This is a genomic window from Agrobacterium sp. 16-2014-1-2a, assembly GCF_053522705.1.
The window spans coordinates 173,015-230,459 of the sequence record NZ_JBNWBX010000008.1 but is presented as its reverse complement, the minus strand read 5'-3'; the positions used below and the strand labels follow the sequence as shown (position 1 = coordinate 230,459).

Genomic DNA, 57,445 nt, shown 5'->3' with positions numbered 1-57,445 from the left:
GCCGAATAGCTGCGTTCTTAAAAAGACTGCTTGTTCTTAAAAGGACTGCTTGTGGAGGGTGAGGTCGCGCAATCCCGCAGGATCAAAGCCCGGGTTCAGACGCGCGACAGCAGTCTAGGTCCCGGGCTAGTATCCTTCGACGGGATACTCTCGGCAGAGGCGAAATCTATGGAAATTGCCAATTTTCAACATGGTGCTCTAATCATGGCATGCCTGAGGGGGAAGTCAAGAAGCGCCGTGAGACGCTGCCCGGCGCTTTTGATCTCGGCAAGTGCCCTTGACTTCATGGCACCTTCCATAAATGCTAGGTTGATGTTGAACGAGAGCAAAAGACGCGCAGTGAGCGCTTTCAGGGTCTGCCCCATCGCAGGATCGTAACCGGGTCCGGCCACTGTCGCCTGCCGGATCCAGAATGGCTACGTCAACACGTTCGCCCTACCATCTGCGGCAAGTCTCTCTTCAAACAAGTCAACGCCCTTCCTCTAGCGACAGGGTTGTTGCGCAGGTCACAATAAACATGTCTTCACTCAGCCAAACCATGCCCATAATCGGGGCAACAGACTTTCACACACTTAGCCGCCTGACGCTCGTGGCCTTGACCAATGATTTCGACGTCGGCCCCGACTTGAGTGAGAAGCTGGAAAACTCCTGGGTCTTGGCAGACGAACAGGTCTCGCTCGACACGGTCTGCCTAGGATCAACTGTCTCGTATGATGTAGAGGGGCAGCAACGCCAGGTTACCCTTGTTCTCCCGAATGAAGTGCTGGCAGACGCGGGCCGCTTGTCTGTATTGACGCCTGTTGGCGTGGCGCTCTTGGGCCTTAAGCCCGGGCAGCGCGGGGAATGGAATTCTCGCGATGGACACAGACATCAATTGACTGTCGTCCGGGTCGGCCGTGCCGGTGAAAGACGAGCAGCCGCGGAAGCCTTCAGCCACCTCTGAACGCGATGATATCGACGCAAGAAAGGTCTGCAGGACCGGATGTCTGCGCTTGCTTGCGCACGTTCCTCCGCCCTTTGAACGCACCAACAACATCTGTTTCGTATGGTGCTTCAGATGTTTGGCCAACAAAAGTGGACCAAGGCTTCCCTTATCGCGGCAGCACAAGCTTTCCGGAGCAATCATGGAAAAAGACACACATTTTACTGGAATGCGGCGGCGGGCAGGTTTGGCGCAGGGACTTGGCTGGATGGCGCTGAGCATGGCGTCCTTCATAAGCATGGCTGTCGGCTCTCGCGAGCTTGCATCGACCTTGTCGATCAGACAGGTGCTGTTTTTCCGGGCTCTCGTCGGTCTTGGCGTAATTTTGCTGGTGGGACGGTCACTCCTGCCGCAGATCCGTCAGAAGAAACTGTTTCCAAGGCATCTCGCCCGAAACGTCGTTCACTTCACCGCCCAGTATTTCTGGACCATTGGCGTGGTCGCTCTCCCACTGGCCTCGGTCTTTGCACTCGAATTTACGATGCCGATCTGGGTCGCATTTTTCGCCTGGCTTTTTCTCAAGGAGCAGCTAACCGGGCCGCGGCTTCTCGCAACCCTTGGCGGTTTCATCGGTGTTCTGGTGATAGTGCGTCCAGGATTCGGCGTCATTGATCCGGCTGCTGGTTTAGTGCTGCTGGCGGCCGCCGGCTATGGGCTTTCCTTAATTCTCGTCAAGCAGCTCACGAAAGAATGCTCACCAGCAATCATCGTGGTCTGGATGATCCTCATTCAACTGCCGCTGGGACTGCTGGCCGCGTTGACGGACTGGAGGGACGTCAGCCTGTCCGATATTCCGTGGATGATGGTTGCCGGCGTTGGTGCCTTGAGTGCGCATTACTGCCAGGCACAGGCGCTTAAGCGCCTCGATGCATCTGTCATCATGCCCATCGACTTTTTGCGTGTACCCATGGCTGCGGTCGTCGGGTTCTACGCTTACGGAGAAGGCGTGGACGCCTGGGTCGTCATCGGCGGATGCATAATCCTGCTGTCGAACTTCCAGGCGATGATGTCCGAGCGAGTGAGGTCAAAGAACCCCGATGTCTGACGAGTCAAGGCAGTCACCCTCGCCGGCAGTGATCAGGCTGCTTTGCCCATGCCGATCTTCCTTAAGATATTAAAAAAACGGAGTATTTGATGGTTCACGTCGACGAAAAACTCGAACCCATTCTCAACGAAGTCTTGCGCCGAAACGCAGGAGAGTTCGAGTTCCACCAGGCCGTGCGCGAAGTCCTGGAGAGCCTTGGAAGAGTCGTTGCTAAACATCCGCGTTATGCGGAAAACGCCCTCATCGAGCGGATTTGTGAACCGGAGAGGCAGATCATCTTTCGTGTACCTTGGGTGGATGACAACGGTCAGGTCCAAATCAATCGCGGATTCCGCGTGCAGTTCAATTCTGCTTTGGGTCCCTATAAGGGCGGCATTCGGTTTCATCCCTCGGTCAACGTCGGTATCATCAAGTTCCTCGGATTCGAACAGACGTTCAAGAACGCCTTGACCGGTATGCCCATCGGGGGAGGGAAGGGCGGATCCGACTTCAATCCGCGCGGACGATCTGATGGCGAAATTATGCGCTTTTGTCAGTCGTTCATGACTGAGCTTCATAGACATATTGGCGAATACACCGATGTTCCCGCTGGCGACATCGGTGTCGGCGGTCGTGAGATTGGCTATATGTTTGGCCAGTACAAGAGGCTGACCAATCGATTTGAGGCGGGTGTCCTGACCGGGAAAGCCCTGTTCTATGGCGGTTCGCGCGCTCGCAAAGAAGCGACAGGTTATGGGGCGAGCTACTTTGTGCGCAGGATGCTGGCCTCCAAAGGAATGGACTTCTCAGAAAGGCGTGTGTCGGTTTCTGGTTCGGGCAACGTTGCAATCTATACAATGGAAAAAGTAAGCGAGTTCGGCGGGAAGATTGTCGCTTGCTCCGATTCAAACGGTTATGTCGTTGATGAAAACGGGATTGATTTCGCCCTGGTCAAGGAGATCAAGGAGGTCCGCCGAGGACGCATCTCGGAATACGTGAAGCTCAAGGGGTCGGACGCTTGCTTTGTAGAGGGAGGATCAATCTGGGATGTCCCCTGTGACGTGGCTATGCCCTGTGCAACGCAGAACGAACTGACTGGTAAAGACGCAAAGACGCTCGTCAGAAACAACGTCATCGCGGTGGGAGAAGGCGCGAATATGCCGTCGACTCCCGAGGCTGTAAGGTTGTTTCAGGCGGCAGGCGTCATGTTCGCGCCTGGCAAGGCCGCTAATGCAGGAGGGGTCGCCACGTCTGCTTTGGAAATGCAACAGAACGCTTCCCGTGACAGCTGGACGTTTGAGCAAACGGAGGCGCGCCTCGCAGACATCATGAGTGCGATCCATGATGTCTGCGCGGAAACAGCCGAGGAATATGGCGCGCCGGGCGATTACGTCCTTGGTGCAAACATCGCCGGATTTGTTCGGGTCGCGGAAGCTATGGACGCGTTAGGGGTCATCTAGGCGATCACGAGCGGCGGCCCAGCTCGACTCATGCTGTCCGGGAGGAACGCATCGGTGATGATTATTGGACCTCAAGCCAGACCGGAGCCGCTGCGCCTCAAAGCAGGAGCGTCACCCGATCGCACGCGTGCGATCGGGTCGTTCGCCAATTCAGTCGCTCCACTGGTCTTTGTTCTCTTTGTTGAGAGCAAGGCGTTTTTCAGAGGTTACCACCTTGTTTCCTGCCCTGCTTGCCAAGCCCAATTTTGGACTTGATCATGCTACTCTGGCTGATGTCGCCGCTATCCTATGTGAGGACGAGGCCTGCCTTGCACCGATTGCTAACGCGGCTAACGAGACGACAGGCGAGCCACGGTGGATTGCTCTGGCTTTAATACATGCACTCTGGCGGAAGGCTGGAGTCGACCCTCAGGTGATGTCCTCCGTCCTTAAAGCCTGGCCGGAGATAGTGGCATCGCTCGAAGCGGTTATGTGTTTCCGGGCGAATGCGGCCGCCGAAGAGAGCGATCCATTCATGTTCTATCAACCTGTCGCCGCCCACTCGATCCCCGTTGCTGGTCTCGATGAGTACATTGATCTGGTTGAGAACCGCTTCATTATTTGGAGGCGTCCCAGCATCGATCGGAAATCTCTGGGAAAAGCATTGATCGCTGGACGCAGGTCGGACAATGATGCCGCTTATCTTGCCGCCTTAAGATCGCTACAAGCTCGACCGACATACCAGAGCACCGGGCTTGGCTTTACCGATGGAAGCACGTTCTTCCACAACGAGTGGGGGCGCAACCTAGCTGAGCAGGCGCTCGAATCGTCAGTGCGGTGCAATGACCGGTCAGGTCTGTTGTTCGAGAACAGCTACGTCTGCAAAACCTCCATCAATGTCTCGATCGTCGTCCGCGCGTTCAAGCGAAAAGCTCTGGGTCTGACAGTGAGGCTATAAAGTGACGCAGAGCTTGTTGCCGCTGAGTGGATGTCACGAGGTTCGCTCACGTACGATTTGGCGCTAATGGTCCGGCATCATTCCTATCGTGCGGCAAAAGGTCACCTTGCAGGCAACGCGATCCTTGCCCAGATAAGCATCATGAAAACGACCATGAAATCCCTATTTTTCAGGCTTATTGATCAGGCACGTTCCCTAACCCGGAGCTGGCAGCACTGAACCTTTAACGCCGCCATAGACCCAGCCGCTCCGGGAACCACGCAATTGAAAGTGCGGTTCGTATGCGTCGCTCGCGCGACGTAGCCATGGAGCGTTTTAATGTCCCACCCTCGCCCCCTTCCAGTCTGCCCTGCCTGCAACCGTCAACTGCCGGGTGCCGCGGCCCGGTGCCCTTGGTGTGAAACCTCCGTTCCACTGAGAGCCGCACGCAAGCCTCATAGTTGCAAGCGCAACGAGTTCCGGCTGCCCTTTCGCTGGCTTGCGGAGACCGCAGGACAATGACACGCGCTACGACAGCAAGCCCGATCGTCTCGTCACCTGATGACAGAGGTCAGTTGCAGCAGGTCGGAGTACTTCCCTGGCGGATCGGGCGCGACGGCGAGCGCAAGGTGCTGCTTGTCACGGACCATGAGCGCGAGCGCTGGATCGTGCCCACTGGCCCGCTCGTGAAAGCATGTCCGCCCCTCGTCATGGCCTCGCGACATGCGTTTAAGGTGGCAGGAATTATTGGCGACATGTCCCCGGCTCCGGTAATGACGCACAGATATATCGAGACCCTCAACGATGGGCCTCAGCTTGTCTGCTGTGTCACGATATTCGGTATGAACGTGCGTGGCACTTTGACCCACTGGCGCGAAAAAGCGCACCGAAAAAGACGATGGTTTTCTCCACAAGCGGCGGCGGACAGGCTGGGTGATATCGCGCTTGCCGATTTTGTACGGAAGCTCCATGCAGAGCTGGGGTGTCGGCATGCCCGCCGTCACTCTGGCCGCCTGATCCTGGGGTTGAGCGAGCGGCAAGGTTCTGGTGTCTGACATGCCGACGATGGAGCTAACGGGTTTCGCGCTCACCATGCGTTACGTCTTTCCTATCCGAAGGGTTAGTGCCGGACGCTGATTGCCTGGCGCCAATAGTTGCGACCGCGACATTGGCGTCAGGTCTCTCGCAACCCGACACGAAAACTGCGGAGCAAATCTGGCCGCCTGTGCCATGGCATTGCCCGCATTCGGAAAGAAGCAGTCATGACTTTCAGATATATTCACACCCTTCCTATCAGCGGCCCCAACAAGTTGCCTCGTTTCAGGCGGTGGGCTGCCGAAAATATTCCCGGCATTGCCGTCTCTCTGCCGCCCCAGGTGCCGGTTAAGAGCGAAGCTCTAACGGTGCGATTGAAATCGGTTGAGGATCGCAACACGCTGATCGCGAAACTGGAGGGCGTCAGCCTCTAGTGATCTCGTGCCCCGCGGCGTACGGCTGATCCGGATCGACCTGGTGGTGTTCTATGCCGCGCGGTTCTTGTCGGTCGAGCTATGCCTTACGCCGCGGGGGCGTCGACTTCGGATAAAAACGAACGGCCCATTAACCGGCGAAGGGTGCCGTGGCCTCGCTTGCCCAGGGGGCATCAAGGTATCTCCACAGATCCAGTCCCACAATCGTGATGACCCGCCGGTCAATAGCGCAGGTGGGACTGGATACTCAACCTTGCGCAAGTGGCCGGCTGCCATCGCCAAACAGCGCGATGGCAAACGTGGTTATACCCGTGCGCGAGCCATGCCAGCCAAATTGCGGTCACAAGGTCCGATCGGCCTTACCCAACACCTGTCGCAGCCCATCGATACTGAAAGGCTTGGATAATTGCTGCGCATCGGAAATGCCCGAGGCTGTCTTGGCGTTGTCGTCACCGCTTGCGAAAACGATCCGCACGTTTGGCCAGCGTTCCCTTACATGTCTTGCAAGTTCGATCCCGGACATGCCGGGCAGACCGACATCTGTCAGCAACATGTCGATCCTGTTGGTCTCAAGGACGCTGAGCGCATCCTCCGCTGAGTTGGCCTCATGCACCATGTGACCTAGCTCTTCTACCATGTCGACCGTCGACATCAGGATAAGCGGCTCATCCTCAACGATAAGGACATGCGGTTTTGCGGACACCGTTGGGCGGCTATCACGCGGCTCCTGCTCGGGTGCAGGCGCGGGCTCCTGGCGCTCCATCCGTTGCAAGGCAATCCTGTGTTGCTGCGCGTTGTTCAGGACGTGGCGGACTTTGCGGGCCAGTGCCTCGCGCGTGTAGGGTTTGGATAGCAACTCGACACCAGCGTCCAACCGGCCGCCGTGGACGATCGAATTTTCGGTGTAGCCTGAGGTAAATAACACGGCCATGCCAGGGAACTGAGCCTTGGCCTTCCTCGCAAGATCTGTGCTGCGCATCGGGCCCGGCATCACGACGTCCGTGAACAGCAGGTCGATCTGAACGCCACTGCTGACGACGGCGAATGCGGACTGTGCGTCTCTCGCTTGGAGGACGCGGTAACCAAGGTCCGTCAGCAGCGCCACCGATGTTTCTCTAACGCCGTCATCGTCTTCCACCACGAGAACAGTTTCCGTGCCACCCGTCACCGCAATGGCCTCTGGATCACTCAGGCTGTCTTCGACCTGCACCGTGCGCGGCATATAGAGTTTCATGGTCGTCCCATGCCCGACCTCGCTGTAGATTTTGAGGTGGCCGCCGGACTGCTTAAGAAAGCCGTAAACCATCGACAAACCGAGGCCGCTTCCCTTCCCGTCCGTTTTCGTGCTGAAGAACGGTTCCAGGACATGCTCGATGATATCCGGCGATATTCCTGACCCCGTATCAGTCACTGCAACGAGTACATATTGTCCGGGACGGACATCGTCGTGCGAACGGGCGTAATTGTCGTCGAGAACCGCATTTCCGGTCTCGATTGTCAATCGTCCGCGGCCTTCCATCGCGTCCCTCGAATTGATTGCCAGGTTAAGGATGGCGTTCTCCAGCTGACTCGGATCGATCAGCGTATTCCATAACCCGCCGGAGACAACGGTTTCGAGTTCTATCTCTTCGCCCAGTGCCCGGCGCAGCATATCGTCCATATTCTGGATGAGTTTTCGAACATTGACGACTTTGGGCTCGAGCGGCTGACGGCGGCCGAAGGCCAAAAGCTGCGATGCCAGCTTTGCGCCGCGGGCAACGCCGGCCAAGGCATTATGCAGGCGTTGTTCTGCCCGCCTGTTGCCGTCGATATCTTTGGAGAGAAGCTGCAGGTTGCCGCTCACGACCTGGAGAAGATTGTTGAAGTCGTGCGCCACGCCACCTGTGAGGTTACCCAGCGCTTCCATCTTTTGCGCCTGCCTCAACGCGATCTGCGCGGTTTCGCGCTCGACAGTTTCTTTCTCTAGCTTCAGAAGCGCAGTTCTCAGTTCAATAGTGCGCTGCTCGACTTTTTCCTCAAGGGTGTGGTTAAGGCTCTGAAGCTGATCCTCAGCACGCTTTTGGTCCGTGACATCGAAGCCATCAACGAAAATCCCGGTCACTGATCCGTTAAGATCAAAAATTGGCTGGTAGATCAAATGTACGAAGCGCTGATCCGGCTGCTCCTTGCCATCCCGTTCCAGGAAAACAGGCACATAACGACCTATATACGGCGTGCCCGATCGAAAAACACCGTCGAGCAATTCGAAGAAACCTTGCCCGGCAATCTCGGGCAGCGCCTCTCTGACACTGAGGCCAAGGAGCTCGCGATGCCCGACAAGTTGATTATAGGCATCGTTGACCAGCTCGAACGTGTGTTCAGGCCCGCTGAGGATGCACATGAAACTTGGGGCTTGCTGGAACAGGGCGCGCATCCGATCTCGCTCCGCGGTCCGAAGTTCCACTTCTGAGGAGAGTTGACGATTGAGCTGCTCGAGTGCCAACGCTGCTTTTTCCCGGATCTCAGCAGCCTCCGCAAGCGCCGCTGCCCGTCGACGTTCTGTTTCGAACGCTTCGGCGCTCGCCAAGCGCGAGGTGATCTGGCCGGCAATCAATTTAAGGAAATCCAGATAATCGTCGCTGACCGCCCGATGCGGATTGAGCCCGGTGATCATTACCCCCTTGGGTTGGTCGCTGGCTTGTCCGACCAAAGGAATGACCGCAGCCTGAGATGGCGCTCTTTGCCAGGGCCCCGACGGGATGACGTCTGTGGCCGACAACTTTATCAGATCCATGGCCTGTTCTTGCCAGGCGCGTTCAAGGTTCCAGATGCCCACACCACGGTTTATTGTTACCGGCAATAAAGTGTCGTCTTCAGCCGTGCCGCAAACCCACCGGCGCATCGCATTGCCGTTCTCGTCAAAAACGTAAAGTGCGCAGAAGGGAAGATCCTGAGGGTTGTCGTTAAGCGCTTTGCGTGAAGCGTTGAAGACTTCGACCTCGGTGTCAGCCACGGCAAGGCCAGACGCCAGGGTGCGCATGGTTGCCAGGCGGCGTTCACTGATGACCCGCTCGGTTTCTTCCGTGACCGCGCAGAAGACGCCCTCGACCTTGCCACTGTCTCCGATCAGCGGACTGTAAGAGAAGGTATGGTACGTTTCTTCCGGATACCCGTCGCGTTCGAGAAGCAAGAGCAACGCGCGGTCCCAGGTTGCCTCTCCGCTTGAATAAACGGTTTCCAAGCGCCCTTTGATATCATTCCAGATTTCAGACCATAATATCTTTGTCGGCACAGCAAGCGCGTTGGGGTGCTTATTTCCCAAGGTCGGCCTATAGGCGTCGTTATAGAAAAAGGCGATGTCTGGACCCCAGCCAAGCCACATTTCAAATTTTGAGGTGAGCAACAGCCGAATTGCGACCTTCAGCGCTTCGGGCCACTCGTCCGGACAACCAAGTGTACTATCCGCCCAATCATGGCGCCGCATCATTTGCGCCATCTCTCCATCGCCAACAAATATGTCCCGATACCGGTCCGAAATTAATGCCATTCCACTTCCATCCCAATAAAGCACATCCTACGTAGAACATTGATAACGCTTCGCTGGCCAGCTAGTTCTAGATCGATACCAGCTTTTGTATGGGGTGGGAGAAATTTGAAATTGAGCAAAGGCACATCACAACCTGAATGGAGTACAGCCGAGCTCAGGCGTGCTATCCAGTCGGCCGGGGTCGCGCTCTGGGCCTGGATCGTTGATGACGACACGTTTGTGATGGATGCCAAGGCTTACGAACTCTGGGACATTTGCGGCGAGGTAGACCTCACTTTCGAGCATCTTTCCGCCAAGGTGCATCCCGCTGACCGAGACCGCGTCAGGGCGGCGTTCGTCGCAACCCGCGCCATCGACGGCCCGTTTGAAATTGATTTCCGCATTCTCACGAACGCCTCCGACGTTCGTTGGATTTCCGCTCGGGGCCAGGGCAACGAGGGAGACGCTGCAACCGAAAAAATGACAGGCATCTTTCTTGACGTCACGGGCCGCAAGCAGGCGGAGGAAGGGCATGAACTCCTCGCCGGCGAGATGAGCCATCGCGTCAAGAATATTCTGGCCCTGGCCTCTGGATTAACAAATATCACCTCGCGGACGACCGAGACAAAAGAGGAAATGGCAAAGCAGTTGACTGAGCGATTGACGGCCCTTGGCAGGGCCCACGAACTGGTGCGCCCGCTCCCCGATGGCCAGGGGAGATCGGCATTGCTCGGTGACCTCTTTGCTGTGCTGCTTGCCCCTTACGACGACGTCGGAGCTTTTGCAGGTCGCATTCGCGTTGCTGTGCCGCGGATGGGATTAGGAGAGAAGGCCGCAACCAGCCTGGCACTCGTGATACACGAGTTGGCAACGAATTCGCTCAAATATGGTGCCTTGTCGAATAATGCGGGATTGCTCGACATATCCGGTTCTGTAATCGAAGACGAGGTCGAGATCGTCTGGAGCGAACACGGAGGCGACCCTGCCCAGTCGCCCAGATCGTCAGACGGTTACGGCAGTAAGATGTTGCACAGGACAGTCTCTGGACAACTGGGTGGATCAATCGACTATAACTGGGTAGAGGGCGGCGTCGTTGTAACGCTAAGGATGAAAGAAAGCCATCTTTCTGGATAAATGATCGGGGACCGAGAGTTGGCCCTCAAGCACCCGGCGTGCCGAGACAAAAGCCGAAGTCCCAACCACCGACAGGCTCGGTGGCCTTGCGGGGAAGCATCGACGCGCGCTCCACCAAAACTGATGGAGCCTCACCGTTCTGAGGGACTGAATATTGGTAATCAAAGTGTCGCACGGTTGCGTGGTGACAACATGGACATCGGTATCCCCGTGTCTTTCGGCCGTCTAAGTGGCGATGACGGCGATTCTCCTCAAGGCAGAGTTTGTCCAATAGGCCATCCGGTGTCTTCGCTTTTGCGGTCGAATAGCGAAAAATACAAATCACGCCGAGGGCCCATTGCTCAGCGCAACCTCGCGCAAAGGAGCACGTGTCTGCGCGTAGCTGCTGGGCGAATGACGAAGATGCTCCTTGAATGTATTTGAGAAATTTTGGCTTGGATTGAGGTCCGAGTGATCATCTCATCTATGCGTTGGAACGGGTCAGTGGTTCTGATCCCTTCAAGGCAGGGATCGTAACCCCTTTTAAACAGGCTTTAGCAAAAACCGTTCAATTTAAGGATTCGATACGCTTCGATCGAGCTTCGAAGTGCATCCTCAGAGTTGCGGTCTCCGTCATTGGCGTCGGGATGGTGCATTTTGAGCCTCTCCTTATAGCGGCTCTTGATTTCTTGGGATGTCGCCTGGGAAGAAAGGCCGAGTGTTTCGAAAGCTTTGGCTTCCAGTACCTTGAGCTTTCTCTGTTGGGCGCCGATCCACGTTTGCCCTTGCCGATCGGCTTTGCGAGCATTCAGCGTTTTTGCCGAGCCTGAACGAACTGAAGACGGTAACGGAGTTTCAGTCGCCGCGCTCACCCTCTTTCCCCAGGTCGGGCGCGCACCCGTCGTCGCTTCTTTCTGGTAACGGGCGACGTCGGCATTGGAGGGTGGCGTCGTAAAACTATAACCCTTGTTGTAGTCAGTCACATGCTCAAGGCAGAATAAGAGGTAAAGACCTTCTGCACCCGATCCCACCGGCGCGCGGTGAGTACCGCTCTTTTCACACCCGTCCCATTGGCATTTTGGGCCTGTGGCTTGGCTGGCCGATGGCGAGCGTTTGCGAGCGGATCGAAGACCTACGAATATTTTCGAATCATGCGTCATTAGAACTATATGGACGCGGAAGACCCCTAGGGCAACATCAGACACGTCCAATCTCGATCACACGGACAGCATGCGCGATAGCCAGCCTCACCGGGGGAAGCACTGTTTTCTTGGAAATTGGCCATTTGGAAATGGCCAGTATGGAAAATTTCGGGTCATGCTCATGTCTCGCTGAAAACCCCGCCCGCTCGACAATCATTCTCGCGAGGTGTGCATAGATCTTCCCGATAAGACGATAGCTCGTGGTTGCGGTATCCTCGACGGATTTTCGGCCGCGAAATGAAAAAACGGGTCAAATCCTGCTGAAACTCAACACTCTTGAATTTTAGCATCATTCTTGGTACTTTGATATCAAAGAGATCATTTTTTTAAGGATGATATCAATGCCGGCAGTCACCATTCGTAACCTTTCTGAAGAAACACATCGCGCTCTGAGGGTGCGAGCGGCTCATCATGGCCGGAGCACGGAGGCCGAGATTCGTGCCATTATTGAAGCGGCTGTTCGTCCTCCGGAACGTATTCAGCTCGGTTCCTTGCTCGCGGCCATTGGTCGCGACGCCGAGCTTTCCAACAGCGACGTTGAAGCTCTTCAGAAAAGTCGCGACAAGACACCTGCTAAGCCGATGACCTTCGAATGATCTTGCTTGACACCAACGTCATATCTGAACCTTGGAAACCGGTTCCGGACGAGGCGGTGATTGCCTGGTTGGACGCCCAAGCTGTCGAAACGCTGTTCATCTCCGCAATAACGATTGCGGAACTGCGCTTCGGAATTGCTGTTATGCCTTCAGGCAGACGGCAAACTATCCTCCGCGACCGTCTCGAGGGCGAGGTGCTGCCACACTTTTCCGGCCGCATCCTGTCCTTCGATCTGACTACTTCCCAGTTCTACTCTGAACTGATGGCACGCGCTCGAGCGTCTGGGAAAGCGATCGGCACGGCCGATGGCTACATTGCAGCCACAGCGGCTGCAAATGGCCTCACGATCTCAACTCGCGATACAAGCCCTTTCGAGGCTGCCGGGGTGAAAGTGATCAACCCCTGGTCCAGATAACCACAATGGTCATCTGGGCGTGAGGCATTGTTTGTTCATCGAAACCGAGCCGGTTAGGCGCATAATTCCGCAGATGGGTTGGGTGCCATCATCGGCATCGTAGTGTGTCTCCACAGTCGGGAATGAGGCTTCTGTCATTGCCAGCTGGCAAGCAGACCTTCAAGTGTTGCACGATCCTCGTCGTCCAGACGGGCGAGTCCTGGTGCTCGAACTGGTCCAACCGCAAGGCCCTGTATCTGCATCGCTTCCTTTACCACAGTCACATTGGCGCCGTTCCGGTATCGTGTCCGAAGCCGTTCGAACAACTCGATCTTTTCAACGATCTTACGTGCGGTCGAGAAATCGCCGGCCGTCAGTGCATCATGAACTTGCAGGGAAAATTGCGGTGCGACATTGACGAGACCGGATGTGAAACCGCGGGCTCCGACGGCGCAGAAGGCGGGAGCCCAGCTTTCTGCCAGTCCACACACGTAAAGTGAGCCTTCAGGATCGGAAGCGGCGATCGCACGCGACAGAAGCATAATATCCGTCGTCGCGAACTTTATGCCTGCGACATTCGGATGGCTCGATAGTCTGACCATGTCATTGACCGAGAACCCGTCGGCGCGGACATAGGCTACGAGAGGCAATTCGCTGCCTTCAGCCAGGCCGATAAAATAGTCGATCTGTGATTGCGGCGCTGCGAACGGGTCAACCGGCTGGTGGGACATGACCGCAGACGCGCCCATCTCCCTGGCCCGACGCGCCATGGACAGGGCCTCCCGCTGTGAGCGTCCAATCGCTGCAGTAACCGGGGCTTGCCCGTTCACCCCTTCAATCGCAGCTTCGTAGACCTTGAAAATTTCAGCGGGCGTCAACGCGTAAAACTCGCCGGTATTGCCCGCAGCAACGATATTGTGGATGCCCGCCTTTGCTACACGGGCATAGGCTTCGATGGTGACAGCTATATCGACTTCCCCGTCTGTCTCGTAAGCCGTTACGGGGACGCCGGAAATACCGTGCAGAGCCTGGCGGAAATCGAATGTCGTCATCAACTGGTTTCCTTAAAAATCAAAGGGCATCTTCAGATAGAAAATTTGTGAACGACTACGCCCGCGACAGGCACATCAAACGCAACAAGCGTACCTGGGGTGGTTGTTCCGTTCGTCTCGGTCACAAGACTCGTCAGATAGATCGTTTTGAGGTCCGGGCCGCCGAAACATGGCATGGTCGGCCCTTTGAACGGCAACCTGTATATCTCAAACAGTTCGCCCTCCGGCGAAAAGCGGTTGAGACGCCCGGCCTGAACGCCGGCGCTCCAGTAACAGCCTTCGCAATCGGTCGCCGCGCCATCAGGCCTGCCTTCGTCGGGTGCGAAATCGTGCAGGCGCTCGGCTGGACCGAGCCTGCCCGTCGCGACATCGAAATCGAACGCCTGATACATCAGACCGCTGCTATCGGAATGATACATGCGCGTTCCGTCCAGACTCCAGGCAAGCCCGTTCGATGTGAACATATCGCCATTGATGACAAGCTCGACGCCGCCATCCGGCGCGATACGATAGAGGCGGGCATTTCCTGTCGGCACGGCAGCCTCGTCGCGGGTTCCCACCCAGAAATGGCCATCGGGGCCGACCTTGCCGTCGTTGAGACGGCTGTCTGCTCGTCCTTCGTCCGGATCGCACAGCAGTTCGAGCGCGCCGTTTGCGGGGTCTAGAAGGTGCACACCCGTCTTGAGGCCCGCCACAACAAGGCCATTGTCGCAAAGACCGAGGCATCCCACCTGGGCGGGCATTTCGTATCTTTCGAGTTTGCCGCCCGGATGCAGGCAGAAAATGGCGGGGGCGAGAATGTCGACGAACCACAGATTCCCTGTACGCTCATCCCATGCCGGTGATTCGCCGACCTTCAACGGCGTGTCGATGAGAGAGCGGAGTTTCGGCTCTATGATGCGTGGCTGGATCACTGATTATTTTCCCTTGTCCTGTATGGCTCGCCTTTTGAAATGTTGAAAAAACGGTTCTAGCTGCCGACGCCCTGAAACATGCGGGCACGGGCCTTCAGGATGTGATCTTTCATTGCGTCATGCGCGGCCTGTTCCTGGCGCGCAAAAATCGCTTCCACGATTGCCGTATGTTCGTTCTGTACCTCGCGCACATGTTGCGGCGTACGCTTGAGGCTGAGGCTGCGTGTCACCGACTGGCCGATCGCGAAATGCGGCTTGAACCATATCCGCACGGTGATGTGGAACTGGTTATGGCTCGCTTTAGCAATGGCTTCGTGCAGGGCAAAGTCCTCCTCCGCGCCAAGATCGTTGCGCGCAAGACACTGTTCCAGCGCGGTAATGGCCTGTTCGATGCGGGCTTTGTCGGCAGCCTGCCAACTGCGTGCTGCAAGTTCGGCGGCTGCAGACTCAAGGCCGGACCGGAACTCGAAGAAACGCTGCACATCGGCAAGCGAGCCGACAGGAACCTGCTGCAACACGGATGAATCCGGCTGCTGGCGCACATAGGAGCCGGAACCTTTCTGCGAAACGATAAGCCCGTCGTTGCGCAGCCGCTCCAGCGCTTCGCGCACCACAGGCCGGGAAGCCCCGAACAGGGAAGCCAGATTTTGCTCCGACGGCAACCGCTCGTTCACGGGAAACCGCCCATCAGAAATCATTCCGATGATCTTTTCGTAGATGATGTCGCTCAAGCGAGTCTCGCCTCGAGCGGCGGCGGATGCGGTTTGATTGTCCATCAGCAGCCCTTCCGTTGCAAATCGCTGAAGTTAATGGGTTTCCTGCATTTCAATCGCAACAGAAATACCGGGGTTTTCGTGAACGTGGTTACTGTCGTGCCGGTTCTTTCCTCAAACCTGATCCTGAAGACAGGTCTACGAATAAAAAATATGTAAAAATCTGTCAATACTTGTAATCATCTGAAAACGCCCATATGGTCTGCCCTGCCGGTGGAGGATCGGTGTGCTGGCTGGCCGGGAGGCTGTTGCGGTTCGGTGAAAGCTGTCTCGCTGCCGGTGATTTTTTGGGAGGATAGTCGATGCGCGATGGCGATAAATTTTCACTGGGCGTGACGCGCCGAACCTTTATGGCTGGGCTTGGCGGCGTCGCCGCCGTGTCCGTCATCGGGAGCTCGGCCCTGGCTGCTGCCGGCAAGGAAGCGCCGGAACTGGCAGCCCTGGTAAAAGACGGCAAACTGCCGCCGTTGGCGGAACGTCTACCAAAAAATCCGATGGTGGTAACGCCGCATGAAAAGATCGGCACCTATGGCGGCACATTGCGCCGCGGCCTGCGCGGTTCGTCGGACCATAACGGCATCCTGCGCATGGTCGGCAACCAGGGGCTGGTGCGCTGGAACATGGACTTCACCGAAGTTCTGCCCAACCTTGCCGAGAAATGGGAGGTCAATGACGACGCCTCGCAGTTCACCTTCCACCTGTTGCAGGGCGCGAAATGGTCTGATGGACATCCCTTTACCGCAGATGACGTGGTGTTCGCCATCGAGGACTGCATCAAGAACAAGGAGCTTTACAGCGCTACCCCGGCGCAGCTCTCCGTCGCCGGTAAGGCGGTCGATGTCGAGAAAGTTGATGATTTCACGGTCAGGTTCAAATTCGCAGCGCCAAACGCGCTCTATCTGGAAAACCTCGCCACGCCGCTCGGCCAGCATCCGACGCTGTTTGCCAAGCATTATTGCAGCAAGTTCCTGCCGAAATACAACACGGCGCTCGATGCCGACGTCAAGGCGGCTGGCGTGTCCAGCTGGACGGAACTGTTCCGCGCCAAGTGTGGCGACATCGAAATTCCGTCGCGCTGGTCGAATGTCGACAAGCCGACGCTCGACCCGTGGGTGGTCAAGGAACCCTATTCCGGCGGCGCGACCCGTGTGGTCATGACACGCAATCCTTACTTCTGGCAGGTCGATACGGAAGGCAACCAGCTTCCCTATATCAACGAAGTCAATTTCGGCATTTCGCAGGATGTCGAATCGTTGATGCTGAACGTCATCTCCGGCAAGATCGACATTCAGGAACGCCATATCAGCGTTCTCGCCAACAAGCCGACGCTGTCGCAGAACATGAAAAAGGGCGATTACCGTCTGTTGACGCTGGTGCCATCGGCTGCGCAGCAGTGCCAGATCTACCTCAACATCACCCACAAAGACCCTGAGATGCGCAAGATGTTCGGCGACAAGTCGTTCCGTCAGGCGCTGTCCATCGCGCTCAACCGCCAGGAAATCATCGACATCGTCTATTTCGGCCAGAGCGAGGGCTATCAGGCCGGGCCGCGCCCGACACATCCCTGGTATCACGAAAAGCTGGCGCGTCAGAACACCGAATACGATGTCGCCAAGGCGAACGATCTTCTCGACAAGGCCGGCTACGACAAGAAGAACGGCAACGGCATGCGGCTCCGGCCCGACGGCCAGCCGATTTTCTTCTCGATCGATGTGATCCCGACACTCTATCCCGATCTGGTCGATGCGCTGGAACTCGTGAAGGCGCAGTGGGCGCAAATCGGCGTCGATATCAAGGTCAACACCATCGAACGCGCGCTGTACTACACACGCGGCGATGATAACGCCCATGATGCGGCGGTCTGGCCGGGTCCGGGCGGTCTCGATCCGATGCTCGACCCGCGTGACTTCTTCGCGTTCCACCCGCAGGGGTCGCGCTACGCCATTCCGTGGGCGCTTTGGTACACATCCAACGGGCAGAAGGGGGAAGAGCCGCCGGAAAGCCAGAAGAAGCGCTTCAAACTGTTCGATGAAGCGCGTTCGACGGCCGACCTTGTCAAGCGAGGCGAGAAGATGAAGGAAATCTTCGATATCGCGGCCGACGAGTTCGAGACGATCGGTCTTTGCCTTGCCGTTGGTGGTTTCGGTATCATCCGCAACAACCTTCGCAACGTGCCGGAGAAAGAACCCGACAGCTGGTCATGGCCCAACCCCGGCCCGGCGTTGCCGCAACAGTTCACCTTCACAAGCTGACACCGCCACATGGGCGCCGCTTCATCAATGCGGCGGCGCCTCTCAGGTTGCTTCGACCACCCGCAAGCCGTCTCGTAGTGGATGGCGGCGCGTGTGGTAAAACGTGATTGCGAGAACGTCATGCTGCTATTTATCGTAAAACGCCTGCTGTGGATGATACCGTCCCTGTTCGCCGTCAGTTTTCTTGCCTTTGTACTGATCCAGCTACCACCCGGTGACTACGTGACGACTTACATCGCCACGCTTGCTGCGTCCAACGAAGTCATAGACCACAGTACGGCGGCGCAACTGCGAGAGCGCTTCGGCCTCGATGACCCGATGATCGTGCAATATCTCAAATGGATATGGGGCATCATCAGTCGCGGCGATTTTGGCATCTCGTTCGAATGGCAGCAGCCCGTTTCCGGCCTCATCTGGGAGCGCATGGCGCTGACGCTGGTTCTGGCCATAGCAAGCCTTCTCGCAACCTGGGCCATCGCACTTCCGATCGGCGTCTTCTCCGCCGTGCGCAAATATTCGATCGGCGATTATCTTTTTACCGCCTTCTCCTTTTTCGGCCTTTCCATACCGTCATTCCTTCTGGCGCTGGTGCTGATGTATGTCGCGGCGGTGGAATTTGGGGCCGATGTCGGAGGGCTGTTTTCGGCGGAGTACGAGACTGCCTCGTGGAGCATCGCCAAGATGATGGATCTGATGGCCCACATCTGGCTACCAGTTGCGATCCTCGCGGTGTCCTCCACGGCAAGCCTCATCCGCGTCATGCGCGCAAACATGCTGGACGAATTACCCAAACCCTACGTGACCACCGCGCGCGCAAAGGGATTGTCCGAGTTTCGGCTGCTGACGAAATATCCTTTGAGAATTGCGCTCAACCCATTCATTTCCACGATTGCATGGCTGTTGCCCAATCTCATTTCAGGCTCGGTTGTGGTTGCTATCGTGCTCAATCTGCCGACGGCCGCGCCGCTGCTTTTGCAGTCGCTGATGGCGCAGGACATGTATCTCGCCGGCGCTTTTGTGCTTTTGATCTGCGGATTGACGTTGATCGGATCACTCATCAGCGACATCCTTCTTGCGCTGGTCGATCCGCGCATCCGTCTCGAATAGGAGGGCGCCATGAGCGATATCGCCATCACCACCAATACTCGGCCGGACCGCGCTGCCGTCGCCTCGCAATGGCAACTGATCTGGTGGGCGTTCAAGCGCCACAGGCTGGCCATGGCCGCCCTGTTCGTCACCATCGCAATGTATATCGTCGCGCTTTTGCCAGGTTTCTTCGCCATCAACGATCCGGTTCTGCAGAATGCGCGCGCCACCTTCCATCCGCCGCAACGTGTGCATTTCATCGATACGACGGACGGCCTCTCTCTTGGTCTGCACTATTATCCGCTGAAGCTGACGCGCGATCCTGAAACGCTGGCGGCGGTGTTCGTCGAAGATACGGCCAAGAAAATCCCGATCCAGCTATTCGGTCGCGGCTACGAATATTCGGTGCTTGGCCTGTTCACCACGGATATCCATCTGCTGGCCTCGACCGACAAGACCCGACCGCTCTTCCTTTTCGGCGCGGATCGCCTTGGCCGTGATGTTTTCAGCCGGGTAATACAGGGCTCGCAAATTTCGCTGTCCATCGGTCTCGTCGGCGTGTTTTTCTCGCTGCTTCTCGGTGTCGTTCTGGGCGGTATCTCCGGTTATTACGGAGGCCGCATCGATTTTGTCATGCAGCGCGTCATCGACTTCGTTTTGTCGCTGCCGACCATTCCCATCTGGCTGGCGCTTGCCGCTGCCCTGCCGCAGGGTTGGCCGGCAACGCTGCAATATATGATGATCACCATCATCCTGTCCTTGACCGGCTGGGCGCAGCTTGCCCGCGTCGTGCGCGGCAGGTTCCTTTCACTGAGGACGGAAGAGTTCGTGGCGGCAGCCCGGCTGGATGGCGTGCCGGAAGGGCGCATCATTTTCCGCCATATGCTGCCGAGTTTTTCGAGCCACATCATCGCCTCGGTCACGCTTGCGGTTCCGGCGATGATCCTTGCGGAAACCTCGCTGTCCTTCCTCGGTCTTGGCCTCCAGCCGCCGACCATTTCCTGGGGCGTTCTGCTTCGCGAGGCGCAGAATATTCGCTCGATCGCAACCGCGCCGTGGCTGTTCCTGCCCGGCGTGGCTGTTGTCGTTGCCGTCATGGCGCTCAATCTGCTCGGTGACGGTCTGCGTGACGCAGCCGACCCCTATAACAAGTGAGGCCCCGGATGAGCGATATTCTCTCCATGAAGCCAGACCGACCGCTGCTTGACGTCCGCAATCTGGTCACCGAATTTCCCGTGCGAAACGGCATTTTCCGCGCGGTAAACGATCTGTCTTTTTCCATCGATCCCGGCAAGACGCTCTGCGTTGTGGGCGAAAGCGGTTCCGGCAAATCCGTCACCGCCCGCTCGATCCTGCAGATCATCGACAGCCCCGGTTACATCGCTTCCGGGTCGATCATCCTCAACCGTGCCGACGGCACGTCGCTGGATCTCGCAAAGCTCGATCCGCGCAGCCGGGCCATCCGCTCGGTGCGCGGCGCAGACATCGCAATGATTTTTCAAGAGCCGATGTCGTCGCTGTCGCCGGTGCATACCGTCGGTGATCAGATCACCGAAGTTCTGCGGCTGCACTTGAAGATGAGCAAGGCGCAGGCACGGGCGGAAGCCATCGAGCTGCTGCGACAGGTGGAAATTCCTAACCCCGAAAAGGCGCTGGATCGTTATGCCTTCCAATATTCCGGCGGCATGCGCCAGCGCGCCATGATCGCCATGGCGCTGGCCTGCAAACCGCAACTGTTGATCGCCGACGAACCGACAACCGCGCTGGACGTCACGACGCAGGCCGAAATCCTCGACCTGATATCGCGGCTGCAAAAGGCGCATGGCATGGCGGTGCTGTTTATCACCCACGACATGGGCGTGGTGGCGCAGATTGCCGATGACGTGCTGGTCATGCATCACGGCGTCGCCAAGGAATATGGCACAGTCGATGAAATATTCCACAATCCGCAAGACCCCTATACGCGTATGCTGATCGGCTCGGTTCTGAAGCTGGAGCAGAAGGCGGAAATCCGGCTTGCCCGCCCGCCGCTCGATCTTGCCGCGGCGCCTATCCTGGAAGTGAACGACCTCTCGATGCACTTCGGTGAGATGAAGGCGCTGGATGGCGTGTCGATCAAGCTGCTTCCGGGCGAAACGCTCGGCATCGTCGGCGAAAGCGGCTCCGGCAAGACCACCATGGGCCGCTCGATCATGCGCCTCTACGATCCGACCGGGGGCGAGATGCGCTATCGCCGGGCGGATGGCACGGTGGTCGATCTCGCCAAAATCGAAGGTGCGGAGCTGAAAGCGGCGCGGCGTGAGTTGCGCATGGTTTTTCAGGATCCGTTCGGTTCGCTCAATCCGCGCATGACGGTGGCACAGGTCATCGGCGAGCCGCTGCTGGTCAACGGCATTGCGAAAGGCAAGGAACTGGATGAGCGCGTCTGCGCCCTGATGGAGCAGGTGGGTCTGGACCCGGCCGGACGTGAGCGTTACCCACACGCCTTTTCCGGCGGCCAGCGCCAGCGCATCGGTATCGCCCGCGCCATCACGCTCCGGCCGCGCATCATCGTTGCGGATGAGGCGACATCGGCGCTCGATGTTTCGGTGCGTTTCCAGGTGCTGGACCTGCTCATGCGGCTGCAGGACGAACTTGGCCTGGCTTACATCTTCATCAGCCATGACATCGGCGTCATCAGATACATGTGCGACCGCGTCGGAGTGATGTATCGCGGCAAGCTTGTTGAGGTGGGAGACGCCGAAAAAGTCTGCAACGCGCCGGATCACCCTTATACGCAGGCACTTCTGTCGGCCATTCCGCGCCCGGATCCGCGCGACCGCGACCGCACGAGAAGGTTCCGCTACGTCGAGCCGCCCGAGATCAAGAACGGAGCTGCTGCCAGATAACAGCGCGGCTGTTGCTTCTCGCAATTCAAGAGGAAGACCAAAGCATGAAAATCGATCGCATGCGGGTATTCGTTACCCGCGACAAGGACCGCCCCCGCGTTATCGTCGCTCTCGATACCGATGACGGTTTGACCGGCTGGGGCGAATGCTACAATCACGGCCCCGATCTCGCATTGCCCCCGGTTCTGGATTACCTCTACGGCTTCCTTGCGGGGCAGGATCCGACTCGGGTCGAGTATCTCTACAATCTCCTCCTCCAACAAAACCGCTTTCCGCCCGGAGCACTTGGTCTTTCGGCAATCTCAGCGCTTGACCATTGCCTCTGGGACCTTGCCGCCAAGGCGGCAGGCGTGCCTGTCTACAAGCTTTTGGGCGGCGAAGTGCGTGACCGTATCAAGGTTTACGCCGGCGTCTACACGGCACCGGATGCACCGGCGGCAAGGGAGGAATTCGATCGTCTCAACGAAGATTGGGGGTTCACAGCCTTCAAGCTAAGCCCATGGCGCGTCGATATTCACGCCCATCGCTGGGGTGAGGTGGTGCGCAGTTCGGCCGAATATTTCCGCTCGCTTCGCGAAACCGTGCGGCCCGACTACGATATTGCCTTCGACGCGCATGCCAAGATTTTCGAGCCTGCTGCCGCTCGTCAACTGGGTAATGCGCTTGCCCCTTACGATCCGCTATTTTTCGAAGAGCCGTTGCGTCCGGAAAATATCGAGATGTGGGGAGACCTGAAGCAGGGGCTGAACTGCACGCTGGCAACGGGTGAAAGTCTTTACAACCGCAATGACTTCCTGCGTCTTCTGCAAGTCCGGGGCGCCGATATCATTCAACCCGACATCTGCGTTGTCGGTGGTATTTCAGAAATGCGCCGCATCGCCACGCTGGCAGAGGCGCATTTCGTCAGCATCGCACCGCACAACCCGATGGGACCGCTCGCCACCGCCGTCAACGTGCATTTCTCCGCCGCCCAGCAGAATTTCCGTATTCTTGAATACAGGCTGCCGAAAGGGCAATGCTATGTTTATGGCGGCACCGACCTCGAAAAACGCGAGGATGAAACGCGCTATGTTGTCGACCCTTATCTGCCAAAGGATGGCTACCTGGAACTGAGGCCGGACCGACCGGGTTGGGGAGTCGAGATGGATGAAAAGGCCATGCAGGAAGATGGCTACGTTCACTGGCAGCGACGCGTGCCGAAACGGCCTGATGGCTCATATGCTTTTGCCTGAAACGGTTACGATTGCCTTCAGGCAGCTTTCGGCCCGCCTCCACCCTTCCTGGGGTGGAAGGATGACGCATCTGCACCACGAGGATCACGGCGATATCCTGGTGCCGACAGCGGAGGAGTCTTTTGACCCGTTGAACTGGCCGAGGGCAGGTGCCTATCCGCTCATTCCTTACCACAACAGGGTATATGGCAGCTCATTCGTTCACGCGGATATCCGGCACGACCTTCTTCCACATCCCGCCCTTTCGCCTGATGCCATGCATGGACCTGCTCACCGACGATCGTGGGATATTTCCAGCCTGGCGGCCGATCAGTGCACGCTGGTGCTTGACTATAAGGCGGATGCTGAGTGGCCATTTTCCTTCCGCGCTGAACAGTCGTTCTTGCTTGAAAGCAACCGTTTGACGGTGAAATTGTCGATAACCAATCTGGAAGACCGGCCTGCGCCGGTTTCGCTTGGCTGGCATCCCTATTTTGCGGCAGAATTGGGCTGCGACGCCAGCACCGATGCCAAACTGCAATATCCCCTCGATGTGCAGAACGTGCCAACCGGCCAGCAAGCGGTGCCCCGCTCGAAACCTGCCATTCCTGCTACGACGGGATACACCTTGCACTTCACCGACTGGTCATATGCGCGCATCAGTTTTGACAGTTTTTCACTGTTGCTCGCGGCCGATCCTGTTTTTAGCAATCTCGCTGCCCACCGTATGGACCGCTATCTTTGTCTTGAACCCGTTTCCATGGTCGCCGGAGCGCTTGGCTTACCGGAACCAGAGCGAAATGGCCGCGGCGTCGAAACGATCTCGCCCGGTCAACGACTGTCTGGGTGTATTAGGCTTTCTATTGAAAGTTGACAGGGGCGGATTGCCTCACTCCCATGATGCTGATGGTCGGACTGCACGACCTCAACAATGCGCTGAATATCTAAACGAAACTCATCAATAATATTCGATTGAGTCCATTCCACTGTGTTTCTAAGCCAATGGAACTGCTCCAAAAAGTCTGACAACAAATGACGTGCGGCGGGTTCGTACCCCTTCAGGGCAAAAGACACTTTGTCGCAAAACGGAGTGGACTATAAAAGCCAGCTCGTCATGAAAATCATTTCTGGAAAAGTTTTGGTTATCCTAGAGCTTCGACAAAAGAAAACAAAAGGCGCTACAGCTTGAAGAGCGACGTTAGAGATCGCGACGCGCTTTAAGTATTTCATTCAATCAGCCGCTTCGCCATCACGATCGATGGTGTCCGGTCAATTTCCACAAAGCCGAATTTGGCGTAAAATGCTACGACCTTTTCGTTATACTGATTAACGCCTAGATGGACGCCTCTCACGTCAGACCTCGTCAAAGAATCCAGTTGATGTCGCAGTAGCGACGACCCATGGCCGCCATTTTGGATCTCAGGCAGAAGATTGATATGCAGATGGGCGGGGTAGGGCCGCGTGACCTCAGCCGGGGTCTTTCTTGCGCTTCGAATATAGGAAAGAACGTTCTCATCCTCTACTGTCCGTGTTTCGAAATCGCGGAGCTCTTCCTGCAAGGACGGCCACCATGCGGCCTCGAGCCAATTTTCATAGGCAATCGTATCGGGTGCGGCGACACAGTAGCCCATGACGACGTCATCCTTCGTCAGCACGAATGCAGTTTCTGCGCAGAAGCGGACATAGGGCAGCGCCCATAAAAGTCCAGGAAGTCTCGGGTCAGAGTAGTATTGTGATCCGTCTTTGCCTCGATCTGAAGTGCGCACACATATGTCGAGGATCGCCGTCTCATCGGACGGTCGGGCGTTGCGGATGATAACGGATGATAAAGACGCTGGCATGGTCATAATCGCGGCCTCAGGCAGCCACATGCGGGGTGCGAAGCGCGTCATCGAAGCGCTGCCAGGTTTCAGCAAGCTCGATGGTGCGCCGGACACGGCGTGCCTCATCGATCTTGATTGCCACGAGCCCCGCTTCCAAGGCTGAGACGATATTGACGGGCAGCGGAGAGGCCTCGGTCAGATGCCTGTAGATATCCGAGGCCATCTGATCATCTGCGCCATAGTGATCGCTTTCGTGCCCCTCGTAACGCCGCTCGACTAGCTTTTCGCCTGTTATTGCAGAGTGCACCTCGAAGCGATTGCGGATGAAATCGCCTTCGGCCATTCCCTTGCTACCGATCACGCAGAAGCGGCGAAACTGATCTGGAACGTTGAGATTGGTATGAAACGTCATCGTCGCCCCGCCATTATATTCGATAATCGCGGTCTGATAGTCGATAATATCGCCGTCACTCTCAAACACCGCGCCACCCTCTAGCCAGCCGCTCGGCTTTTTATAGAATTCCCGCTGTTGAAACGCGGAGAACTGATCCGGTTTGTTTTCCGCGATAAACGACTTTCGGCCGCCGAAGCTGGCAACGGCCATCGCCCGCTGCCCAACAACGCTGCCATAGAGGTCGAGATCGTGGCAGCATTTCTCCAAGATAAACGGCCCGGCATAGCGCGTATGCCGTCGCCAGTCCCGCATGAAGAACGCTCCGTGGTAGGGTGCGATATGCTCGGATGCCTCAATCGACGTGATGGCGCCGATTTGACCTTGCGTCTGCGCCGCGCGCAGATCCCGATAAAGGTCAGAGTACCGCAGAACGAGCCCCACCATAACGCTTTCATCGCCATATTCGGCAAGCAGACGCGCCATCGTCATTGTCTGGTTTTCGTCGATCACCACCGGTTTCTCCGTGAAAACCCGCACGCCTGCGCGCAATCCCGCGGTGATATGTTCCAGATGGAAAAGATTGGGCGAGCCGACCATAAGAAGATCCGGCTTCGTCTGCGTCAGCATAGCCTCGATGGTTTCGAAACGTCGCGGCGCCGCCATGCCTGCCGACTGAATGGCTGGAAGGCCAGCAGGCTGCGGGTCCATCAAGCCGACAATTTCCAGTTCAGGGCAGGCCTTGCGGAAGGAGGCAATGACATTGGCAAGCCGAAAGCCGAGCCCGGCAATTGCGATTTTCATGTTTTAGTCCTGTCGGCAAGAGTTATGTAAATCAGGATGACGTGTCGTCATCCGTTGGCGCGCCTGCGACCCGATCGAAGCGTCTTTCGAAATCGATCGTCTGGCTGCGTCCGCGCATGGATGAGAGGCGCCTGAAGTCTGGGCTGCCATGAGCAATCACAGGTAGCATGGCAGCGCCGATCGCGGCTGCCTCCGGCCCTAGAGCGCCAGCACACAGCCGGGGAATTTCGCGGTGGCTTCGGGCGCTGACTGACGGCAAAAGGGGATAGGCCCGGTCGATCAGGGAATTGATGAGCGCTGGTGGAAAGTGCCCTCCAACCACGATGGTCTGCGGGTCCATGATGTTTTCAAGCAGCGACACCAGCAACCGCAGACGCTTTGAATTGAGGTCGAGCCATCGCATCAGAACACTGTCGCGTTGAGCGTAAAGTTTCTCCAATGCCCCAGGCCGCGCAATCTCCTTGCTTTCGCACGACAGCATCGCTGCAAGTTCGTCGATCGAAAACGGTGTCTGTTTCCCCGCATCTGGATTGGCAAGTTCCGCCGGCCATGTCAGGAGACCGATTTCTCCGGCATTGTTCCAAAATCCCTGGAGCGGCATGCTGTCATTGATAATGCCTGCCCCAAGTCCGTGCCCGACGAAAATATGGACGTAGTGGCTCAGTCCTCCCGCACTTCCCACCCTCAGTTCGGCAACTGCTGCGGCTGTGGCGTCATTCTCGACGATGGTGGGGAGGCCACATGCATCTTCGATGGCTTCTGCCACCGGCATACGGCTCCACGCATCCCAACCTGGCGGGCCGACAGGATGTTCGAATTCCGCCTCCTGCAATGTGGGCATCGCGATGCCGATGCCCCAGGCGGGACGATCCACGGTAACCGACCGCAGACGCTGCGTCATATCGGCAATGGCACGGATGGTGTCGGATGGATCTTCGAGCGATGCGGAGGCGGTTTCGCGACCCAACTCCTGCCCCGCCAGATCGCAGACGATGCCCAGAAGCCCGTCGCGATCCACGTGAATACCCAGGCAGCAACCGGCCTCGGCCCTGACCCACATCTTCTTTTGCGGCGCACCGCGCGCGCCCTCTTGTTGGATGGTTTCCGCAACCACTGAACGGTCTATCAGGTCCTTGCAGATATTGGACATGGTCTGCGGCTTCAAGCCTGTCACATCAACAAGGTCACGCCGGCTTATGCCATTGCCAGATCGGATAAGATCGAAAACGAGGCGACGGTTGTAGCGGCCGGAATATGTGTGATTGCTGCCCATCAAGCTCATCGGGGCCAATTCCTATTTAATAAATTAAATGGAATTTATCAGCCCAGCCTATGGGCGTCAAGCAGTTCGCAATGCAGATAATCTTAGCCTTCAGTCATAATACTGTAACGCAAGGACCGTAATTCCGCAGAAAAGGCGGCTTGATTTTTAATCTGTTAAATGGATTAATAGGGCCGCCTTCTTCTCAGTGACTTTAAAAAGGGAACATAGTCATGCTGAAATGGACCTTGCGGCGTATAATAGCGGGCGCGTTGGCGTCGGCGTCGATCATCAGTGTTGCGAATGCCGGAGAACTGGTGGTCTACACCGCTCATGGGGAGGCGACATCTGCCCCCATCCTCGATGCTTTTGCCAAGGAAAATCCGGATGTGAAGGTGACTGTCGTGCGCGGCGGTACTGGCGAGCTGATCGAGCGCCTGCGCGCAGAAGGTGGCAATTCCTCAGCAGACGTCATGTGGGGCGGACCGACGCAGACCTTCGAAGAGAATGCAGCGCTCTTCCAATCGTTCGAAAACAAGTCCGACGCCGACATGGTGACTAACGATCCCAATCACATCTGGCATCCGTTCACGGTGCTGCTGCAGCCGCTGGTCGTCAGCACCAAACGCGTCGAGGCCGGCTCCATACCCAAGACGCAGAAAGATCTCGTCTCACAGGACTTCGCAAAGAACGGTGGCCTGATTATTCCAGACCCTGCAAAATCCGGCACCGGCTATGTCATTCTTTCCGCTCTTGCTGGCAATTTCGGTTGGGATTTCGTCGGTCAAATGGCCAAGGGTGCGCGCATTGCTCCCGGTTCCGATGATGCCTTCAACGCCGTACGCGACGGTGAAGCAGCAGTTGGCTGGATTAACGAGGATCTGGGTGCCAAGTGGAAGGCTCAAGGTCTGCCGATCGAAATCGTCTATCCGACCGATGCGGTTACCGGCCAGATCGATGCGCAAGCCATCGTCAAGGGCGCGCAGCACATCGAAGACGCCAAGAGCTTCATCGATTTCCTCGGCAGCAAGACGGCGCATGAAATTGTTCGCGACGCCACCGTTCGACGCTCGGCACGCAAGGATGTAACGCCTCCCGCCGCTCTGCCTGACATGGCTACGCTCACAATCGTATCCGCTGTCGATCCGCGCCCTGTGGTCGTGGCTCGCTTTCAGGAGCTTCGCGGAAAATGAAGGTGCTGCGCGACAATTGGCTGATATTTTCAATCGTCGCGCTCGTGCTCTGCGGCCTGACGATTGTTGTCCCGCAGGTTCGCCTCATGGCCGCCTCCCTCCTGGAGGAGGGCGGCCGTTTTACTCTTCTGCATAATAAAGACGGCTTGCAATTCGTCCCGGAAATGACCGCCCGATACAGCGTTGCTAAACTTTCTGACGGCGTTGCGATAACGTTGAGTTCGACTGACAGTCTGACTGTAGACGTCCAGGATGACCGAACGCTGCGCCTCTCTTCGCAAGAGCCGATTTCGGTTGGTAAGGACGAGGCAGGTTTACTTGAACTGGATCTGGGCTCGGCTCGGTTCACGCTTTCGCAGCAGGCGCCCCGGGGGCTATTCGCGACAACTGCACCAGCGCCTTTAGATATCAAGGCGCAGTCGCTCAACACTGTCCTGCTCTCACATGCCGCGAACGCCTACATCACCTTCGAAAACAAATCGCTGTCGCTCTCTGCTGTCCACTATACCGATTTCTTTACACGCTCGGAAACCCTTTCCGCCACGGTGAACAGCCTGCTGATCGCGTTGACATCCACCGGACTTGCCGCTTTGATCGGCGTATCGCTGGCTTATCTTATCGCACGTTACCGGGTCGCGGGCAGCACTGCTATCGTCTTTCTTGTCACTATGGCGTCCGTGTCTCCACCATTTCTGGGGGCGTACGCCTGGCGCTTGCTTCTGGGACGAAACGGCGTTCTGACCAACTATCTCGGCCTCGATGTCTCGATTGTCGGCTTGCATGGCGTCATTTGGGTCATCACCTGGCTGGTCTTTCCAATCATCTTTCTGCTCAGCCACAGCTCGTTTCAGAGTTTGGACGCTGGCCATATCGAGGCAGCGGAAAGCCTTGGTGCCAAGCCGCCTCGTGTGCGCATGACGGTCGAAATTCCGCTGGCACTCCCCGGCATCATCACCGGTCTCTATCTGGCAACGATGGCAGCCCTGTCTGACTTCGGAACGCCGCGCATCATTGGCCTCGATGTCAACGCACTGCCGGTTCTGATCTATACGTCCTTCCTGAGTGAGGCAGGACGCAATCCGGCGCTTGCGGCCACAGGATCGATTGTGCTCATCACCATCTCGAGCCTGTTCCTCATGGCGCAGCAAATCTATTTGGCGCGACGCGGTTTTGCCGTGGTGTCGTCGCGGGCGCTGGAACGCAAGCCGCTATCGCCTCTTGCTCATGTCACAGTGCTTGGCGCGGTCATCATTGCCCTTCTCATGGCATTCACGCCCCACCTGACGGTGCTGGTTTCCAGCTTCATGGAATGGCGGGTCGGCCTACCCAGGGCGAACTTTACGCTGGAAAACTACGCCACTATGTGGCGCACCGGCATGGGGCCGGCTTGGGTGACCTTGTCGCTTGGTATTGCCGGAACGCTGGCGGCAACAGCAATCGGGTTGGGGATTGCATATGTGATTATACGCAAGCGCTACCGGATCATCGCCCCCGTTCTCAGCCTCACTGTCATGATGCCCTATGTCATTCCCGGCACGGTGCTCGGTATCGGTCTCATCATGATGTTCAACAAGGCGCCGCTGCAACTGACCGGCACCTGGTTCATCCTTCTCCTTGCCTATCTCATTCGAAACCTGCCTTTTACGGTGAAGGCGTCAGAGGCGGCCCTGAGGCGCGTTCACCCGGCTCTCGAAGAGGCCGCAATCAGTCTTGGAGCGCGTCCATTCAGGGTGTTCTTCACCATAACGGCACCTCTTGTTCTGGCGGGGGCGGTAACCGGTGCAACGCTCACCTTCCTTCACATCGTCACGGAGCTGTCGTCTACCATCGTTCTCTATCGTCCGCCGTGGAAGCCGATGACAGCCGTGATCTTCGAGAACACGCTTGTCGATGCCGATTTCGGTGTCTCCGCAGCACAGACCATCCTGCTGATGCTGATCATTTACATCCCTCTCTATTTCATTGTCCGCTACGGCCAAATTCGAGGAAATTCCGGTGGTTGAAACCTCATCTTCCAAAACTCCAACCCAAGGCTGCGAGGTCGTCATCGACGCCGTCTCCAAGACCTTTGGCAATCATGCAGTTCTGAAAGACATCAGCCTCACGATCAGGCCCGGCGAATTCTTCACGCTGCTAGGGCCGTCCGGTTGCGGCAAGACGACACTTTTGCGCGCCATTGCAGGATTCCACCCAATCGATGGCGGAAAAATCCTGTTCAACGGGCAGAACGTGACCTCGCTCGCCGCCTGGGACAGAAATATCGGCTTCGTCTTCCAGAACTATGCGCTATGGCCAAACCAGACCGTGTTCGACAATGTCGCTTACGGGCTCAAACTGCGTAAGGTTCAGAAGAGTGAAGTTGCTGAAAGGGTTCGTGCCGCACTGGCCCAGGTCGAGCTTCACGGCGTCGAGAAGCGCTATCCCGCAGAAATGAGTGGGGGTATGCAGCAGCGCATCGCGCTGGCGCGTGCACTCGTCATCAACCCGCCGCTGCTTCTCATGGACGAGCCCATGTCCAACCTTGATGCGCGTCTTCGCGTGGCTCTTCGCCATGAACTGCGCAGTCTGCAGAAGAGGCTCGGTCTGACAGCAATCTATGTGACGCATGATCAGGAAGAAGCCCTCGAAATGTCGGACCGGATCGCCGTGATGCAGAATGGAATCGTGCAGCAGCTTGCAGATCCCGAAACAATTTATTCGCGACCGGCGAACCGCTTCGTTGCCGAGTTCGTCGGCAGCGCAAACTTTCTGGAGGGCGAATTTGATAAGGCCGGCTTCCAGATGGCTGACGGATCGAGACTTCCTATCACAGGAAGCGGCCACAGCGGTAAAGGCACACTTGTCGTGCGTCCCGAACAGGTAATAACCCGCGAAAACGGCAGCGCTCTCGTCAACGCAACGGTGAAAGATCGCCGCTTCATGGGCAAGGCCTGGACGCAAAGCCTTCGACTTGAGAACGGTGCGACCATATCGGTGGAGACACGACACGCACTCGATCTCGACTCGCGCGTCGGTGTGGATTTCGAGACGATAACTTTTCTACCCTCGGGAGTATGAGATGGCGGACCTGTCGCTTGACGAACTGATGCAGCTTGCATTGTCCGCCGCACTTGCCGGAGGCGCTGAACTGAAGACGCATTTCGGCGCCATGTCCCGCGATAGTGTTCAACGAAAAGCTTTGGGTGATTATGCGTCCAAGGCCGATCTTGCTGCCGAGGAGGCTATTGCCGCAGTTCTGGCAAGAGCAGGCGATCGCTATGGTTTCGTGGGTGAAGAAACCGGTACGCGCAAGCCAGACGCACGACGCCGTTGGGTGGTAGACCCGCTCGACGGGACCAGCAACTTCATCTGGGGCATTCCCTATTTTGCTGTCAGCATCGCACTTTGCGACGACGATGGCGAAATACTGGGCGTCGTCCTTGACCCATTGCGGGACGAGATGTTCACGGCAGTTCGAGGGCAGGGTGCCCAGATGAACGGTAAGGAACTGACACGGTTGGAAGAGAAAAAGCCCGAAGAATCCATCATATCTCTATCTATGCCGATCCACGGACAGTTGAAGTCGATGGACCGCAGTAGTTTCTTCCGGGCCCTGGATACCATCACCAACGAGACGGCAGGCATCCGCAGACTCGGCTCGGCCGCACTTGATCTCGCATATGTTGGCGCGGGCAGGTTAAATGGCTATTTCGAAGACGGCCTTAGCCATTACGACTACGCGGCTGGCAAGATTATTGCCCAGGAAGCCGGAGCGCTTGTTACCTCCCTCAATGGCGGTGTTGTAGAAGACGGCGGTTCACTGTTGGCGGGAACGTCATCCATACATCAGTGGCTCAAATCCAAGTTTCAGCAAGCGGAGACTCCAAGCTGAAAGGTCTCACAACCGCAGGCCGCTTTTGATGTCGCAACTGTCAAGCTTTAGACCTGACTGCTCTTAGTTCGCCGTAGATACCTAGAGACGCGTAACGTTATCAATCTTTGTATCGATGCATCGTGCTTTTTGCAGAGTACGGGTTTGGGCGGTGATGAGCGTGCGCAAGTCCAGGGGCTGAAGCTTTCGGGTGGTCCTATGCGTTATGATCCAGGAGACGAGATGCGTGCACATTGGTAGTATCAACAGACTTCTCGTGGCTGCGTTCAGGCAGCCACCGGCGGCACTCGGCGCTGGCGTGCCACTTTTCTCACGGGGCTTTTCAAGGCCACAGGGCCTGTGTCGCTCAGGGCCGACAAGACGGCCTGCGTCAGCGAAGCGGCAACGAAGTCGGCGCTTATGTCTTGTGGGTCGATTGGCGCTTCGCGCCCGCTTTCTCCCATCGGCAACAAAATGCCGACACGAAGAGAAGGTCTTACACGCTTCAAACGACGCACGATCTGTCGCGCGTGCGATTTCGAGTTCTCATTGAGAAACGTAACGACAACGGTGTCGATATCGTCAGCCACCAGAGCCTTTAGATCTCGTCCTTCAATCACCGTATAGTCTGCTTGTCTGATCTGCGCACCCTGAACCAAGAGAACTTGCGATAACATCGCGGACGCTGCATCGTCCATGGCCCCTCTGCCTCCAAGGGATAGAATTGATCTGCCTTTACCGTCCGGTAGCGCGATTGTCTCTTTGGTCTCTGGCGCTGAAGTCTGTTCGTCTTCCGACAGTCCCTCGTTTTCCTCTTCGCTCGCAATCTCTGCAAGATTTTCAATGAGGGCATGGGCGCTGGAGGCAAGAAGCGCGATTTGAGCCTCTGTCATCACGCCGCGCTGGCGGTCCGCTTCGCCCAGGATCAAGGCAGGAAGACCAACTTTTTCGTAGTAGTCGATGAGATATTCCTCTTCGAGAAACTCTTCGGCGTTGTCAGTCGCTTCGTTGGGGTCGCCGGAAAGCAGCCGCTGGTAAAGCTTTTCCTGCGGTTGGAGGACTGGTTCATTTCCGAGCAGAACGTCCAGAAAACTGAACTCGGGGACATATCTGCCAAGAACGACCAGACACACCGTGAGAGGTGTCGACAGCATTAACCCCAGTGGTCCCCAAAGCCAGGACCAGAAGATTGCGGAGATGATGATCGCCATCGGAGACAAGCCGGTGTGGCTACCATAGAGCCAAGGCTCAACGACGTTATTGCTGATCAGTTCGGTGATGATGAAAAGTGCCGCGACCCATGCGACCAACGACCAGCCGGGAGAGATTGCAAGGGCGAGGAACAGCGGCAACACCATTCCGATAACGGGACCAATATAGGGCACGAAACGCAGAACCAGCGTCAGCAGACCCCACAGGATCGCGTTCGGAATGCCAAGTACCCAAAGCCCAATCGTGATGGGAAAGGCGTAAAGGGCATTTACCACCAATTGCATCAGAAGGTATTTCCCAACCCGTTTTCCAGCGTCCTGCAGCGCTGCCGTCGTGCGATGCAGGTCACCAAGTCCAACCAGCCTGATGAACCTGTCGCGAAGGTCCTCGCGCTCGATCAACATGAAAATCACAAGAACGATGACCAAACCTGCCGTTGCAAACGGGCTGATAAGCGGAAGAATGAAATTGCCAAGTGTCTCGACCGGATGGGATCGCGTGACGATTTCAACGGGCATCGGCTCTCGCATGGTTGGTGCGGTCGACTGCTCGTCCTGACTTTCGACGGCGCGTGTCTGCAACTCGGCGCCGACACGCTCGACAACCTTGCTCAGATGTTCGAGCACACCATTCCCTGATCCGGCTTGGCTGAGCGCCTGAACCTTGGTGACGATATTGCGCTGATATGTCGGGATGTTTTCGGCAAGATTTGTCACCTGCGTGGCGACGACGAAACTGAACAGCGCAATTGCCATGAAGGCTGAGGCGACCGCCAAAATAACGGCGGCAATCTTGGGCACAGAGTGTTTTCGGAGAAAAGAGACAATAGGTGCCAGAGTGAATGTCAGGAGGAGAGCCAAGGCTAATGGCACGAAGATTTCCTGACCCACGTGCAGGATGACCGCGACGCCAATCAGAATGAGAATCGTTCGTCCAGAAAGCCTGGTGTTAGCCAGCGGACCTTGATGAGAAACGGCCATAAGTTTTCCGATGTCGTTTGTTGTTAAAGCGCCAGTGTCCATCAGCAGTCCGCCTTTAGATGCACCGATGAACTCAAAAAATATGTGCCATGTCCGCATCTGCTTTATGAAGATCAGCTTTAACTCGCGAAAGACGTTAAAGATGCAAGGGCGTGCCTCACATCTTTCTCTCGACCTTGCAGTCCTGTAGTAGCGCCAATGTAAGGGAAAATATTTCTTAAAAATTACTGTGGCCTATCGGAATCGAAAAAGGGGTGTAGGGCCTGAGCGATGAAGGGCGATTGGTGCTGTCACATAGGCAGGATCGAGGCGATTGAGCGTAACTGGTTCGGTTTCAATGGATGGAGATAGCTTGCGCAACGCTCTTGAACGCAACTCTCCACATCCCCATTCATATTAGGCTGAGGCATATCTCTTTTATGGAGCACGATTGTATGACAGCGAGAACGTGGAACGCCCACGGCACATCGGACGACTTCGTGGATGGTGCTGAGCGGCTCCGCCGTCTGCGGCGGCTGTCGGGCATCGCTCGTATGATGGACACAGCGATCCGCATTCCTGGCACGGGAATCCGTTTTGGTGCAGATTCCATCATGGGTTTGCTGCCACTGATTGGTGATGGTGCGGGCGCGATTGTCGGCCTGTATATCGTCAATGAAGCGCGCCGCCTTGGTGTGCCGCAGCAAAAGCTTGCGCGAATGGTTGGCAACATCGCCATGGATGCTCTTGTGGGCAGTGTTCCTGTCTTCGGTGATCTGTTTGATATTTATTTCAAATCGCACCGCCGTAACGTCGATATGATCATCCAGCACTTTGGCATTCATGGCGACGAGTTACGGCGGAAGCGGAAATAAGCCTCGACGATGGCCCGAAAAATCCTGGCGGCGGTTCTGGAGTCGGAGTCGAGGTGTACCGTTTCGTCGTCGGTGGTCGAGACCACGTCTTTCAGCCTGTGCACATTGTTGGCTGTCGCCTTAGGGCGGGTAGGCTCAACTAAGATCCTTCAGTGCCGGATAGAGGCCGCCCTGGCGGACGGAGACGTCCCTGTTTCGCCGGGGTCAGCCGGCTTTCCTGCGCGCTCGCAATCCACGCGATGGCTGTCAAAACACCAGATCGTCACTGAAAGCTGAGGTCATGTTACCTGCGACCAAATCGCCAGTCGGAGCGCTAGAATCAGAATTCCGCCAGTAAGGGGGGGCCTAAACGCGATTCCGCGTTCAACGGACGTGCTCTATAAATCCAATGGAAATCAGCCTGTGAACAATGCTGGGGACAGTTCGGCTCCTTTCAAGAGCTAAAGATAAAGATACCCCTTGTCTCAGTTCAGCAGACCCAACTTTTTTCTAAGCGCTTCCGACCAGACCGCGTAGCCTGCCGCATTCAGGTGAACCAGATCGGATAAATAATAACGGAACATCGGCAGGCCATTTTCACCAATGAGGCCGGCGTTCGGATCAAGCCATGTCGTGTGTTCGCGGCCGTTGCACCATTCGTGCGCCGTCTGGTTGAAAAGATCGAATTCGTGGCGGTATATCCAGCGCGCCGGACTGGGCTTGATCGCCAGAACAAAGACGTGCGCCTGCGGTAGCGCTCGAGAGATGCGATCGCGCAAATCCTGCAGGTGCGCAAGCGTCGTCTGCGCTTTGAGGCCGTCGCTGGCAATATCGTTTTCGCCGAAATAAAGCGCCACTCTACCTGGCTTCAAGGGAACCAGGAGCCGGTCGAGGTAGTGGCTGGCAGAGAGGTAAGTGCCACCGCCAAATCCCAGATTGACGATCTCCAGCGAGCCGAGATCCTCGGTGATGGAGCTCCAGATTCGAAACGAGGATGAGCCATAAAAGGCGATCGGATTGTCTGGAAGGCCGATGCGCTGAATGCGGGCCAGAACGGCAATGATATCATTTTCGTGGCGGCTGGTGCCGATATTGGCTGGGAAGTCGTACATGATTGGCCCTAAAGATTGTCTTGAAAGCCGGATGCCGCCATTTCGGCAACCGGCGATCGGCAAGGGTTATAAAAGCGCTTGCTGCAGGACAGTCAGAGCGCCTTTTGTGAGGGCGTCATCCGCACCCATGGATGTCTTGAGCCCGAACACATCGGCGGCAACCAGATAGAGATCGTTCAGCCCGTCATTGCCGACGATAGCTGCCTCGTCTCCTTCCGCATACCATCCGGCCTCGCGGGCTTGCCGAAACTCCTGCCCGATGACCAGTCCCCGCACATAGGATCGCAACTGATCCGGCGAAAGCCGGCCCGCAAGCCCGCCGGTTCGCGCCGAAAACAGCAGCGACAGCATGGCGGCGGATCGTTTTGCCTCTGTCAGACCCCAGCGATAGGCCTCCTGATCATCGACCGGCGGCTGCGTGGAACCGCGCGCGATGAAGGAGTGATTGATAAGCAGGTTGAAGATTTCACCAGTGACGAATGTCTGGAAGCCATCGATCCTTCCCGCCTTCACCCGCGCCCATTTGCTGTGTGTTCCAGGGATGATCAAGGTGGCGTCTTCGCCTAGGCCGTGGCCGACGATCTGGGTTTCTTCGCCGCGCATCACGTCCGGGAAGGGCTGGCGCGCGGGGTCGGTCAGACCGGGCAGGAAGACGAGATCGGACCCGTTCGGCAACGAACTGCGCACCGTGCCGGCGGCAAGTTCCGCTGGGCCGGCCGGGCACGGCACATAAGCGACCTCGACCCAGCCGTTGCGGCTGGTGATCATTCCGAGTGCGGCGACGGGCAAGGCCCCATGGCTTGAGAACCAGGGTGCGAGTGCATCCATCAGCGCCGCCTCGTGCTCACCCTTGCCAAGGCTCGAAATACCGTCGGCGGTTTCAAGATGATCGAGTTCTTCGCCGCCTTCATCAACGAGCGCCGCCCTCAATGATGTCGTTCCCCAATCGACGATGATCGATGTCGCCGGTGCTGCCATGTCTTGAACCTCCTCGTTCATCTCATCTTGGGGCTTGTCATAGGTCGCAAGTCTATATAGTGTCAATTAGTGAATTCAAGGTATCAAAATATGATACTTAATCGGGAGGAGAAAGATGGTGGCTGGCCTTAAGGGGATTTTGCCTGTTCTGCCTACGCCGTTTCTGGCTGATGGCGGCATTGACGAAGCGGGTATGAAGCGACTGGTGGTCTTTGCGCTCGACAAGGGCGTCGATGGTGTCGTGTTTCCCGGTTTCGCCAGCGAGGTGGAGACTTTGAATGCCGCCGAGCGTGCGGCGTTGCTGAAAATTGTCGTCGATGTGGTAGCCGGGCGGGTGCCGGTCGTGGCCGGGGCAAGTGCGGCCGACTGGCGTGATGTGGTTGAGCACGGGCGGGCGGCATCGGCGCTTGGCATCCGCCACCTGATGGTGCAGGTGCCCAAGTCGGTCGGCACGGATGCGCCGGCGCTGATCGAATTCCTCGGCAGGATCGTCGAGGCGCTGCCCGAAGTTGAAATCATCCTGCAGAACGCGCCCGCGCCGCGCGGCTCCGACCTTTCGCCGCAGGCGATCGTGGAGATCGTGCGGGCGTTGCCGCAGGTGACCTATGTCAAGGAAGAGACGCTTCCTGCCGGCCCAGCCATCAGCCACATCGTCGCCCATGCGCCTTCGACACTGAAGGGCGTCATCGGCGGGGGCGGCGCGCGTTACATTCTCGACGAATATGCCCGAGGTGCTACGGCCGCAATGCCGGCGCTGGAGATCGCCGAGGAACATGTTGCCATCGATCGGGCGCTTGTTGCCGGGCGGCAGGAGGAGGCTCGTCGGATTTATGTCCGCACCCTGCCTCTTCTGGTGCTGCAGGCGGTCTATCGTATGCGGCTGACCAAATATGTGCTGGCCCGTCGCGGCGTGATCGAAGGCGTCGGTGTGCGTGCGCCGACACCCGAGCTTGATGCGGCGGCCATTGCCGATATCGACGCCAATCTGGTCGAACTTGGCCTCGTTGCCGTGGAGGCCGCATGAACAGCCCCATCGCAAGCGTCGAAGTCTTCACCCTGACCCAGCCGCGCAAAGTGCCTTATCTCGGCGCCTTGCGTGAAGGTGAGGTGGTCAATCCCAACGGCTATATCGTACGCAAGGGAAATCGCACGGTTTACCCGACCTTCGACCGCAGCGTGCTGGTGCGCATGAGGACCGAGGCCGGCGTCGTGGGCTGGGGTGAGACCTACGGTATCGTCGCCCCCGGTGCGGTCGCCGCTCTCATCAACGATCTTCTCGCCGGTTTCGTGATCGGCCGCGATGCTTCGGACCCTTCGGCGATCTATGACGACCTTTACGACATGATGCGGGTGCGCGGTTATACCGGTGGCTTCTACGTGGATGCGCTCGCCGCGCTCGATATTGCGCTATGGGATATTGCCGGACAGGAAGCCGGCAAGTCCGTTCGCGACCTGCTCGGCGGCGGCGTGGATACGTTTCCGGCCTATGTTTCAGGCCTGCCTGAAAAGACGCTCAAGGCCCGCGGGGAATTGGCGAAATACTGGCAGGACCGCGGTTTCAACGCCTTCAAGTTCGCAACGCCGGTGGCAGACGATGGCCCGGCGGCCGAAATGGCGAATCTCCGGAAGGTGCTTGGACCCGATGCGAAGATCGCCGCCGACATGCACTGGAACCAGACGCCGGAACGGGCGCTGGAACTGATTGCCGAAATGCAGCCCTTCGACCCGTGGTTCGCAGAGGCTCCGGTCTGGACGGAGGACATTGCGGGTCTGGAGAAGGTTTCGAAGAACACCGAAGTGCCGATTGCAGTTGGTGAGGAATGGCGCACCCATTGGGATATGCGCGCCCGCGTCGAGCGCTGCCGCATTGCGATCGTGCAGCCGGAAATGGGCCATAAGGGTATCACCAATTTCATCCGTATCGGTGCTCTTGCTTCCGAGCACGGCATCGATGTCATCCCGCACGCCACCGTTGGCGCCGGCATATTTCTTGCCGCCAGCCTGCAGGCGTCGTCGACATTGCCAACGCTCAAAGGTCACGAATTCCAGCATTCGATCTTCGAGCCGAACCGTCACCTGCTGGAAGGCGACATGGATTGCCGGGAGGGCAGGTATCACCTGCCGTCCGGACCCGGACTTGGGGTAAGGCCGTCGGAGGCGGCACTCGGTCTGATTGAACGTATCTGAACTGGTTTTTTGGAGGAGGAAGCCATGAACAAAACAATAAGCCGATTGGCGCTCGGCACCGCGACCGCCGTTTTGATGACAATGGGCAGCCTTGCCCCGGCCAGGGCCGATACCGTTCTGAAATTCATTTCCTGGCAGACGGACGATGCCGGCACTGGCGAATGGTGGCATTCGGCCATTGCCGCCTTCGAAAAACAGCATCCGGGCGTGAAAATCGAATTCACCAAGGCCGAGCGCAGCTCGTATGCCGACACGATGACGACGCTTTTTGCGGCCAACCAGCCGCCGCAGATCGTGCATCTGGCGTCCTTCGAGTTTCAAATGTTCGCCGATAGTGGATGGTTGGAGCCGCTCGACCCGTGGCTGAAGAAGGACGACATCGACATGACGGGCTGGGCCGGCCAGCAGAAATGCGAATGGAATGGCGAAACCGTCTGCATTATGACCAACTATTTCGGTTTCGTCATGGCCTACAACAAGAAGCTTCTCGAAGAAGCGGGCGTCGCGGTTCCGAAGACCTATGACGAGTTTCTGGCCGCTGCGAAGGCGACGACCAAGGATCTGAACGGCGACGGCATCATCGACCAGTTCGGCACAGGCCATGAAACGAAAGGCGGTCCAGGTCAATATCTGACGGAGATGCTGAACTACATCCTCGACGCTGGCGCCTACTGGACCGACAAGGACGGCAATATCACCATCGATACGCCGCAGATGGTGGAGGGTCTTTCACGCTGGAAAACCGTGATGAAAAGCGGGATCAGCCCGGTCGACATGAGCGCCAGCGACGTGCGCAAGCTGTTTGCCGATGGCAAGATGGCGATGCGGCTTGATGGGCCCTGGCTTTACGGTACGACCGAAAAGGGTTCGGCCAAGGCTGATATCGTTTACGCCGCCCCGCCGCTTCATCCGCCGCTTGGCGGCTCGTCCAATGTACTCGCCATGCCAGCCGATATTCCCGACGACCAGAAGGCATTGGTCTGGGATTTCATCAAGCTGACGATGTCACCGGAATTCCAGCGCAGCTATGCCACCCTTGGCGGCAACACCCCGCCAAGCCCGACCGCCGACGTCTCGGGTGTCGAAAAGACCATCCCGCATTTTCCGGTGCTGATCGAGACGATGAAGGCCGCGTCCGAGGCGGGGATCGACCGCATTCCGACCGGACTTGAGCTCTTCTACAACGAGTTCAGCAAGATGGTGATGGAAGAAAGCCAGCGGATGATCATTCAGGATCTCGATCCGGCGGCGGTGGCGAAAACCATGCAGGCAAAGGCCGAAGCCATCAAGGGTTGATCCCGTTGTCTTGCCATGGCCCGGAAAGGGCCATGGCCATCATCCGCATCCGGCAGGAGGACCATCCATGACCGAACCCGTTCGGGCTGGGCGTCGCAAGTTCTTCGATCTTGCGCGCCCCAGCCGGCAACATCTCCTCGGCTATATTCTGATTGCGCCCGCAGTCCTGATGGTTGCCGCCATCATCGTCTGGCCGCTCGTTTTGGCCATCGACCTGTCGTTCCAGCAGGTCAAGATACCACGGCTTGGCGGTGCCAGCCGGCCGTTTTCGCTGAGCAATTACACATGGTTGTTCTCCTCGCCGGAATTCTGGCTGGCCTGCTGGGTGACGCTAAAGCTGGTCATCGTCGTAACCGCCGGCAGCGTCGCAGTCGGCCTCAGCACGGCGCTTCTCGCCAATAATCGCTTCAAGGGCCGCACCGTCGCGCGGCTGGGAATGGCGCTGCCCTGGGCGGTGCCAGAAATCATCGCGGTCGTCATCTTTGCATGGATGTTCGACACGTCCTTCGGCCTGTTCGGTTGGCTGGCGATAAAGCTTGGTTTCACCGACCAGATGATCCCCTGGGTCAGCAGTTCCACGGCCGCCTTCTGGGCCGTTGCCATCACCATGGTGTGGAAGGGCTTTCCTTTCGTGTCGATCATGTGTCTGGCGGGTCTGCAGTCCATTCCCACCGATTATTACGCCGCTGCCAAGGTGGATGGCGCCAGTGTCTGGCAGCGTTTCCGCTGGATCACCATGCCGTTGCTGATGCCGGTTCTCGGGGTCACGCTGGTGCTGACCCTGCTTTGGGTGTTCCGCGACTTTTCCATCATCAAGGTTCTGACCGGCGGCGGCCCGCTGCGTTCAACCCAGACGCTGTCGATCATGACCTACGACCAGGCCTTCCAGTATCACAACTTCGGTCGCGCCGCCGCCGTCGGCGTGCTGACGCTGGTGATCTGCATCATTGCCAGCCTGCTGATGCTCGGCCGGCGCTCGAAATCAATCTACTGAGGAGGCTTTGATGAAACGTAGCTTTGCACAGAGCCTTGCCCTCTACGCGACGGTGATCTTTACGCTGGTGATGATCCTGTTCCCGGTCTACTGGCTGCTGGTTACCGCCCTTTCCACCACCGACGAACTCTACCGCCTGCCACCGACTTTCTGGCCGGACGATCCGCAATGGGACATTTTTGCCCGTGTCTGGGCGGCAAAGCCGATCCTTCTGTGGCTGTGGAATTCGATGCTTGCCGCTGTCGGCTCGGTTGCGCTGTCGATGCTGGTTTCGGTCAGCGCCGGTTATGCCCTGTCCCGCTATTCGATGCGGGGCGGCGCTACCATGGGAATGTTCGTTCTCACAGCCAAGATGTTGCCCGCCACGCTACTCGTTATCCCGCTGTTTTCGATCTTTTCGAGCTTCGGTCTGATCGGCAGCCTATGGACGCTTGTGCTTGCACATTCGACCATGATCATTCCCTTCGCAACCTGGATGCTGAAGGGTTATTTCGACACGATCCCGAAGGAACTGGAACAGGCTGCCATGGTCGACGGCTGCTCGCCGATCGGCGCCATGGTGCGTGTCGTGCTTCCCATCGCAACACCGGGGCTTGCCGCCACCGCGCTTTACGCCTTTGTGCTCAGCTGGGCCGATTACGCCTATGCGCGTACCTTTCTGGTCAACTCGCCGGACAACTGGACCGCCAATCTCGGCATCACCACGATGCAGGGCGAATATGTCACCTATTGGAACGACATCTCCGCCGCATCGGTGTTCATCGCGCTGCCGATCATCGCAATCTATCTGTTCCTTGAACGTTATTTGGTCGGCGGTTTGACCGCTGGCGCGGAGAAATAAGCATGGCCAATATTTCCATTCGCAACGTCAGCAAGTCCTATGGCGCGCTCAACGTGCTCAGGCCCTTTTCGCTTGAGATCGAGAACGGCGAGTTCGTGGTGCTGGTCGGACCTTCCGGTTGCGGCAAGTCGACGATGTTGAAAATCCTTGCTGGTCTCGAACCGGCAAGCGAAGGGCAGATCTTCATCGGCGACAATGAAGTCACGGATCTGGCGCCCGGGGACCGCGATATAGCCATGGTGTTTCAGAATTATGCGCTCTATCCGCATCTGACGGTTCGCCAGAACATCGGCTTCGGGCTGAAGATGCGCGGCACGGACCGGCATGAGATTGACCGCCGGGTCGACGATGCGGCGCGCATTCTGGAAGTGACGCCCTATCTGGATCGTAAGCCCAAGGATCTGTCAGGCGGTCAGCGGCAGCGCGTCGCGCTTGGTCGCGCCATCGTGCGCCAGCCGCAAGCCTTCCTCATGGACGAGCCGCTGTCCAACCTCGATGCCAAGCTGCGTGTCCATATGCGTGCCGAAATCGGCGCTTTGCACAAACGCATCGGGGTCACTACCGTTTACGTGACGCATGACCAGGTGGAAGCCATGACCATGGCGGACCGGGTCGTGATCATGCAGGGCGGCATCATCCAGCAGATTGCCGCACCAGACGAACTGTTCAACAACCCGGCCAATCTTTTCGTTGCCGGTTTCATCGGCTCGCCGGGCATGAACTTCCTCAATGCGCAACTGCGTGACGGCACTGTTACCCTGTTTGGACAACATGTTTCCGTGCCGGGCGCGGCTGATCGCCAAGGCAGCGTGATCGTCGGTCTGCGGCCGGAACATCTCGTTCTCGGCGATGCGCCGGTCACCTTCGATGTTCACCCGACGCTGGTGGAAAGCCTCGGATCGGAAAAATACGTCTATTTCGACGCGGAAGGCGCAAGGGTGGCCGATGGCGAGGAGGGCAAGTCCAAGGGTCTGATCGCGCGCGTCTCGCATACCGGCAATCTTCCTGGCAACGAGGCACTCCGGCTCGGGTTCGATCCGGCCAAGCTTTATCTCTTCGATGCAAAGACCGGAGAACGGCTATGATCCTCGTCACCGGATCGGCGGGCCGTGTCGGCCGTGCCGCTGTCGCCGCCTTGCGCGCACAGGGCCGCACCGTTCGCGGTTTTGATCTCAGGCCATCGGGAACCGGCGGCGAGGAAGTCGTCGGGTCGCTGGAGGATGCGCAGGCACTGTCCGAAGCTATGAAGGGCGTGAGCGCCGTCCTGCATCTGGGAGCCTTCATGTCCTGGGCTCCGGCGGATCGCGATCGTATGTTCGCTGTCAATGTCGAGGGTACGCGCCGGCTTCTGGATGCCGCTTCAGCATCTGGCCTGCGGCGTTTCGTGTTCGCTTCCTCAGGCGAGGTCTATCCGGAAAACCGACCGGAATTCCTGCCGGTCACCGAGGATCATCCGCTTTGCCCCAATTCGTCCTATGGCCTGACCAAGCTTTTGGGCGAAGAGCTGGTGCGCTTTCACCAGCGAAGCGGCACCATGGAAACGGTGATCCTGCGGTTTTCGCATACGCAGGATGCGGCGGAACTGCTGGACGAAGAGAGTTTCTTTTCCGGTCCCCGGTTTTTCCTGCGGCCGCGCATCCGCCAGCAGCAGAATTTCGGAAACACCGTCATCGCCGAATTGCTCCAGTCTCGCGATATCGACGAACCCGCGCACATTCTGGCGCGCAACGAAAACGGCCGGCCGTTCCGCATGCATATAACCGAGACACGAGATATGGTGGCAGGAATTCTGCTCGCTCTCGATCACCCCGACGCGGCGGGCGGCATCTTCAATCTCGGCGCGGATGAACCCGCCGATTTCGCCGTGCTTCTGCCGAAGATTGCGGCGCTGACCGGCCTTCCCATCGTGACAGTCGATTTTCCCGGCGACGGCGTTTATTACCATACGTCCAACGAGCGGATCAGAAACACTTTGGGGTTTGAAGCAGAATGGACGATGGACCGGATGCTGGACGAAGCGGCGGCCGCAAGGCTGGGGCGACTCGCGAAGGAGCAGAGGCGATGAAGCCCGATACCCCGGGCGGCACGGCGGCGCTGGCCAAAGGGCTGACCCTGCTCGATATGGTTGCCGACGCGCCGGAACCGCTACGTTTTGCCGAGTTGTTGCGCGCCTCCGGCCTGCCAAAGCCGACCTTTGCACGCATCCTGCGCACCCTTATCGCCTATGGTCTCGTCCGTCAGGATGCGGCCCGGGGGACTTATGTTTTGGGCCAGCGTTTTCTGGAAATGTCCCATAGGGTCTGGGAGAGTTTCGATCTCGTCTCGGCGGCAACCCCGGAACTCGAGCGGCTAGCGGCCGAACTGGGGGAAACGGTTGCGCTGTGCCGGCTTGACGGCACGATGACGCAATATCTGGCCGAACGTTCGCCGAATGGCCTTTCTGTGCGCGTCGAGGTGGGGCGCCGCGTCCCCCTGCATTGCACAGCACCCGGCAAGGCAATGCTCGCCTTTCAGGACCCCGCCGTCGGCCGCGCCCTCTTGGACCGTCTGACGCTGGATGTGCAGACCCCGAAAACCATCACCACGCTCGATGCGCTCCAGGCCGACCTGACGTTGACCCGGGCACGTGGTTATTCGATTTCTTATGAGGAGCACTTGCCAGGTGTAAATTCGGCAGCCGCGCCTGTCATGGGTCGCGACAATACGCCGATCGGCGTGCTTGTTGCGCTTGGCCCTTCATCGCGGCTCAGTTCCTCCAATATCCATCCAGCCGGGCGCGAATTGATTGCTGCCGCCCGCCGTATCACGGGTGCGGCTGGGGCTGTCGCCATTAGTTCCAGGCCCAAGCCCCGGTCTGTCACCGGCCGTCCGAGTGCCGAGCTGAGTTGCGTCTTGCCATGGGGCGCACAGCTTGGCGAGAGTCCAGTGTGGCACGATGGCGAAAATACGCTCTACTGGGTCGATATTCTTCATCCCGCTGTCCACCGGTTTGATCCAGCGAGTGGCCGGAACGAAACCTGCGAGACCGGGAAGTTGGTCAGCGCGGTCATTCCGGTTCGCGGTGGGCGCCTGCTGGTGGCGTCTCAGGATGGGATCGAATGGCTGGATTTTGCATCAGGTCGCCTCACACCATTCGTCAGCCCGGAGGCAGGCATCGTCGACAATCGCTTGAATGATGCCAAATGCGGGCCTGACGGTGCGATATGGGTGGGATCGATGAGGATTGACGCCTCCAAGCCCACGGGTGCGCTTTATCGTATCAGCACCGATGGCGCATTCGAACGCAAGGAAGGCGGCATCATTGTCTCTAACGGCCTCGGCTGGAGCGCGGATGGGAAAACCTTCTACTTTGTTGACACGGTACCTGGCCTCATCCACGCCTATGATTGCGATCCCGCGACCGGAACGCTGTCGGGATGCCGCGAATTCGCACGCATTCCCGTCGCCGACGGCCGGCCGGACGGTCTTGCGGTGGACGCGGAAGGAGGGGTCTGGTGTGCGATCTGGGATGGCTGGTCCGTGCGCCGTTATCTTCCAAACGGGAAGCTCGACCAGGTAATTGAGATGCCGGTGCCCCGTCCCACCAGCATCGCCTTTGGCGGCCCGGATCTGTCGACGCTGTTCATCACCAGCGCCCGCACCCGCCTGCCGGCCTCGACACTCGCCGACGCGCCTCTGTCAGGTGGACTGTTTTCCTGCCGCCCGGGAGTTTCCGGTGCGCATGTCTCATTGTTCGAAGGATAAAGGATGAACCTTGAAAACATCTTTGGCCTGAAGGGCCGCGTGGCGCTCGTTACCGGTTCAAGCCGTGGGATAGGAGCGGCGATTGCCGAAGGGCTGGCTGGGGCAGGTGCCCATGTCATCCTGCATGGCGTCAAGCCGGGCGCCACAGCGGCTGTACATGAGCGGATTGTTACGCACGGGGGAACGGCGGATCATCTGGCAGGCGATCTCTCCGAAGTCGGGGCTGGTCGGGATCTTATCGAGCGAGCAGAGGCGATCGCACCACTCGATATCCTTGTTATCAACGCCAGTGCCCAGATCAATGCCACTCTATCGGCGCTGATGCCAGGTGATCTGGCCTTTCAACTGGCGGTCAATCTGGGCTCGACGGTCGACATGCTGCAGACGGCACTGCCGCGAATGTCGGCTCGGAAATGGGGCAGGATCGTCTCCATAGGATCAGTCAATCAGCTAAGGCCTAAAAGCGTCGTTACCGCCTATGCGGCGACGAAGGCCGCACAGCACAATTTAATTCAAAGTCAGGCTAGAGATTATGCCCGCGACAACGTGTTGCTCAATACTCTCGCTCCCGGCCTCATCGATACGGACCGCAACGCTCACCGCCGCGTCGAGGATCCGGAGGGCTGGAATGAATATGTAAGCGCGTTGAACTGGATGGGGCGTGCCGGGCGACCGGAAGAGATGGTGGGGGCAGCTGTCTTTCTGGCGTCGGAGGCATGTAGTTTCATGACGGGCGAAACGATTTTTCTCACCGGAGGTTATTGACCGGGCGGATATTGGAAAAGTGCAAAATGTCCCGAACGCAGGTGTGGGCCCAGCAACTTTTGCGGTGATCGTCTGGAGAGGTCGTCATTCTAAAAACCAGCGCCGATAATGCGGCGATTGTGCGGGCCTGGCCTCGACGTTGTCATCACCGAGCTGCCGCATACTATCGTCCACTCATGCGTCTGCTTGATTTGCCGAACTTCATCCTCACGCCGCATGTGGCGTGGGCAAGAAGCGCAGCGGTCCAGTCGCTGGTCGATCAGCTGATCGACAATGTCGAGGCGTTCTAGCGCGCCCTTCGTTTGACCGTTATAGCTTCTCATGTAATCGAGAAATGCGCGCATGGCGGCACGTGGGAGGCGGGTCGTAAAAACCATTGCGGTAGGAGAGTGTCCATTGGGAGGAAGCTCCGCCAGCCGGCCGATTTCCTTTCAGGTGTCGCTGTACCTTCTAACGTTCAGCGGTCGAAGTTTCCCAGATATCGGGCAGGCGATGTGCCAAGCGCTTTCTTGAACATGGTTATGAATGCAGAGACGGATTGATATCCAAGATCCCCCGAAACCTGCTGCACCGTTGCCCCCGCTGCAAGGCTTCGGATTGCGACAATCACCTGCAATTGTTGTCGCCAGCGGCCGAAGGTAAGGCCCGTTTCGCTTTGAACGAGACGGGCGAGCGAATTCTCACTCATCGCCACTCGTTTTGCCCATTGCGCCATCGTACTGCGATTGGATGGATCGTCTGCCAGCTCGGATGCAATGCGTGCAAGCCGGGGCTCGTCCGTCAGCGCGAGGTGAAGATGCTCGACCGGCATCCGCGACAATGCCGACAGAAGCAGCGTTTCCATGAGCTCTAAGTCAGCAGTCGCGGCAGCCGATTGGTCGGCCATCTCGATGATCAGTTCCCTGACGAGCGGAGACAGGGAAAGCGTGCAGCACCGGTTCGGCAGATCGGCAGCCCCCGGCTCGATGAACAAGAAGAACAAACGTGCGTTGGCGGTGGCCACATTGCTGTGACGCATGCCCCCTGGAACCCAGACGCCACAATGAGGCGGAACCATCCACATGCCGCTTGGGACGCGACAAGTCACGCCTCCCAGCAGCGGCATGACAAGCTGGTCCTTACGGTGCTGGTGTTCGGGAGCCTCGCGTTCATTTTGAGACACGTCGATCCTCACAGCGCGAACGCGCGATGAAGAGCTTTCGACATCATGGTCGGCGAGGGCACCGGACAGGGATAGTGGTGGCTGGAGGTATTTAGTGATCATTAGAGGGAATATCTAAATTCGTCCGATCGGTTTGTCGATAGGGTCATCTCGCAAGAAGCTGGAGGGTGATCATGACACTTCAAAAACACAACGACCGCTGGTGGTCGGATATCGTCCGGACCGAAATTCGTCTGACCTCGAAAGGACCTCGCAGGCTCTGCATCCTGCCCCCATCCCTGATGGGGACAAGGCCGGATCGTGCCGCTGTTCTGAAAAGGATTACAGGCATTCTTTTTTCGAAAGCCCGAGCATTGCTTGCCCGCCAGCCTCCGGCCATGTCGACTGTTGTGCGCGCTGACCCTGTCGAAGCCTATCTGCACGCCTGCCTCGCTGCACCATTCTTTTTCTATGTGTCGCCAGCGACCTACGGCCTCGCAGACAATGTTACCACCGATGAAAAAGGCATCGAGCGCAAGGCCACACTGCCGGGGGATGAGGTGTGAGTTCCCGGCCAGTTGTCACCAGCGGGAACGTCATCTTTTCGCTGAAAACATTTCTTGCGGCCATGGCGTGGCCGATGCGCTGGAACCGCTTGAATCGCCTCACATGGCAGATGGCTCACGTAACCCGCTTTTCAGGCCATCCTCTACCGTCAATACGAGGGCAAGCCAAAGCGTCTCCGCCGCATCTGTTGCATCCGATATCTGATTAACGGACTGGATTACTGCAAGACGTGCCCATGTCTGAATAGTCGCTCTAATCCAATGCATGATGCGTGTTATCGCGATATGCACGATGGATCGACCAATGCCGGCGGCAAGAAACAGAGCTAAGAACTTTGAATTCACGGGCCGGGCTGCAAGGATTTCGCTGCATCTTTGTGCGATTGTCTCACGAAATCGATAAATGCGCGCAAAGGCGCGGGCACAAGCCGCCGTCCAGAATAATAGAGGAACGGGCCGGAAAACCGCAGCCACCATTCTTCCATCACCGGTACCAGGTCTCCTCTATCGAAGTGTGGCCTTAGCCAGTCCTCAAAAATATAAATAATGCCAGAACCGGCAATGGCTGCGTCGATGCCAAGATCGGTGCCGCCGCCGAACTGAACAACGAGGCTACCTTTGGGATTTATGGCGATTTCTTCCCCATCGCGTTCGAATTCCCAGGAGGGAAGCGCGCGCCCCGAAAACCGGCCTAAAATACAATCATGCGAAAGCAGGTCTTGTGGATGTTGCGGTTTGCCTCTTCTTGCAAGGTAACCCGGCGACGCGGCAAGGGCGTAGCGCTGCTGGCGCGGTCCGATCGGCAAAGCCACCATATCCTGTTCGAGACGTTCGTCATAACGGATGCCTGCGTCGCAGCCGCTCTTTATGATGTCGACGAAATTCTCATCGGTCACGATTTCCAGCCTTATTTCCGGGTAGGCCTTTAGGAACGGCGGCACGATCGGAGGCAGGACCAGCCTTGCCGCACTCATCGGAACATTGAGTCTGAGGTCCCCCGAGGTGCGGCCGCGGCTGCTTTTCACCTCGTCGAGTGCCGATGCCACCTCTGCGAATGCGGGTCCGGTGCGCTCTAGCAAGAGACGTCCTGCATCCGTCAGGAGCACGCTGCGGGTGGTGCGATTGAATAGTCGTACCCCAAGGTCTTCTTCGAGGCGTTTCACCGCATCGCTCAACGCCGAGGAGCTGACTCCACTTTCGCGCGCGGCCTGCCGGAAACCTTTGGATCGAGCCACCAGTAAAAACGCATTCAGATCCGTTAAATCCGACACCCTGCTCTCCAAACATAAAAAACAATTGTCCGTCTTCACGGACAACCTGTCCGGATTATAGCTTCTTGTAGCGTATATGCCACCTGTCTATTTTGGAGGAACACAAGGAGATGGACCATGAGCACTATTGCAACTTCAGGAACCTTCACGCTTGGCGATCATACGGTGCGCCGGCTGGGCTATGGCGCGATGCAGCTTGCAGGCAAGGGCGTTTTCGGGCCTCCGAGCGATCGTCCGGAGGCCATAGCTGTCCTGCGCGAGGCGGTGGAAAGCGGCGTCAACCACATCGACACCAGCGATTTCTATGGCCCGCATGTTACAAACGAGATAATCCGCGAAGCTTTGCATCCCTATGACAACGACCTTGTGATCGTCACCAAGGTCGGCGCAGGCAGGGGCGCGGACGCTTCGTGGTATCCGTCGTTCTCGCGCGCGGAGCTGACACAGGCCGTTCATGACAACCTCCGCAATCTCGGACTCGATGTGCTCGATGTGGTCAACCTGCGCGCTATGTTCGACGTGCACGGCCCCGCGGAAGGCTCGCTGGACGAGCCTCTTGAAGTTCTGGCCGGTTTAAAGCAACAGGGACTGATCCGGCATATCGGACTGTCTAACGTCACGGCGAAGCAAATCGAGGACGCCGGAAAGATCACCGACATCGCTTGCGTGCAGAACCAGTACAATCTTGCGCATCGGCAGGACGAAACCTTAATCGACACACTCGCCTCCCGAGGGGTTGCCTATGTGCCGTTCTTTCCTCTTGGCGGCTTCTCGCCGCTGCAATCCTCTACCCTGTCTGACGTGGCCGCCCGGCTCAACGCCACGCCGATTCAGGTTGCGCTTGCCTGGCTTCTCCAGCGATCGCCGAACATTCTCCTGATCCCGGGCACATCGTCACGGGGACATCTGCGAGAAAACCTCGCCGCGGCCAGGATAGAGCTCCCCTCGGAGGCACTGTTGGAGCTGGATAAGGTGGCTGCTTAACGCCGCTTGTAGAAATCTGGGGAATTTGTCGACGGGTGGTCATCTGTCCTCACGCCCGCTTTTGGCAAATGCTGCCTAGTCAGCGTCGCCCCAGAAGCAGACATTCGCTGCCATTGTCAGGACAACTTCACTAAGGTGTCGAGGAAAGCGCGGACGGCCGGGTTTGACCGCCGGCTCTCGGGCCACAGCGCCGTGATGTTGTGCCGTTCCACCGCATAATCGGCCAGAACCGGAATAAGCGCTCCACGCCTCACCCAAGTGCTGGCCATGAAATTGGTTGCCATTCCGATTCCGGCACCTGCTGCGATCGTCGCAAGCACGGCTTCGCTCGCGTCAACGATAATGCTAGAGGTGGGCACAATCTCCACCTCCCTGTCCCCTACGTGGAAAGGCCAGCGGAACAGCTGGCCGCTACTCTGGTAGCGCAGGCTGACAGTCTCGTGCTCTTCCAATTGGTCTGGACTGGTCGGCGGGCTGCGCCCGGCCAGATATTCGGGCGAGGCATAACAGCATAGCCGATGTGGCAGAAGGCGGCGCGAAAGCAGGCGCGAATCTGCCACATCACCAATGCGGACCGCTATATCGTAGCCGCCTTCGATAAGATCAACCATGTGATCGCTCAAACGTAGATCTATATTGACCCTCGAATGGAGCCTGCGAAACTGAGGAAGCATCGGCGCTATTACGTGCAGGCCGATAGGCAACGATGCTGCAATCCGTAAAATGCCAGCGGGCTCGGTGCGCGCTGCTTTTGCCGCCTGCTCTATATCTTCTGCGTCGTGCAGCAGCCTGAGCGCACGCTCATGAAGATCGCGCCCCTCGGTCGTCAGGGCCAGGGAACGTGTCGTACGCGCAAAAAGCGAAACGCCGAGCTGCTTTTCCAGCCGCTGAATGCTTTTGCTGACCGCCGAGGGTGAGATGGACAAGGAGCGGGCGGCGGCGGTGTAGCTTCCGAGCGAGCCGGCCCGAGCGAATGCGATCAACCCAGTCAGTCTATCGATTCCGATTTGTTCCTTCATGGCACTATTAAAGCGAATTATCTGATGATTATCAAGCGAAGGAGATGATCGTATCTTCAGTCATCAAAACGAATATTCAAGCGAGGCCGTGATGACTGATATGATGAAAGCTGTGCGATTGCACGAATTCGGTGGGCCAGATGTTCTTCGTTATGAAGATGCGCCCCGGCCGGAAATCTCGGCGGACGACGTGCTTGTTCGCGTCCATGCCGCCAGCCTCAACCCGCCGGATCTCTATCTGCGCGATGGTTATCGGGCTCTCCCGCCGGAATGGCAGCCCAGTCCGAGCTTTCCGCTGATCCTTGGCACGGACGTTTCCGGCACGGTTGCGGCCGTTGGTGAAAACGTGTCGCAGTTCAAGGTCAACGACGAGGTCTATGCGATGGTCCGCTTCCCGCATGACCTCATGACGGGAAGCAGCGCCTATGCCGAATATGTTCGCGTTCCGGTATCGGAGTTGGCGTTGAAGCCCGCCGGGATAGACCACATCCAGGCTGCCGGTGCGCCCATGTCGCTTTTGACCGCTTGGCAATTTCTGGTCGATTTGGGACATGATTTGCCGAACCCATTCCAGACCTTCCAGCATGCACCGGTTCCGCTCGACGGCAAGATCGTGCTGGTGAACGGCGCCGGCGGCGGCGTTGGCCATCTTGCAGTCCAGATCGCGAAGTGGCAAGGCGCGAAGGTGATTGCCGTTGCTTCCGGCAAAAACGAGGCGCTTCTCTATGATCTCGGTGCCGATATTTTCATCGACTATACGAAGACGGCTGCCGAAGCAGTGGTGAGGGATGCTGATCTGGTGCTTGACGCCGTCGGCGGCGCGAATATGGAACGCTTTCTCTCCAGCATTAAGCCGGACGGCGCCCTGTTTCTCGTCAACCCGCTGGGTTTTCTAGGCCATGACGAAGCCGCCCGGCGAAAGATCACCGTCTCAACGACACAGGTGCGTTCGAACGGTGCGCAATTGGCAGAGGCCGGTCGTCTGCTCGATGATCGCTCCTTACGGGTGGTGATCGACAGCACCTATCCGCTGGCCGAGGCATCGACAGCGCATCGTCGTGCTTCAGAAAGTAGCATCCAGGGCAAGATCGTGCTGGTTGCCGCCTGATCACCACTTGACCAGTCAAGGCCCCGGTCGCCGAAGCTTGCAAACTCGCTGCCCAAGGGTTTTGCGGTCGAATCGACCGGCCAATCGCTGCAAGAGCGCCAGTCTGGCGAACAGGCGCCTTTGTTGATGGCGTTTCGTATCTGGTCGTTGTCCTTGTGCTTACAGCGCTTTATGGAAGTCGCCACGTTGATTTCAAATGGTCACGTCTTCACTTTCAATTAGTCATCAACATAGTTTCAAACGGTCATCGGCGAACGGTTTGATGGTTCAAGCTCAATCAAACCTGAATTGCAACAACGGATCGCCTCTTCTGATCCTATCAAGGGGTCGTCGGCAAAGGCGGTGCGGCTCTACTTATACCCAGCTTTATCAAGGAAAATCTGATACACGCACGCTAGGCATTCTCTGCGAGAAAGATCTGGATGTCCGTTGAGATAGAGACCGCTTCTCCAGGCATTCTACCGAGGAGCTTTGCGATGGTCTCAACTGCCAGGCGTGCTTCCAAAAGGGGTCTCTGGTCGATAACCGCGTTGATCTTTCTGGACTTTAGCAGCATCCGTCGATTGGGCGTGAGTTCGTGGGTGATGACCACTGTATTGTCGATTCGGCCAAGGCGTTGCAGAGCACTGACAATCGGCAAAGCACCCGCGGACAGATGATATATGCCTCGTAATCCCGGGTCATCCCGAAATGCAATCTCTACGACACGGCCTGCTTCCTCCTGATTTTCTCCGGTCTCCAGAACCACGGCCAGACTGCATTCAGGATAACGCTCGGTCATGATGTCGCGAAACCCGGCTTCCCGTTCGCGATGGCCAGTGATATCGCGTGAGCCGGCAACCACGACGACGCGGCCGCCTTGCCGTCCGAGGAAAAGGCCCATCAGGTCGCCAGCCACCCGACCGGCCTGCCTGTCGTTCGGCCCCACATAGGCGGCACGCCCGCAATCTGTGAGGTCGGTCGCCAGAGTAACCACCGGGACATTGCGCGACAGGAATGCTACGGCTTCTCGAACCCTGATATCGTCAGGGCTGGTGATGACGAGGCCATCATAGGAGCGACAATCGCGGACGGCTGCGGCGATCGCCGCCGGCTTTCGTGGATCGATGTGATGGACGAAGAATTGCACGTTCAGTGTTGCGTACATTCGCGATGCAAGATCGATACCCTCGCGCAAAGACGCGTGAAACGGGTTGACTGGCGGTTGGATAAGGACCGCGACGCGTAGCGCGCGTGAAGGGGTACGATCTAGGGCCCGGTCAATACCGAGCGCCCGTGCAGTGGCCAAAACGCGGTCTTCTTTGTCGGTACGCACGCCACCACGGTTGTTGAGAACCCGATCCACTGTCGCGGTCGAGACCCCGGCTGCCTTTGCAACATCCGAAATGCTTATCTTGCGTGCAGTCATTTACCTCTCCGCCGGGCATTCTGATTGAATCCCATCAAATTCCAACTTTGTAAATCGGAGATCTCCAGCTAAATCTCTGCGTCAGGGAGGGTCGCTCACCGAGTGAGCGACACCAGGGAAGGACCAGAATATTATGGGTATAACAGTCACCACAGCACCGTGCTGCTGGGGCGTCGATGACGTGCGCAATCCAAACCTACCGCCGTGGGAAATGGTATTCGATGAAGTCAAGGCGGCCGGATATGGGGGAGTGGAGCTTGGTCCCTATGGTTATGTTCCGCTGAACATCGACATGGTCTCTCAGGCTCTGACAAGTCGAGGGCTCTATATCGTCGCCGGAACGATCTTCAATGATCTTGTCGCTGAGGAAAACCGCGACAGCCTGCTGCGCCAGACGGACGAGATTTGCGCGCTGATCACCCGTCTGCCGACGCCGCCGAAGACGCCGGGCCAGCGATTTCCTGCACCTTATCTGACCGTCATGGATTGGGGACACGACGAACGCGATTATGCGGCGGGTCATTCCGACAGGGCACCCCGGCTCGATGACGCGGCATGGAACGGCATGATGGATAATATCAGGGCGATATCCGCTCTTGCCCGCGAGAAATATGGCGTTCGCGCCACCATTCATCCGCATGCCGGCGGTTACATCGAATTCGAGGACGAAATTGCCCGTCTCGCCATTGACATACCCCAGGAGGTTGCCGGTTTCTGCCTCGACACTGGCCATACCTGGTATGCCGGCATGGACCCTGTCCAAACCCTGCGCAAATACGCCGATCGTCTCGACTACATCCACTTCAAGGACATTGACAGGGCCGTCTTCGGCCGCGTGATGGGTGAGCACATTCGCTTCTTTGAAGCCTGCGCGCAGGGCGTCATGTGTCCCATCGGCAGGGGCTGTATCGACTATCCCGCCATTCGCGCCCTTCTTGATGAGCTTGGTTATGAAGGCTTTATCACCGTTGAGCAGGAGCGTGATCCGCGCAACGCGGGCGGTAGCCTCGCCGACGTAAAACTCAGCCGTGACTATCTCAAGTCGGCTGGCTTCTAACAATCCGGGACAGAAACCTCATGATTTACGGAACGCGTCAGACAAAACGACCTCTTCGCTGGGCTATGGTGGGTGGTGGCCGCGGCAGTCAGATCGGCTATATTCACCGCAGCGCCGCCCTGCGTGACCGCTACTTCGATCTGGTCGCTGGCGCCTTCGACCTCGATGCCGATCGCGGCCGCGCCTTCGGTGTTGAACTGGGGCTCGAGCCCTCGCGATGCTACGCCGACTGGCGTGCGCTTTTCGCAGAGGAGGCAAAGCGTCCGGATGGGATCGAGGCAGTATCGATCGCAACGCCCAACAATACCCACTACGAGATCACCAAGGCTGCACTGGAAAGCGGGCTGCACGTTGTGTGTGAAAAGCCACTGTGCTTCACGGTGGCCGAGGCCGAGGATCTTCAGCGTATCGCCGCAGAGCGCGGCCGTATTGTTGGAGTGACCTACGGCTATAGCGGCCACCAAGTCATCGAGCATGCCCGAGAGCTCGTTGCTGCCGGCGAGCTCGGGGAAATTCGTCTGGTCAACCTGCAATTCGCCCACGGGTTTCACAACGAGGCTGTCGAGCTTCAAAACCCGGCGACCCGCTGGCGCGTCGATCCGAAATTCGCAGGCCCAAGTTATGTGCTCGGCGATATCGGTACACATCCGCTTTATATTTCCGAGGTCATCCTGCCCGACCTCCGTATCAAACGGCTTCTGTGCACCCGGCAGAGCTTCGTCAAGACGCGTGCACCGCTCGAAGACAACGCCATGACCCTGATGGAATATGACAATGGCGCGTTTGGCACCGTCTGGTCGAGCGCCATCAATGCGGGTTCCATGCATGGACAAAAGGTGCGCGTCGTCGGATCAAAGGCTTCGATCGAATGGTGGGACGAGCAGCCAAACCAGCTACGATTTGAGGTTCAGGGCGAGCCGGTACGCATTCTTGAGCGTGGCATGGGCTACCTGCACGCAAAGGCACTTGCCGACGATCGTATCGGTGCAGGCCATCCGGAGGGTCTCTTCGAGGCCTGGGCTAACCTCTACGACCGCTTTGCTATCGCTATGGAGGCGCGCAACGAAAACGATGGCGAACGCCTTGCGAGCCTCCGGTTTCCGGGGATTGCGGCAGGGGTTGAGGGCGTTCGCTGGGTTGAGAACTGCGTTCGTTCCGCCGATCTCGGCGGGGTCTGGGTCGATTATCGGTAGCGCGATGGAGGGAGCAGCACCATTGGCGCAGCTCCATAAATGATTGCCACCCACGCGACGTGGTCCAGCAAGCGATGCTTGTCCGCATCGACGCTCCCGTGAAGGGGCGAATTTATATTATCAGGAGGTTTTGATGAAACACACACTCGATCCGCACATGATCCGTCATTTATCTCTGGAGGAAATTTGCCGAAAGACCGCCGAGCTGGGATACGACTATGTTGAGCTCTCACCCCGTCCGGATTTTCTCTCCTGGTGGACGCGTCCGAAGGTTTATCCCGAGAGGGTAAAGAGCTTCAAGAAGGCCCTCAAGGACCATGGGGTGGGCCTGGCAACGCTGCAGCCAATGTACCGCTGGGCCAGCCCATACCAAGACGAGTGGGAAACGGCGATAGAGAACTGGAAGCGTGCCATCGAAATTGCGGCAGAGATGGAATGCCCGATGTTGGTCTCGGAGTTCGGGCGAGGGGGATCCCCGGATCGAAGCCTGAATGACCGCAGTGGGTTGCATCGTCCGGAGACGTGTGAGGGGCAGTTTTTCCGTGCGATGGATATCCTCGTGCCAATTCTGGAGCGCGAAGGGCTGATCCTCTCGC

General features: G+C 57.7%; 51 protein-coding genes (1 of these 51 only partly in view). 35 read left to right on the top strand and 16 right to left on the bottom strand.

Annotated features, from left to right (window positions below):
* The first annotated feature begins 517 nt into the window (after positions 1-517).
* The 4 genes from ACQZ45_RS21675 (at position 518) to ACQZ45_RS21660 (ending at position 4,403) form a co-directional block, all read left to right on the top strand.
* Complete coding sequence (locus ACQZ45_RS21675) at positions 518-943, top strand: GreA/GreB family elongation factor (protein ID WP_065687585.1); 426 nt, start codon at positions 518-520, stop codon at positions 941-943.
* 181 nt (positions 944-1,124) lie between these two features.
* Complete coding sequence (locus tag ACQZ45_RS21670) at positions 1,125-2,027, top strand: DMT family transporter (protein WP_236736197.1); 903 nt, start codon at positions 1,125-1,127, stop codon at positions 2,025-2,027.
* A gap of 89 nt (positions 2,028-2,116) precedes the next feature.
* A complete protein-coding gene (gene gdhA / locus ACQZ45_RS21665; protein WP_142851309.1) occupies positions 2,117-3,466 on the top strand; it encodes an NADP-specific glutamate dehydrogenase in 1,350 nt (449 codons plus the stop codon).
* A 64-nt stretch (positions 3,467-3,530) separates the two neighbouring features.
* Positions 3,531-4,403, top strand: a complete 873-nt coding sequence (locus ACQZ45_RS21660) for a hypothetical protein (RefSeq protein ID WP_448742544.1) — start codon at positions 3,531-3,533, stop codon at positions 4,401-4,403.
* A 533-nt stretch (positions 4,404-4,936) separates the two neighbouring features.
* Here ACQZ45_RS21660 and ACQZ45_RS21655 read toward each other — a convergent pair.
* A complete protein-coding gene (locus tag ACQZ45_RS21655) occupies positions 4,937-5,476 on the bottom strand; it encodes a hypothetical protein (RefSeq protein ID WP_448742543.1) in 540 nt (179 codons plus the stop codon).
* 168 nt (positions 5,477-5,644) lie between these two features.
* Here ACQZ45_RS21655 and ACQZ45_RS21650 point away from each other — a divergent pair, with 168 nt between their 5' ends.
* Positions 5,645-5,851 (top strand): hypothetical protein, encoded by a 207-nt coding sequence (locus tag ACQZ45_RS21650; RefSeq protein ID WP_019565739.1) that lies wholly within the window; start codon positions 5,645-5,647, stop codon positions 5,849-5,851.
* A gap of 340 nt (positions 5,852-6,191) precedes the next feature.
* Here ACQZ45_RS21650 and ACQZ45_RS21645 read toward each other — a convergent pair whose 3' ends face one another.
* Positions 6,192-9,326 (bottom strand): hybrid sensor histidine kinase/response regulator, encoded by a 3,135-nt coding sequence (locus tag ACQZ45_RS21645; protein ID WP_142851358.1) that lies wholly within the window; start codon positions 9,324-9,326, stop codon positions 6,192-6,194.
* A gap of 156 nt (positions 9,327-9,482) precedes the next feature.
* On the opposite strand from ACQZ45_RS21645, the gene ACQZ45_RS21640 reads away from it, so the two are divergent.
* Positions 9,483-10,490, top strand: a complete 1,008-nt coding sequence (locus ACQZ45_RS21640) for a sensor histidine kinase (RefSeq protein ID WP_019565741.1) — start codon at positions 9,483-9,485, stop codon at positions 10,488-10,490.
* A gap of 533 nt (positions 10,491-11,023) precedes the next feature.
* On the opposite strand, the gene ACQZ45_RS21635 is transcribed toward ACQZ45_RS21640, so the two are convergent.
* On the bottom strand, positions 11,024-11,629 hold the full coding sequence (locus ACQZ45_RS21635; RefSeq protein WP_142851357.1) for a J domain-containing protein: 606 nt from the start codon (positions 11,627-11,629) through the stop codon (positions 11,024-11,026).
* 383 nt (positions 11,630-12,012) lie between these two features.
* On the opposite strand from ACQZ45_RS21635, the gene ACQZ45_RS21630 reads away from it, so the two are divergent.
* The gene (locus ACQZ45_RS21630; RefSeq protein WP_003517203.1) at positions 12,013-12,267 is read left to right on the top strand and encodes a FitA-like ribbon-helix-helix domain-containing protein; all 255 of its coding nucleotides are present in this window, start codon (positions 12,013-12,015) and stop codon (positions 12,265-12,267) included.
* Entirely contained in the window at positions 12,264-12,683 is a 420-nt protein-coding gene (locus ACQZ45_RS21625) for a type II toxin-antitoxin system VapC family toxin (protein WP_142851306.1), read from the top strand. The genes ACQZ45_RS21630 and ACQZ45_RS21625 overlap by 4 nt, the downstream gene beginning before the upstream one ends.
* Positions 12,684-12,817: 134 nt before the next feature.
* Here the strand turns inward: ACQZ45_RS21625 and ACQZ45_RS21620 are convergent, their stop codons facing one another.
* From ACQZ45_RS21620 to ACQZ45_RS21610, 3 genes are read right to left on the bottom strand one after another with little or no spacing between them, the layout of a single operon-like run.
* Positions 12,818-13,714: a dihydrodipicolinate synthase family protein gene (locus ACQZ45_RS21620; protein ID WP_142851305.1), complete on the bottom strand. Its 897-nt coding sequence runs from the start codon at positions 13,712-13,714 to the stop codon at positions 12,818-12,820.
* 32 nt (positions 13,715-13,746) lie between these two features.
* On the bottom strand, positions 13,747-14,628 hold the full coding sequence (locus tag ACQZ45_RS21615) for an SMP-30/gluconolactonase/LRE family protein (RefSeq protein ID WP_142851304.1): 882 nt from the start codon (positions 14,626-14,628) through the stop codon (positions 13,747-13,749).
* Between the two features lie 56 nt (positions 14,629-14,684).
* Positions 14,685-15,404 carry a FadR/GntR family transcriptional regulator gene (locus ACQZ45_RS21610; RefSeq protein ID WP_003517195.1) on the bottom strand — a complete coding sequence of 240 codons (720 nt, stop codon included), beginning with the start codon at positions 15,402-15,404 and terminating at the stop codon, positions 14,685-14,687.
* Positions 15,405-15,703: 299 nt separating this feature from the next.
* Between ACQZ45_RS21610 and ACQZ45_RS21605 the strand changes: the two genes are divergently transcribed.
* The 6 genes from ACQZ45_RS21605 to ACQZ45_RS21580 all read left to right on the top strand — a co-directional run bounded on the left by ACQZ45_RS21605 (position 15,704) and on the right by ACQZ45_RS21580 (position 23,712).
* Entirely contained in the window at positions 15,704-17,653 is a 1,950-nt protein-coding gene (locus ACQZ45_RS21605) for an ABC transporter substrate-binding protein (protein ID WP_060643031.1), read from the top strand.
* A 120-nt stretch (positions 17,654-17,773) separates the two neighbouring features.
* The gene (locus ACQZ45_RS21600; protein WP_448742542.1) at positions 17,774-18,760 is read left to right on the top strand and encodes an ABC transporter permease; all 987 of its coding nucleotides are present in this window, start codon (positions 17,774-17,776) and stop codon (positions 18,758-18,760) included.
* 9 nt (positions 18,761-18,769) lie between these two features.
* Entirely contained in the window at positions 18,770-19,894 is a 1,125-nt protein-coding gene (locus ACQZ45_RS21595; RefSeq protein WP_025591532.1) for an ABC transporter permease, read from the top strand.
* Between the two features lie 8 nt (positions 19,895-19,902).
* Complete coding sequence (locus tag ACQZ45_RS21590; protein ID WP_019565751.1) at positions 19,903-21,627, top strand: ABC transporter ATP-binding protein; 1,725 nt, start codon at positions 19,903-19,905, stop codon at positions 21,625-21,627.
* Positions 21,628-21,671: 44 nt separating this feature from the next.
* Positions 21,672-22,859, top strand: a complete 1,188-nt coding sequence (locus ACQZ45_RS21585) for a galactarate dehydratase (RefSeq protein WP_013637437.1) — start codon at positions 21,672-21,674, stop codon at positions 22,857-22,859.
* Positions 22,846-23,712, top strand: coding sequence for an aldose 1-epimerase (locus ACQZ45_RS21580; RefSeq protein WP_142851356.1), 867 nt, complete (start codon positions 22,846-22,848; stop codon positions 23,710-23,712). The genes ACQZ45_RS21585 and ACQZ45_RS21580 overlap by 14 nt, the downstream gene beginning before the upstream one ends.
* Positions 23,713-24,064: 352 nt before the next feature.
* Here the strand turns inward: ACQZ45_RS21580 and ACQZ45_RS21575 are convergent, their stop codons facing one another.
* The 3 genes from ACQZ45_RS21575 to ACQZ45_RS21565 are packed head-to-tail and all read right to left on the bottom strand — an operon-like array spanning position 24,065 to position 27,138.
* On the bottom strand, positions 24,065-24,730 hold the full coding sequence (locus ACQZ45_RS21575) for a GNAT family N-acetyltransferase (RefSeq protein WP_112401567.1): 666 nt from the start codon (positions 24,728-24,730) through the stop codon (positions 24,065-24,067).
* Positions 24,696-25,856, bottom strand: coding sequence for a Gfo/Idh/MocA family protein (locus tag ACQZ45_RS21570; RefSeq protein WP_112681656.1), 1,161 nt, complete (start codon positions 25,854-25,856; stop codon positions 24,696-24,698). Before ACQZ45_RS21570 ends, ACQZ45_RS21575 begins: the two co-directional genes overlap by 35 nt.
* Positions 25,857-25,887: 31 nt before the next feature.
* Entirely contained in the window at positions 25,888-27,138 is a 1,251-nt protein-coding gene (locus ACQZ45_RS21565; RefSeq protein ID WP_142851303.1) for an ROK family protein, read from the bottom strand.
* A 212-nt stretch (positions 27,139-27,350) separates the two neighbouring features.
* Here ACQZ45_RS21565 and ACQZ45_RS21560 point away from each other — a divergent pair, with 212 nt between their 5' ends.
* Genes ACQZ45_RS21560 through ACQZ45_RS21545 form a run of 4 tightly spaced genes read left to right on the top strand, consistent with a single transcriptional unit; the run spans position 27,351 to position 32,181 of the window.
* Positions 27,351-28,310, top strand: a complete 960-nt coding sequence (locus ACQZ45_RS21560; RefSeq protein ID WP_448742541.1) for an extracellular solute-binding protein — start codon at positions 27,351-27,353, stop codon at positions 28,308-28,310.
* A complete protein-coding gene (locus ACQZ45_RS21555) occupies positions 28,307-30,313 on the top strand; it encodes an ABC transporter permease (protein ID WP_025591544.1) in 2,007 nt (668 codons plus the stop codon). The genes ACQZ45_RS21560 and ACQZ45_RS21555 overlap by 4 nt, the downstream gene beginning before the upstream one ends.
* Entirely contained in the window at positions 30,306-31,367 is a 1,062-nt protein-coding gene (locus ACQZ45_RS21550; protein ID WP_142851302.1) for an ABC transporter ATP-binding protein, read from the top strand. Before ACQZ45_RS21555 ends, ACQZ45_RS21550 begins: the two co-directional genes overlap by 8 nt.
* A gap of 1 nt (position 31,368) precedes the next feature.
* A complete protein-coding gene (locus ACQZ45_RS21545; RefSeq protein ID WP_142851301.1) occupies positions 31,369-32,181 on the top strand; it encodes an inositol monophosphatase family protein in 813 nt (270 codons plus the stop codon).
* A 266-nt stretch (positions 32,182-32,447) separates the two neighbouring features.
* Here ACQZ45_RS21545 and ACQZ45_RS21540 read toward each other — a convergent pair whose 3' ends face one another.
* Entirely contained in the window at positions 32,448-34,352 is a 1,905-nt protein-coding gene (locus ACQZ45_RS21540) for an AI-2E family transporter (protein WP_065703256.1), read from the bottom strand.
* Between the two features lie 434 nt (positions 34,353-34,786).
* Here ACQZ45_RS21540 and ACQZ45_RS21535 point away from each other — a divergent pair, with 434 nt between their 5' ends.
* The gene (locus tag ACQZ45_RS21535; RefSeq protein WP_142851300.1) at positions 34,787-35,206 is read left to right on the top strand and encodes a DUF4112 domain-containing protein; all 420 of its coding nucleotides are present in this window, start codon (positions 34,787-34,789) and stop codon (positions 35,204-35,206) included.
* A gap of 464 nt (positions 35,207-35,670) precedes the next feature.
* Here the strand turns inward: ACQZ45_RS21535 and ACQZ45_RS21530 are convergent, their stop codons facing one another.
* On the bottom strand, positions 35,671-36,297 hold the full coding sequence (locus ACQZ45_RS21530) for a GDSL-type esterase/lipase family protein (RefSeq protein WP_142851299.1): 627 nt from the start codon (positions 36,295-36,297) through the stop codon (positions 35,671-35,673).
* Positions 36,298-36,363: 66 nt separating this feature from the next.
* Positions 36,364-37,275, bottom strand: a complete 912-nt coding sequence (locus ACQZ45_RS21525; protein ID WP_142851298.1) for a 2-dehydro-3-deoxygalactonokinase — start codon at positions 37,273-37,275, stop codon at positions 36,364-36,366.
* Positions 37,276-37,390: 115 nt separating this feature from the next.
* On the opposite strand from ACQZ45_RS21525, the gene ACQZ45_RS21520 reads away from it, so the two are divergent.
* The 9 genes from ACQZ45_RS21520 to ACQZ45_RS21480 all read left to right on the top strand — a co-directional run bounded on the left by ACQZ45_RS21520 (position 37,391) and on the right by ACQZ45_RS21480 (position 47,102).
* Entirely contained in the window at positions 37,391-38,299 is a 909-nt protein-coding gene (locus ACQZ45_RS21520) for a dihydrodipicolinate synthase family protein (protein WP_003517164.1), read from the top strand.
* A complete protein-coding gene (locus ACQZ45_RS21515) occupies positions 38,296-39,462 on the top strand; it encodes a mandelate racemase/muconate lactonizing enzyme family protein (RefSeq protein ID WP_142851297.1) in 1,167 nt (388 codons plus the stop codon). Before ACQZ45_RS21520 ends, ACQZ45_RS21515 begins: the two co-directional genes overlap by 4 nt.
* Before the next feature lie 24 nt (positions 39,463-39,486).
* Positions 39,487-40,758 carry an ABC transporter substrate-binding protein gene (locus ACQZ45_RS21510; protein WP_142851296.1) on the top strand — a complete coding sequence of 424 codons (1,272 nt, stop codon included), beginning with the start codon at positions 39,487-39,489 and terminating at the stop codon, positions 40,756-40,758.
* A gap of 67 nt (positions 40,759-40,825) precedes the next feature.
* Positions 40,826-41,752, top strand: coding sequence for a carbohydrate ABC transporter permease (locus ACQZ45_RS21505; RefSeq protein WP_013637453.1), 927 nt, complete (start codon positions 40,826-40,828; stop codon positions 41,750-41,752).
* 10 nt (positions 41,753-41,762) lie between these two features.
* On the top strand, positions 41,763-42,593 hold the full coding sequence (locus tag ACQZ45_RS21500; protein ID WP_003492168.1) for a carbohydrate ABC transporter permease: 831 nt from the start codon (positions 41,763-41,765) through the stop codon (positions 42,591-42,593).
* 2 nt (positions 42,594-42,595) lie between these two features.
* On the top strand, positions 42,596-43,678 hold the full coding sequence (locus tag ACQZ45_RS21495; RefSeq protein ID WP_013637454.1) for an ABC transporter ATP-binding protein: 1,083 nt from the start codon (positions 42,596-42,598) through the stop codon (positions 43,676-43,678).
* Entirely contained in the window at positions 43,675-44,658 is a 984-nt protein-coding gene (locus tag ACQZ45_RS21490) for an NAD-dependent epimerase/dehydratase family protein (protein ID WP_013637455.1), read from the top strand. The genes ACQZ45_RS21495 and ACQZ45_RS21490 overlap by 4 nt, the downstream gene beginning before the upstream one ends.
* Positions 44,655-46,337: an SMP-30/gluconolactonase/LRE family protein gene (locus ACQZ45_RS21485; RefSeq protein ID WP_142851295.1), complete on the top strand. Its 1,683-nt coding sequence runs from the start codon at positions 44,655-44,657 to the stop codon at positions 46,335-46,337. Before ACQZ45_RS21490 ends, ACQZ45_RS21485 begins: the two co-directional genes overlap by 4 nt.
* 3 nt (positions 46,338-46,340) lie before the next feature.
* Positions 46,341-47,102 (top strand): SDR family NAD(P)-dependent oxidoreductase, encoded by a 762-nt coding sequence (locus ACQZ45_RS21480; RefSeq protein ID WP_013637457.1) that lies wholly within the window; start codon positions 46,341-46,343, stop codon positions 47,100-47,102.
* Between the two features lie 457 nt (positions 47,103-47,559).
* On the opposite strand, the gene ACQZ45_RS21475 is transcribed toward ACQZ45_RS21480, so the two are convergent.
* Positions 47,560-48,366 (bottom strand): AraC family transcriptional regulator, encoded by an 807-nt coding sequence (locus ACQZ45_RS21475; protein ID WP_448742540.1) that lies wholly within the window; start codon positions 48,364-48,366, stop codon positions 47,560-47,562.
* Between the two features lie 71 nt (positions 48,367-48,437).
* Between ACQZ45_RS21475 and ACQZ45_RS21470 the strand changes: the two genes are divergently transcribed.
* Both ACQZ45_RS21470 and ACQZ45_RS21465 read left to right on the top strand, forming a co-directional pair.
* Positions 48,438-48,809, top strand: coding sequence for a hypothetical protein (locus tag ACQZ45_RS21470; RefSeq protein WP_013637460.1), 372 nt, complete (start codon positions 48,438-48,440; stop codon positions 48,807-48,809).
* 138 nt (positions 48,810-48,947) lie between these two features.
* On the top strand, positions 48,948-49,139 hold the full coding sequence (locus ACQZ45_RS21465) for a (2Fe-2S)-binding protein (protein WP_309582996.1): 192 nt from the start codon (positions 48,948-48,950) through the stop codon (positions 49,137-49,139).
* Between the two features lie 11 nt (positions 49,140-49,150).
* On the opposite strand, the gene ACQZ45_RS21460 is transcribed toward ACQZ45_RS21465, so the two are convergent.
* Positions 49,151-50,080 carry a LysR family transcriptional regulator gene (locus ACQZ45_RS21460; RefSeq protein WP_013637462.1) on the bottom strand — a complete coding sequence of 310 codons (930 nt, stop codon included), beginning with the start codon at positions 50,078-50,080 and terminating at the stop codon, positions 49,151-49,153.
* A gap of 117 nt (positions 50,081-50,197) precedes the next feature.
* Here ACQZ45_RS21460 and ACQZ45_RS21455 point away from each other — a divergent pair, with 117 nt between their 5' ends.
* Positions 50,198-51,064 carry an aldo/keto reductase family oxidoreductase gene (locus ACQZ45_RS21455; protein ID WP_080863844.1) on the top strand — a complete coding sequence of 289 codons (867 nt, stop codon included), beginning with the start codon at positions 50,198-50,200 and terminating at the stop codon, positions 51,062-51,064.
* A gap of 116 nt (positions 51,065-51,180) precedes the next feature.
* Here ACQZ45_RS21455 and ACQZ45_RS21450 read toward each other — a convergent pair whose 3' ends face one another.
* Positions 51,181-52,083 (bottom strand): LysR family transcriptional regulator, encoded by a 903-nt coding sequence (locus ACQZ45_RS21450; protein WP_142851294.1) that lies wholly within the window; start codon positions 52,081-52,083, stop codon positions 51,181-51,183.
* Positions 52,084-52,174: 91 nt separating this feature from the next.
* Here ACQZ45_RS21450 and ACQZ45_RS21445 point away from each other — a divergent pair, with 91 nt between their 5' ends.
* Positions 52,175-53,191 (top strand): NADP-dependent oxidoreductase, encoded by a 1,017-nt coding sequence (locus ACQZ45_RS21445; protein ID WP_142851293.1) that lies wholly within the window; start codon positions 52,175-52,177, stop codon positions 53,189-53,191.
* 394 nt (positions 53,192-53,585) lie between these two features.
* Here the strand turns inward: ACQZ45_RS21445 and ACQZ45_RS21440 are convergent, their stop codons facing one another.
* Positions 53,586-54,599: a LacI family DNA-binding transcriptional regulator gene (locus tag ACQZ45_RS21440; RefSeq protein ID WP_111790768.1), complete on the bottom strand. Its 1,014-nt coding sequence runs from the start codon at positions 54,597-54,599 to the stop codon at positions 53,586-53,588.
* Between the two features lie 133 nt (positions 54,600-54,732).
* Between ACQZ45_RS21440 and ACQZ45_RS21435 the strand changes: the two genes are divergently transcribed.
* The 3 genes from ACQZ45_RS21435 to ACQZ45_RS21425 form a co-directional block, all read left to right on the top strand.
* Complete coding sequence (locus tag ACQZ45_RS21435) at positions 54,733-55,656, top strand: sugar phosphate isomerase/epimerase family protein (protein WP_127966279.1); 924 nt, start codon at positions 54,733-54,735, stop codon at positions 55,654-55,656.
* Positions 55,657-55,676: 20 nt separating this feature from the next.
* The gene (locus ACQZ45_RS21430; RefSeq protein ID WP_065687609.1) at positions 55,677-56,849 is read left to right on the top strand and encodes a Gfo/Idh/MocA family protein; all 1,173 of its coding nucleotides are present in this window, start codon (positions 55,677-55,679) and stop codon (positions 56,847-56,849) included.
* A 133-nt stretch (positions 56,850-56,982) separates the two neighbouring features.
* A protein-coding gene (locus ACQZ45_RS21425) for a sugar phosphate isomerase/epimerase family protein (protein ID WP_142851292.1) crosses the window boundary here: on the top strand, positions 56,983-57,445 show its 5' portion. The gene runs 437 nt beyond the window's last position; the window shows 463 of its 900 coding nt (coding positions 1-463); its start codon is at positions 56,983-56,985; its stop codon lies off the right edge, out of view.

Coding starts and splice junctions, on each gene's coding strand:
- ACQZ45_RS21675 (WP_065687585.1), top strand. CDS start 518: ATGTCTTCACTCAGCCAAACCATGCCCATAATCGGGGCAACAGACTTT.
- ACQZ45_RS21670 (WP_236736197.1), top strand. CDS start 1,125: ATGGAAAAAGACACACATTTTACTGGAATGCGGCGGCGGGCAGGTTTG.
- gdhA (WP_142851309.1), top strand. CDS start 2,117: ATGGTTCACGTCGACGAAAAACTCGAACCCATTCTCAACGAAGTCTTG.
- ACQZ45_RS21655 (WP_448742543.1), bottom strand. CDS start 5,476: ATGGTGAGCGCGAAACCCGTTAGCTCCATCGTCGGCATGTCAGACACC.
- ACQZ45_RS21650 (WP_019565739.1), top strand. CDS start 5,645: ATGACTTTCAGATATATTCACACCCTTCCTATCAGCGGCCCCAACAAG.
- ACQZ45_RS21645 (WP_142851358.1), bottom strand. CDS start 9,326: ATGGCGCAAATGATGCGGCGCCATGATTGGGCGGATAGTACACTTGGT.
- ACQZ45_RS21635 (WP_142851357.1), bottom strand. CDS start 11,629: ATGACGCATGATTCGAAAATATTCGTAGGTCTTCGATCCGCTCGCAAA.
- ACQZ45_RS21630 (WP_003517203.1), top strand. CDS start 12,013: ATGCCGGCAGTCACCATTCGTAACCTTTCTGAAGAAACACATCGCGCT.
- ACQZ45_RS21625 (WP_142851306.1), top strand. CDS start 12,264: ATGATCTTGCTTGACACCAACGTCATATCTGAACCTTGGAAACCGGTT.
- ACQZ45_RS21620 (WP_142851305.1), bottom strand. CDS start 13,714: ATGACGACATTCGATTTCCGCCAGGCTCTGCACGGTATTTCCGGCGTC.
- ACQZ45_RS21610 (WP_003517195.1), bottom strand. CDS start 15,404: ATGGACAATCAAACCGCATCCGCCGCCGCTCGAGGCGAGACTCGCTTG.
- ACQZ45_RS21605 (WP_060643031.1), top strand. CDS start 15,704: ATGCGCGATGGCGATAAATTTTCACTGGGCGTGACGCGCCGAACCTTT.
- ACQZ45_RS21600 (WP_448742542.1), top strand. CDS start 17,774: ATGCTGCTATTTATCGTAAAACGCCTGCTGTGGATGATACCGTCCCTG.
- ACQZ45_RS21595 (WP_025591532.1), top strand. CDS start 18,770: ATGAGCGATATCGCCATCACCACCAATACTCGGCCGGACCGCGCTGCC.
- ACQZ45_RS21590 (WP_019565751.1), top strand. CDS start 19,903: ATGAGCGATATTCTCTCCATGAAGCCAGACCGACCGCTGCTTGACGTC.
- ACQZ45_RS21585 (WP_013637437.1), top strand. CDS start 21,672: ATGAAAATCGATCGCATGCGGGTATTCGTTACCCGCGACAAGGACCGC.
- ACQZ45_RS21580 (WP_142851356.1), top strand. CDS start 22,846: ATGCTTTTGCCTGAAACGGTTACGATTGCCTTCAGGCAGCTTTCGGCC.
- ACQZ45_RS21575 (WP_112401567.1), bottom strand. CDS start 24,730: ATGACGCGCTTCGCACCCCGCATGTGGCTGCCTGAGGCCGCGATTATG.
- ACQZ45_RS21570 (WP_112681656.1), bottom strand. CDS start 25,856: ATGAAAATCGCAATTGCCGGGCTCGGCTTTCGGCTTGCCAATGTCATT.
- ACQZ45_RS21565 (WP_142851303.1), bottom strand. CDS start 27,138: ATGAGCTTGATGGGCAGCAATCACACATATTCCGGCCGCTACAACCGT.
- ACQZ45_RS21560 (WP_448742541.1), top strand. CDS start 27,351: ATGCTGAAATGGACCTTGCGGCGTATAATAGCGGGCGCGTTGGCGTCG.
- ACQZ45_RS21555 (WP_025591544.1), top strand. CDS start 28,307: ATGAAGGTGCTGCGCGACAATTGGCTGATATTTTCAATCGTCGCGCTC.
- ACQZ45_RS21545 (WP_142851301.1), top strand. CDS start 31,369: ATGGCGGACCTGTCGCTTGACGAACTGATGCAGCTTGCATTGTCCGCC.
- ACQZ45_RS21540 (WP_065703256.1), bottom strand. CDS start 34,352: ATGGCCGTTTCTCATCAAGGTCCGCTGGCTAACACCAGGCTTTCTGGA.
- ACQZ45_RS21535 (WP_142851300.1), top strand. CDS start 34,787: ATGACAGCGAGAACGTGGAACGCCCACGGCACATCGGACGACTTCGTG.
- ACQZ45_RS21530 (WP_142851299.1), bottom strand. CDS start 36,297: ATGTACGACTTCCCAGCCAATATCGGCACCAGCCGCCACGAAAATGAT.
- ACQZ45_RS21525 (WP_142851298.1), bottom strand. CDS start 37,275: ATGGCAGCACCGGCGACATCGATCATCGTCGATTGGGGAACGACATCA.
- ACQZ45_RS21520 (WP_003517164.1), top strand. CDS start 37,391: ATGGTGGCTGGCCTTAAGGGGATTTTGCCTGTTCTGCCTACGCCGTTT.
- ACQZ45_RS21515 (WP_142851297.1), top strand. CDS start 38,296: ATGAACAGCCCCATCGCAAGCGTCGAAGTCTTCACCCTGACCCAGCCG.
- ACQZ45_RS21510 (WP_142851296.1), top strand. CDS start 39,487: ATGAACAAAACAATAAGCCGATTGGCGCTCGGCACCGCGACCGCCGTT.
- ACQZ45_RS21505 (WP_013637453.1), top strand. CDS start 40,826: ATGACCGAACCCGTTCGGGCTGGGCGTCGCAAGTTCTTCGATCTTGCG.
- ACQZ45_RS21500 (WP_003492168.1), top strand. CDS start 41,763: ATGAAACGTAGCTTTGCACAGAGCCTTGCCCTCTACGCGACGGTGATC.
- ACQZ45_RS21495 (WP_013637454.1), top strand. CDS start 42,596: ATGGCCAATATTTCCATTCGCAACGTCAGCAAGTCCTATGGCGCGCTC.
- ACQZ45_RS21490 (WP_013637455.1), top strand. CDS start 43,675: ATGATCCTCGTCACCGGATCGGCGGGCCGTGTCGGCCGTGCCGCTGTC.
- ACQZ45_RS21485 (WP_142851295.1), top strand. CDS start 44,655: ATGAAGCCCGATACCCCGGGCGGCACGGCGGCGCTGGCCAAAGGGCTG.
- ACQZ45_RS21480 (WP_013637457.1), top strand. CDS start 46,341: ATGAACCTTGAAAACATCTTTGGCCTGAAGGGCCGCGTGGCGCTCGTT.
- ACQZ45_RS21475 (WP_448742540.1), bottom strand. CDS start 48,366: ATGATCACTAAATACCTCCAGCCACCACTATCCCTGTCCGGTGCCCTC.
- ACQZ45_RS21470 (WP_013637460.1), top strand. CDS start 48,438: ATGACACTTCAAAAACACAACGACCGCTGGTGGTCGGATATCGTCCGG.
- ACQZ45_RS21455 (WP_080863844.1), top strand. CDS start 50,198: ATGAGCACTATTGCAACTTCAGGAACCTTCACGCTTGGCGATCATACG.
- ACQZ45_RS21450 (WP_142851294.1), bottom strand. CDS start 52,083: ATGAAGGAACAAATCGGAATCGATAGACTGACTGGGTTGATCGCATTC.
- ACQZ45_RS21445 (WP_142851293.1), top strand. CDS start 52,175: ATGACTGATATGATGAAAGCTGTGCGATTGCACGAATTCGGTGGGCCA.
- ACQZ45_RS21440 (WP_111790768.1), bottom strand. CDS start 54,599: ATGACTGCACGCAAGATAAGCATTTCGGATGTTGCAAAGGCAGCCGGG.
- ACQZ45_RS21435 (WP_127966279.1), top strand. CDS start 54,733: ATGGGTATAACAGTCACCACAGCACCGTGCTGCTGGGGCGTCGATGAC.
- ACQZ45_RS21430 (WP_065687609.1), top strand. CDS start 55,677: ATGATTTACGGAACGCGTCAGACAAAACGACCTCTTCGCTGGGCTATG.